Source organism: Caballeronia udeis, assembly GCF_044909315.1.
Taxonomy (GTDB): domain Bacteria; phylum Pseudomonadota; class Gammaproteobacteria; order Burkholderiales; family Burkholderiaceae; genus Caballeronia; species Caballeronia udeis_A.
The window spans coordinates 173,015-229,735 of the sequence record NZ_JBIYEB010000013.1; the positions used below are offsets into that span (position 1 = coordinate 173,015).

Sequence of the window (56,721 nt, forward strand, 5' to 3'; positions counted from 1 at the left end):
CGGAGGCCGGCTCCACGATCACCGCCTCGATGCTGCGCGATCTGGAGAACGGCGCGCGGATCGAGGCGGACCACGTAGTGGGCGATCTGATCGCTCGTGCCAAAGGGGCGCAGGGCGTGCTCGGCACGCCGATTTTCTCAACGGCCTATACCCATTTGAAAGCGTACGAGTCCCGTCGCGAACATGGCGGCGTCAAGATTTCGTAAGCCAATTCCACCGATCAAAGCAGGGCGGCACGGGCGATTGTGCCGGTGCCGCCTCTCGCTGCCTGAAAAATCCGCATCGCGCTTTAAACAGCTACTTCGTACTTTGAATCAGCGGCCATAAAGCGTTACGCTTTGCCCTTCTTAAAAGCAACGCTCGCCGAATCATGCACGATCATGCCTTGCAGGAGCCGCTCGCCCCGCCGACTGTCGCGGAAATCTTTATCGGCTTCCTGACGCTTGGGCTGACCGCGTTCGGCGGCGCGCTGCCGCTTGCACGACGCGAGATAGTCGACAGGCGCAAGTGGCTCACCCCCGACGAATTCGTCGATCTGCTGGGTCTTTGCCAGTTTTTGCCGGGCGGCAATGTGATCAACCTCTCAGTTGCGCTCGGCATGAAATTTCGCGGCGTGGCCGGAGCGCTGGCCGGCCTGCTCGGGCTGATTGTCGGGCCGTCGCTGATCGTGATCGGGCTCGGCGTGCTTTATCAACGCACGCATCAAGACCTGCATATCCGCCATCTGTTCGCGGGACTCGCCGCGGCAGCCGCGGGTTTGCTGGTGTCGATGGCCATCAAGGTAGCGTGGCCGCTGCGGCACAAACTCTCCATGTTGGCAGTCGCGGCGTTGGCCTTCGTCGCGATCGCATTGCTGCGCTTGCCCCTGCTGCCGGTCATGCTTGTTCTCACGCCCATCTCGATCTTCGTGGCGTCGAAAGTGAGTCGCGATGTGAAGCCCGAGGTAAAGCCGGAAGCGAAGCACGAGGAGGACCGGTGAATCACGATCTCGTATCGCTCGCGGCCATTTTCAGCCAGCTTTCACTGCTCGCCTTCGGTGGCGGCAATACCATCCTGCCCGAGATGCAGCGCCAGGTGGTGGACATACACCAGTGGATGTCAAAGGCCGATTTTTCCGCGCTGTTCGCGCTTGCGCAGGCGGCGCCCGGACCGAATATGATGATCGTGACGCTGATCGGCTGGCACGTGGCCGGCTGGCCGGGTGTTCTGGTGACGTCGATCGCCAAGTTCGGGCCATCGTCAATCGTCACGGTCGCCGCGATGCACGCTTGGGAACGCTTCAAGGATCATCCGTGGCGGCGGTACGTTCAACTCGGTTTCGTACCGATGACAGCCGGCCTGGTCGCAGCAAGTGCATCGTTGATTGCCGAAGCGTCGGACACCCGCTGGATACTCACGGCCATCACCGCGGCCGTCGCGTTCCTGTCGTTCAGGACAAAGGTGCATCCGTTGTGGTTGCTGGCTGCGGGCAGCCTGATCGGATTGACCGGTTTCGGGCAGTTCTAGACCGGCGTTGGCGTTAAAGGAGAAAGGCCGGACCCGCTGCGCGCATCGGCCTTGTTTGCTTTTCACGCGTTTCTTTTCGAGGAGAAAAAGCTGATGGCGATGACCACGGAATTCGCACGCACCGCGCCGCCGCGCGCCGAGATCGACTCGCTTGCCGGGCCGGCGGTAATTGAATTCGGCACCTCCTGGTGCGGCTATTGCCGTGCCGCCCAGCCGCTGATCGCAGAGGCCTTCCAGGATCACACACGCGTCCGGCATTTGAAGATCGAGGACGGTAGCGGTCGTCCGCTCGGCCGCTCGTTCCGGATCAAGCTCTGGCCGACGCTGATCTTCCTGGACAACGGACGTGAGGTCGCGCGCGTCGTGCGTCCGAAAAGCACATCGGAAATCCGCGATGCGTTCGCGCTGATCGACCATCCGGTTTCATCGTAACAAGGGTTTTTACCGGGCATTCCACGCGCGTGGGGCGGGAATATCATCGCTTCCAAGCTCGTTTGAAGCGCGCTTCCAAGCCCGAATAAACGGGCCATGAACGAACCGGGCGCGGGAGTTGCGCACTCCGTCTTGCGCGTCGCTTCGGCAATTCGTGCCCGCCACCCGTATCTCTTCGACCTGATCGATTCAGTCGGGTATGGCGGGTGGATCGGCTGCGAATACCCGCCGCGCGCGGACACCTCCAACGGCCCGGGCTGGTTGATGCCGAAGCGTCACGCGGGCCGCGCATCATGACCGTGCCGGAAAGGCCCGATGCGCGATGTCCGGGCCGGCGATTTGCTTTGACTGCGGTGGATTAAGCGATGGAATCACTCGTGCGGCGCTGAAACTTTCCGTGCGGCGTGAGGGTCCACGGCAACAAGGGCGGTCGCTTGGCGCCTCGCCTGCCCGGGTCTTTTTCGTTACCCACGGCGCTCATCGCGGTCCGCGATTGGCGCTCCTTTCAGGAGAACTCACATGCAGATCACCGGAGAAATGTTGATCGGTGCCACGGCGGTGCGCGGGAAAGACGCCACGCTGCATGCCTTCGATCCGGCGCGCGGCGTCGACTTGCAGCCGGCTTTCGGTGGCGGCGGAGCGAAGGAAGTTGCTCGCGCGGCCGATCTTGCCGAACTGGCATTCGATCCCTACCGGCTCGCACCGCTTGAAACGCGTGCGCAGTTCCTGGAAGCGATTGCGGACAACATTGCCGAACTTGGCGATACGCTGATCGAACGCGCGCAAGGTGAATCCGCGTTGCCGAAAGCGCGTCTCGAAGGCGAGCGCGCCCGCACGATCGGGCAGTTAAAACTGTTCGCGTCGCTTGTACGCGAAGGCCGCTGGCTTGCCGCCACGCTCGATTCGGCGCAGCCCGAACGCAAGCCGTTGCCGCGGCCCGACCTGCGTTTGCAGAAGATTCCCGTTGGCCCGGTTGCGGTGTTTGGCGCCAGTAATTTCCCGCTCGCGTTTTCGGTAGCGGGCGGCGACACGGCGGCCGCATTCGCCGCCGGTTGCCCCGTGGTCGTGAAGTCGCATCAGGCGCATCTGGGCACCTCGGAACTGGTGGGGCGCGCGATCCAGAAAGCGGTGGCGGATTCCGGTTTGCCCGAAGGCGTCTTCTCGCTGGTGGTCGGTGCGGGCAACGCCATAGGCGAAGCACTGGTCGCGCATCCGGCCATCAAGTCGGTCGGGTTCACGGGCTCGCGGCGGGGCGGTCTTGCGTTGATCGAGATCGCGTCCAAGCGGCGCGAGCCGATCCCGGTGTTCGCCGAAATGAGCAGCATCAATCCGTTCTTCGTGCTGCCGGGTGCGCTGGCGGCGCGTGCTGAAGCGCTGGCGAACGGTTTCGTCGATTCAGTGACGCTCGGGGTCGGTCAGTTCTGTACGAACCCGGGTCTGGTGCTGGCGCTGGAAGGGCCGCATTTGCAGGCGTTTATTGACTACGCCGTGAGCGCATTCGAAAAGAAGGGCGCCCAGACGATGCTCACAGCAGGCATTGCGGCCGCGTATCAGGAAGGCATCGCGCGACGCGATCAGTCGGGCGTGGAGCGTGTTGCAACCGGTGCGGAATCCGACGCGTCGTGCCCGGCGCTGCCCGCGCTTTACACCGTGAGCGCCGCAAAATTCCTCGCGACGCCGCAACTCGAGGACGAGATATTCGGACCTGCGTCGCTGATCGTGACCTGCCGCAGCGAGGACGAGATGCTGGACCTTGCACGGCGTATCGAAGGCCAGTTGACGGCGACGCTGCAGATGGAAAGCGACGACGCGCCGCTCGCGCGCCGCCTCCTGCCCATCCTTGAACGCAAGGCCGGGCGGATTCTGGCGAACGGCTTTCCGACCGGCGTTGAAGTATCGTATGCGATGGTGCATGGCGGTCCGTATCCCGCTACCTCCGATAGCCGCGCGACCTCGGTGGGTGCGATGGCAATCGAACGATTCCTGCGGCCGGTGTGTTACCAGGATCTGCCGCCGGCGTTGCTGCCGCTTGCGCTTCAGGACGACAATCCATTGAGCCTGTGGCGCCTGCGCGATGGCGAGCTCGGACCCAACTAGACACGCGAATCAAACGAATCAGACAATGAGGAGATGAAAACAGATGGAGCGCCGTTATCCCGATCCCGCCGTCCGCGTACTCGATCCGCGCTTCAACGCGCTCCGTGTCGCCATGGCGTCGGTCGAATGTTTGTACCAGGGGGCTCGCTGGTCGGAAGGCCCTGTCTGGTTCGGCGACAGCCGCACGCTGGTATGGAGCGACATTCCGAACAACCGCATGCTGCGTTGGGACGAAGAAACCGGCGAGGTTCGCCCGTTCCGCAAGCCTTCGAATAATGCCAACGGCAACACCCGCGACCGCGAAGGACGGCTGGTCACGTGCGAGCATCTCACGCGGCGCGTGACACGCACCGAATACGACGGTTCGATCACCGTGCTTGCCGATCAATACAACGGTAAGCCGCTCAATTCACCGAACGACGTGATCGTGAAATCCGATGGCTCCATTTGGTTCAGCGACCCGACCTTCGGGATTGACGGCTTTTATGAAGGCGAGCGCAAGGACTCTGAGTTGAAGCCGGCGGTGTATCGCGTAGATGGCAAGAGTGGCGAGATCTCGATGATGGTCGACTCGCTCATTGGCCCGAATGGACTCGCATTTTCACCGGATGAGTCGGTGATTTATATCGTCGATTCGCGGGCGGTGCCGCGCAAGATTCTCGCTTTCGACATCGCAAGCGACGGCCTCAAGCTGACCAACCAGCGCGAGGTGATAGATGCCGGGCAGGGGACGCCCGACGGTTTTCGCGTGGATGTGCACGGCAACCTGTGGTGCGGCTGGGGCATGGGCAGCGATGAACTGGACGGTGTCAGGATCTTCACGCCGCAAGGTGAGGCGATCGGACATATCGCGCTGCCCGAGCGCTGCGCCAACGTGTGTTTTGGAGGCCGTTATCGCAACCGCTTGTTCATGGCGGCGAGTCACGGCCTGTACTCGCTTTACGTCAACACGCAGGGCGTGATCGGCGGCTGAAGCATCACCCCGACATCGCCCCGACGTGTCACTCCGGCGCGCGTTTTTCCATCAGCCTGCCCGGCTGGGCAGGCACCACAAAACCGAAACGAGCGTATAGCGTGTGAGCGCTCGTGGTCGTCAGCATCATCTTGCGCAAGCCCTGCAAATCCGGATGGGCCAGCACGCATTCCACCAGCCATGTGCCCAGGCCGTCGCGTTGACGGCCGGGAAGCACAAACACGTCGGCGAGATACGCGAAGCTCACGGTGTCCGTGATCGCGCGTGCATAACCAATCTGCGCGCCGCGATGAAACAGGCCGAACGCGAGCGAATGCGTGGCAGCCCGCTCGACCTTCTCGCGCGAGATGCCCGGTGACCAGTAAGCCTCCTCGCTCAAGTAGCGATGCACAACGTCGAAGTCGAACGTACTGATGTCAGTGGTAACGCGGTACTCGTCTCTCGACCATTCGCTAACCATTCAACGCACCTTGTAGATACGGCCGGTTTCAAGGCCCTCCACGCTGCGGCTGTACGCGAGTGCCACGCGCGCACCGGATGCCGCTTCGAAGCCGCGGAAATACGGCCCGAACGCTTCACGCGCCTCTTCCAGCATGGTTGCGTTCACGACGTTGATGCGCAGGCCGCGTGGCAGTTCGATCGCGGCGCCTCGCACGAAACCTTCAATGGCGCCGTTGACCGCTGCCGCGCTTGCACCGTATTTGATGGGTTCGTCGCCCACGATCCCGCTGGTCAGCGTGAACGAGCCGCCGTCGTTCAGATATTGCTGCGCGACCAACACGAGATTGACCTGGCCCATGAGCTTGTCGTCAAGGCCGATTCGGAATTGTTCGGGGGTCATCTGCGAGAGTTCGCCGAAGTGAACGTGCCCGGCAGTGGCCACGATGGCATCGACCTGACCGATCGATTTGAACAGCGCATGGATGCTGTCGATCTTCGTCAGGTCGACGCAGTGCGCGCCTCGCGTGGCGCCAATTTCGATTACTTCGTGACGCGGCTGGAATTCGGCGAAGACAGCGCGGCCGACTGTGCCGGTTGCACCGATGACGGCAATTTTCATGAGAGGCTCATCGAAGAGGAAATGGACTCTCATTGTGCGTTTTACAGGCCGCTTGAACAAGCGTCCCGCGCCGTCTCTCTCAGGCGCACTTCAAATTCGACTTCACCTTCAACGTGTCCGGTGCGACGCGTCCGGCGAGAGCAGGAGGATCGATGCCGCCAGCTTGAACACCAGCACGGCGCCGGTCACGAGTGCGGCGGCAGGGAAAGCACGCCATTCGGCGCCGAGCATCGGGCCGACCAGCACGACCGACGCAAAGCCCAGGACGATGGCGACCCAGCGTGCCCATTGCAGGCGAAACGCCACGCAGGCATACAAGCCGCCAACCAACGCACGCGACGCGATCATTGCCGCAACGGGTTCGCCGGGACCGGTCATCAGCGCCAGGCCCATTTCGACCCATGACAGGGCGTATGCCACGCCGAGGCATACGAGTGCAGTGGAGAGCGCTTGCTCGCGCCACGGGCCACGCACACCTTGTGCGTGGCGCGCTTGATCGATGGTTTGGTTCGAGTATGTGTTGGTAGTGGTCATGCTGGCCCCCGGGGCTGGTCTTTTCGATGCATCGTGCTGCATTCGTCTGATTCGCGGGAGTCTTATGCATAGGTCGTGCCAGATCACGTGAAAGCTGGGTATATCGTTTGCTTTCAGTTCGTTAAAGCCCATGCGACAGCGATTTACCTGACGAAACGCTGGTTTTCCTGCGGCGGTTCGTCGAGCCTGCAACGTTGAAAAGCTTCGCGCGACGCCATGACATTGCAACGACGCTGCACGCGATGGCAGGCTTTACACAGTCCACCGACCAGGAGCCAGGCATGACCACGACGAAACCGAAGGAACAGCGCCCACATTCGCATCGGGAGGAGGAAGACGTCGACCGCGCAGTGGAAGATACCTTTCCCGCCAGCGATCCACCTTCAACCGGCGGCGTGACACGGATTGAATCCGATGAAGATAAAAAGAAGGGTAAGCCCGAAAAGAAATGAATCGGATAGCGTGAAGAACGGAAAAGACCGAAAGCCGCATTGACCGGCGGCTTTCGTTTTTCGTCTTTCGTCTTTCGCTCTTTCAGCGGGGCATGGTCGTGTTGATCGAGTTATTTCTCGCGCCGCTTTATTTCGATCAGGCGCGACGGCCTGACATGGTTGATGGCGAAATGCCTGCGTCCTCGCAAGCTATAGCCGTGGGGATCGCGTTCAACAAATTCGTACTGCCGCTCGACCTCCTCCACATCGGGCGCGACCATGCCTTTATCCACGACACTGAAGCCTTCCTCCAACGCCAGTGCCAGGCCGCTGCGCGCCGGACGGCTGTCGAAACCGCCCAGGCCGTCGCCCTGTTCAAAGTGAGAATTCACCAGCGTCGCATCCACGCCGATAAATGCGTTGGGATTCTGTTCGAGCAGGGCTTCGTCGTGCGAGGCGTCGCGATTTTTTGCATCGGCATCGACGGTGTCGTCCAGCGTGTCGTCGTTGAGAACGTCGATTGCACGACGCGTGACGTTGGTTTGGGTGACGTCGGTTTCACCGGGTGGGCCGGCATGTTTCAACGATGAATCAGACGCACCACTGCCCGTTTGCACGAGCCCGGCTTCGTGTCCCGCCGCGGCCGCCGCTACATCACCGGGATCGGCTTTGGCAGTTTCCGTTTCAGGCTTTTTGAGCGGGCTGTCCGCTGCGCGTTGCGTTTGCTTTTCCTGCGATTCATTGTTCTGTGCGTTGTTCATGGTTCGCTCCACCTGGTTCAGGTTAACAAAAGACATGACGCAAGAAACATTCCGGCGCACGAAGCCGCGTTGGAATAAACCGCGGGATAAAACAGCAGCAAATGTTCTAAGCCAAATTGATTTTTTTCAACCCAACGAAGGTTTTCTCAAGAGTATGATTTGTTGTTCGCCAGGCCTGCGTGCGCCACCGGACGGCTTCGTGCCGCTTGCCGGATTCGCGCGTTTCAAGCGAGCGGGAGACGACCATCGCGAATCCAGCGAGGCACTTAAAATCAGGGTGACTCATGCAATATGACGCGGCATTTTCACATCGCGGCTATTTACTCAATTGTGCACCAGCACGTCAGGGCGACGGCTGTTTCCAACCCTACGTGGTCATCTCGCGATCGAGCGACGGCGAACTGGTGGCCAATCGTTTTTTCCCTGCTGACCTGCGCTTTGGCAACGCCGACGAAGCTATTGCTCACGCTCGCGACTGGGCGGTCCGATGGATCGACGCCAGCCACGTGAAGGTCGAACCCAAGTCCTGAGTGCGCGCGAAGGTGTTTCGCGCCCAGGCGGCGGTCTTGCGGAAAAACGGTTAATCTCGGGGCATCGTTAGATCGTGCCGTTCAACACGGCGTCATTAGCCCTTGCTCCCGACATGCCCAAGACTGTCTCCGAAGAAGATCAATTACCCTCCCACGAATGGGGCCTCGACAAGATCGTGGCCGACTTGCGGGCGTCGCGCGAACAGTTGCACCGCACGCGCCATCCGCTCGGAATTCGCGAACTGCCGTCGCGTGAAGCGATCGTGAAGATCGTCAATGGACTGCGCTCGGCGCTGTTTCCCACCCATTACGGTGCTGCCGACCTGACCGCCGAAAGCGTGGACTATTACGTCGGCCACACGCTCGAAAGCACCTTGCGCCTGCTCTCCGAACAAATCCGGCGTGCCTTGCGTTTCCTGCCGGAGAACCAGGACCTGAACGACGCCGAACTCGGCGTGCATGCGTTCAGGCTCGCGCGTGAATTCGGCGCGCAGTTACCCGCCATCCGCGCGCTGCTGGTGAGCGACATCCAGGCTGCGTTCGCGGGTGACCCGGCCGCGCAGCACATCACGGAAATCCTGCTTTGCTATCCCGGCATCTGGGCCATGACGCATCATCGTCTGGCGCATGCTTTGCATAAGCTCGGCGTACCCTTGCTCGCGCGCTTCATCAACGAGATCGCACACTCGGCGACGGGGATCGACATTCATCCGGGCGCGACAATCGGGCCGAGTTTTTTCATCGATCACGGGACGGGCGTGGTGATCGGCGAGACGGCGGTGATTGGCCAGCACGTGCGTGTGTACCAGGCCGTGACGTTGGGCGCGAAGAGTTTTCCGGCGGGTAACGACGGCGTGCTGGTGAAGGGCAACGCGCGGCACCCGGTGGTGGAAGACCATGTAGTGATCTACGCCGGCGCGACCATTCTCGGACGCGTGACCATTGGGCGCGGTTCGGTGATTGGGGGCAACGTGTGGCTCACGCATAGCGTGCCGCCGGGCAGCAACGTCTCGCAGGGCAAGATCCGCGAAGGCGGTGCGGGAGACGCGCCGGACGACAGCCAAGGCGCGTGAATGGTGCCTGAGCGGCGCGTACGCCTCAGCGAACCTTGCTAAGCTTTTTAGCTATTCGACACACTGAACGCGCTCGAATGTCCGACGATGGAGAGAAATTCGCGGCGCGTGGACGGGTCGTCGCGGAACGTGCCCAGCATCCGCGATGTCACCATCGACGCACCGGCTTTATGCACGCCGCGCGTGGACATGCATTGGTGCGTGGCTTCCAGGATCACGCCAACGCCTAGTGGTTGCAGGACTTCTTCCAGCGTGTCGGCAATCTGTGCCGTCATCTTCTCCTGGATTTGCAGGCGCTTCGCGAAGGCATCGACCAGACGCGCCAGCTTCGAGATGCCCACCACGCGCTCGCGCGGCAGATACGCCACGTGTGCGCGGCCGATGATCGGCACCATGTGATGTTCGCAGTAACTTTCGAAGCGGATGTCCTTGAGCACGATCATCTCGTCGTAGCCCTGCACCTCGGAAAAGGTGCGCGCCAGGATGTCGTGAGGATTCTGTGCATAACCCGCGAAGAATTCTTCGTAGGAGCGGATGACGCGGGAGGGGGTGTCAATGAGTCCCTCGCGCGCGGGGTTGTCCCCGGCCCAGCGGATCAGAACGCGAACGGCGGCTTCAGCTTCTTCGCGGCTCGGACGATCGGCTTGATCATGGATGTCCGAAGATGCGTTGGGGGAGTTACGCGTGGCGCTCATCGAGGGCTCCAGATGCATGTAGCAAAGTCATGAAGCCCTCATTGTTCCACGTTTTACGGTTTGGAAGACCCCGGTGCTATGTCGGGTATGTCAGGCATGTCGTTCCATCCGCGATGGCTGTCCAATGCACGGGGTATCGGCGATACCGGGATAAACGCCCAACTGGTTGTCGTGCGCGGGCTTATATAGAGTGGCCCCGCACTCAACCACAGGGCTCAGACCATGAAACGTTTCCACATCGCACTTGCCGTTGCCAGCCTCGAGCAATCGATTGCCGATTACACGCAGCGTCTCGGTCAGGAACCCACGGCGGTTGTGCCCGGCGCCTACGCCATGTGGCGAACGGACCTGCTGAACTTCTCGATCAATGAAAGCCCGGCCCAAGCCGGATTGCTGCGGCATATCGGCTTTGAAGACGATACGGCCGCCGGTTTTGCCAAGACACGGGACGTCAACGGCATCGAATGGGAGCAGTTTTCTCCCGGGGAGCAGGATCGGCGGATCGAAGAAACCTATGGCACTGCGATCCGCCAGACCGGCAATCGATAGAGGTCTGTTTACGTGCGTGTGATGGACGCGCCGCCGTCCACGAGCGATGCGGTGCCGGTGACGAACGAGGAGTCATCGGAGGCGAGATACAGCACCGAGCGTGCGAGTTCTTCCGGTGTTGCAACCCGCTTTAACGCGTGCAGGTTGGTGACGAAGGTTTGCGATTCGGTGGTGTCGTTCATGTCCCGGTACATCGGGGTATCGACGGCGCCGGGCAGCACGGCGTTCACGCGGATACCTTGTGCGCCATACTCGGCCGCGAGTGCTTGCGTAAGGCCGATCAGGCCGGCCTTGCTCGCCGCGTAAGACGCCGTGCCGGGGAAGGCAAACGAATAACCTACGAACGTCGATGTAAAGATGATCGACCCGCCGCCGTGTTCGAGCATGGCCGGGATCTGGTGTTTCGCGCCAAGGAATGCGCTGGTCAGGTTGATCGCGAGCGCGTTGTTGAACCCTTCCACCGAGACGGACGTCGACGGCCCCATTTCGCCCAGCGTGCCGGCGTTGTTATAAGCGACGTCGAGCCGGCCGAATTTTTCGATGGCGAGCGCCACGACCGCCTTTGCATAGTCTTCCGATTGCACGTCACCCGCGAGGGCGACGGCCTCGCCCCCGGCCGCCTTGATCTCTGCCACGAGCGTTTCCAGTTCGGCTGCGCGGCGGGCGGCCACGACCACCTTTGCGCCTTCCGCCGCGAACAATTTAGCTGTGGCGCGGCCGATGCCGGCGCTTGCGCCCGTGACGATAGCAACTTTTCCTGACAGTCGATTCATGATGTTTCTCCGTGTGTTCAGCGTGTCCGGCGCCCAATGCCCCGGTCCATGTGACGCAATGTAGGCTCACCGGAAGCTTGCGAACAGGCACGGAAGATGGTCTTATCGTTCAGCTTTTGTGAATCTTGAACCGGCGTATCGGCGTTCCGCCCAATCCCACCCGGAGACATTCAATGGACCGCTTGCGTGCTTATGAGGTCTTCGTGGCCGTGGTCAAGCGCGGCAGCTTCACGCGCGCCGCCGATGCGCTCGATACCTCGCCTGCCAACGTGACGCGTTATATCGTCGAACTGGAGGCGCATCTGGGGACGCGGCTGCTGAACCGGACGTCGCGAAGGTTGTCCCTGACATCGGGCGGCGAGGCGCTTTACGAGCGCTGCGTGGCCATACTCGATGACCTGGCCGAGACCGAGGGGTTGGTGTCGTCGTCGACGGCGGAGCCGCGAGGGCGCTTGCGCATCAACGCGCCGCTGAGCTTTGGCGTGTTGCAGCTTGCGCCGTTATGGCCGGAGTTCATGCGGCGGTATCCCGAGGTGGCGCTGGATGTATCGCTGGTCGACCGGGTGGTGGATATGGTTGATGAAGGGTATGACCTCGCGATTCGTATTTCGCGTGCCGGGTCGATGGGCAATGCGGCGCGCAAGCTCGCCGCGTCGCGCAACGTGCTGTGCGCGGCACCCGCGTATCTGGCGGGGCGGCGCTTGCCGGAGCGTCCTTCGGATCTGGGTGAGCATCGCTGTATTGGCTATACGTATGCCGCGAGCGGGGACGAGTGGCAGTTTCTGGGCGCTGATGAAAAGCCTCACGCGGTGCGAGTGAATTGCCACATGCATACGAACAACGGCGACACCGCGCGTTCGGCCGCGCTGGCCGGGCTGGGCGTGATCTGGCAGCCGACCTTCATCATTGGCAACGACTTGCGAGCGGGGCGGCTGGTGGCGCTGATGCCGGCATTCCACATGGCGGATATCGACGTGCTCGCGATGTACCCTAGCCGGCGGCATCTGAGTTCGCGCGTGAGGGTGATGATCGATTACCTGGTTGAGGTTTTGGGAGGGGTGGCGCCGTGGGACAGACCATGAATGGCACGCATGCAACCAGCCCGGTCGACTGTCGCATCAATCAGAACTTGTGGCGCAAGCCAACCGTCGCCGCGACCTGGGTATCCGACGACGACGGAGTCAGGCCGTAGACGGCAGCGACCGCATTGCCGCCGGTCGAATCCCGTCCGGATGCGTGCTGACCGAACACAACGGCGTACACGCCCGTCCGTTTCGAGAGGAAGTATTCGGTCCCCACATTGAGCTGCTGGTAAGTGACACCGCCCGCGCCACCGCTTGTCGCCTGCGAACCACGCGTGTAAGCATACGATGTGCCGACCATCATGGCCGGTATCGGCAAAATCCGGAAATTGGCTTCCAGCGTATTGAACACGGCTTTTCCGCTCAGGCCTCGAGGATTCAGGGCCGTATTTGAACCCAGGTTGCTGAATTGAACGTTGGTATAGACGAGCCCCGCAGTCGCATTACCGAACGTGTAGGCTGCTGCGGCGCCGGCGGTTTGCAGCGTCTGTGCCGACGCGTAGCCCGAATAGACCGGGATCGAAGCCATGTTCGAGCCCGTGACGCTCGACACCGGATTGTTGCCGTAGTAGGAGAAATTCGGATTACGTGCGACAAGGTAAGCTGCGCCAAGCGCGAGCGCCCCCTGTTTATAGCCCACTCCGAATGAGTAGATCCGGTTCCGCTGAGAATCTCCTGCGATGCCACCAGGACTGAATACGCCGCCGAACGAAATGCCTCGATAGTCGGTGCTCGTGTATTTGATCGCGTTGTTGACGCGATAGCTATTTCCCGTGTTGTCCAGATCCCCGGGGTGGCCGGCGTAACCGTCTGCCGTATCGCCGCCCGCTTTCATCACACCGACGTAGTCGACGATCGAATCATATTGCCGTCCAAGGGTGACCGTCCCGGCTGGACCGCTCAATCCGACGTGAGCCTGCCTGCCAAATTCGGCGCCACCTGGTACGAGCGTGCCGTTTGCCGCCGAAAAGCCGCTCTCAAGCAGAAACACTACTTTGTAGCCACCACCCAGATCCTCTTTGCCGAGCAACCCCAGCGATTGCCCTTGAGTGAGCCGGCGACCATCGAATATTGTTTCGCGCCACGGGCATTGTTGTTGTACACAAATCCGACATCGACAATGCCGAACAGCGAAACGGCGCTCTGCGCGTGGCCAAGACAGGAATAGGAAGCGAGACAGACGCCAGCGGTTATAAGTCTTTTCATGCGAATATTCTCAAACAAATCGTTGTCATTTCCGAACTTTCACCGGTTTGAATTAACTGATCCTTACTAATACATCGGCATGCTAATTAATGGTATTTGGTTATCGCGCTTCGGTGAGTCTCGTTCAACGGTTAGTGAACAAAGGAAACTTTCACTTATTTGATGCGTTCAAACTCACAACGGTCTGCCGGACCTGAAGGCGCGGCTTCGGCCTCTGTCATGCAACGCTCCGACTTGCGGATGACCGCCTGCACTACAAAAGTCATCAGCGCGCCGAACGCAAGACAAGCAGACAGGAACAGCATAGGTGCAATGACGCTACCGGTACGATCCTTGATCATCGGCACGACGTTTTGCGAAATGAATCCGCCCAGGTTGCCGATTGAATTGATCGCTGCGAGGCCTGCTGCTGCGTTGGCGCCCGTCAGGAAGCGGCCAGGCAACGACCACAGCACCGGTTGCCCGGCGAATATGCCGGCCGCTGCGAAGCACAGGCAAATAAACTGCAGCGTATTGCCGGGAACGAAGACGCTCAGTAGCAGGAAAAACGACCCCAGCAGAGCGGGCACGACGATGTGCCACGTCTGCTCGTTTCTGGCGACGGAGCGACGCGGCACCCACCACAGTACAAACCCCACCATCAACCAGGGAATGACATTCAGCAAACCGTTGACGGTGTTACTGACGCCGAATCCTTTGACGACCGTCGGCAGCCAGTAGCTCAGGCCATAGGCTGAGAGCGGGAAGAACAGGAAATAAAACGACATCAGCAACACCCGCCGGTCCAGCAGCACTGCAAACGGATTGGTGTGGCGGGTCGGCGCAATGCGCGCGGCCTCGTCTCGCAAGGTCTTGAGCAGCCAGTTCTTCTCGGGCTCGGTGAGAAAGCGTGCGGTTTGCGGCGTCTCGGGCAAGACCTTCCAGACAACCGGACTCGTCAGCACCGCCGCCATGCCCGTGACGATAAACACCCATTGCCAGCCGCGCATGCCGAGCAGACCGTCGAAGTCCAGCAGGATGCCGCCGATCGGTGCGGCCACGGCATTGGCGAGCGCGCTGCCGATCATGAAATAGCCGATCAGCCTCGCGCGGTGGCGCACGGGAAACCAGAGCGTCAAGTAGTACAGCACGCCAGGATAAAACCCTGCTTCACAGGCACCGAGCAGGAAGCGGAGGATGTAAAGCATGGCCGTATTGTGGGTGAAACCGAGCGCGACGGTAACCGCACCCCATGACAGCATGATCCGCGCGAACCATCGGCGTGCGCCGAGTCTGTCGAGCATGATGTTGCTTGGTATCTCGAACAACAGGTAGCCGATAAAGAACAGTGAGGCACCCAACCCATAGGCTGCTTCGCTCACACCGAGATCGGCTACCATCTGCAGTTTTGCGAAACCGATGTTTTGCCGGTCGAGATAGGCGATCAGATAGAGCAGCCCAAGCAACGGCATAAGTTTTAACGTGGCATGCCTAATGATTCGTTCGCCGTCGACGGCCGGTGATTGCACCTGCATTTTGTCTCCTTCAGGTCTTCTTGACGACGGTGTTTCCCGCCGCGTTAATATTTTCGATCGCTTGATGCGGATCGCGTGGTATGGCCAGCTTCCGCTGAAGCCTGCGAAGAACTCCGGATCGGCGCAACAGTAACAAAGCTGTGTTGCTATCGGTTAACTCTATGGGCGACCTGGAACTCCGTCAATCTACTCATGAGCATCCCATATACAAGGTATTTTTAGCTTAACGTTAAATTAGTTTTACTAATTTATAAACCAGTTATCTCGAAATTACTCCGCACTCACGCTTTGTCCCGTGCAGGCCAGAGCGCAACGCGATGGTCGCTCCCGACGTGTGACAGTTCGGCTCGACAGTCGATAGGTGAGGGTTTCCGGGAGCGGGGTAATGGTGTGTCGGGCTTGATCTGCGAACTCGCGAATGTCCGCTACTGACATTTGCCAGAACGCTCGCATGCGCGGCCAGCCACTCGCCATTCACTCGCCGATAACGCACGGTCGCGCGCACCGTCCGCGGTTTGCTTCTGTATCAATGCTACGGCCGTCTCGCGATGCAGAGCGTTTGAAATTTCCTTACACTGCCCCTGAAAAATAGACCGTGTAAACTCGAACTTTCAAGGAGATCAATGCATGAACCTCTCGTGGCGCACCATGGACCGCGCAACCCTCGACGCGGCCTACAGCAATGGCGATCCGCCGGCCGACTTCGAAACCCGCAGTGCAGCTTTCTACGCAGCACACCCCGGTGCTGACCTCGATGTCCGGTACGGTCCTGCCCCGCGCGAGCGCTTCGACTTCTTCCCGGTATCGGGCGGCAAGCAATCCCGCGCGCCTACCTTCGTTTTCGTTCACGGCGGTTACTGGCAAAGTTGCGACAAGGACCTCTGCGCCTTCGTGGCGGAGGGACCGCTCGCCCGTGGCATGAACGTTGTCGTGGCGGAATACACGCTGGCGCCCACTGCCTCGATGACGCAAATTGTGAGCGAGATCGGACGGCTGCTCGACGTCCTTGTCGAGCAAGGCCATACAACGCTGGTACTCGGCGGCCATTCAGCAGGCGGCCATCTCACGGCCATGCATCGATATCATCCGGCGGTCAAATACGCGCTGCCGGTTAGCGGTCTCTTCGATCTCGAGCCCATCAGCGCGGGCGGGCTGAACGACAAGCTCGGGTTATCGGCAGAGGAAATCACCCGCTTCAGCCCGATGCGGCACATCGCTCACGGTGCACCGATGGTCGTCACTGTCGGCAACGCAGAACTGCCCGAACTCATCCGCCATTCGTACGACTATGCGCATGGCTGCGCTGACGCGGGCGAACATGTGACTTACTTGCCGGTGCCGGGCGCAGATCATTTCTCCATTCTCTACGACCTCGCCGATCCAGATGGTTTGCAACTCAGCGCGTTAGCGCAATTGATGCAGGCTTGACGGTACTGCGCAACCCTTATCAAATGCCCGGCCATGCACCCGCGCAACGGGGTTGCACTTTGATCAAACCTTCGGGAATGGCTTGCTGAGAAACTTCGATCCTGCAAGCCCGAAGCGCCAGGGTACATCCACTGCCTTCGTGAGGCCGATGCGCGGTCCGATCGCGAGCGGATAATCCTCCTCCGGCGCTTCAATGTGAAACGGCGCGTCAAGCAGCGACATGCCGTTGTTTCCGTGCGTTATACCCAGGGCTTGCGCCACGCGTCCCGGTCCCGAGCACAACAGCTTCGCTGGTTCGAGGCCGCGCCGCTGGCGCATGGCATCGAGACCGGTCAGCGGTTCAATTGCGCGGATCAACACCCCGGCGCCGTGGCCTTCTTCGCGGCAAACAAAGTTGAGGCACCAGTGAATGCCGTACGAGCGGTACACGTACGCGTGCGCGGGCGGGCCGAACATGACGGCGTTGCGAGGGGTGGGACCGGAAAAGCTGTGCGACGCCGGATCTTCGGGATCATAGGCTTCAGTTTCAACGATCCTGCCGCCGACGCCGTCGACCGTGAGGATCGCCCCGATCAGGCGGCGTGCGACTTGTTCGGACGAGGCGTAGAAGTCGATAGGTGCTGCAGTGCGGGATGATTTGGGCATCGTTAAAGGAGGCGTTCGCACAGGAGTGTGCTGTCCGGGTTCAGCCACAGCGGCCAGGATTCTTCGTTTGCCATGGACGTTCAGCGCCTCGATTTTGCCGTTGTCATCGTCCTCCGTCCACCCGCACGCGGGAATCCACGTGGCACGCGTGGCCGTCCGCGGGCAGAATCCTCAACCAATCGGGCTAATCCGCTCCCGAGCCATCGCTTTCGATGCAAACCACCAGACCAGCGCCGCTGTCAGCAATATGGCCGCGGCCATCGCCATTGCGGTATGTATGCCGTGCTCAAACTGATCGGGCGACGGGACCATCGCGCCAAAAACCGCGACGCCCAGCGCAGCGCCCGTCTGCCGCGCCGAGTTCAGCACGCCGGCCGCAATCCCGGCGCGATTTTTATCGACGGTATCCATCAGCGCGCGCGTGGCTATGGGCGTGATGAGACCCGCGCAAAAGCCGATGGCCGGCATGGGGAGCGCAATGAGCCAGTACGGCGAAGTGTCCGTCGACATCAGCATGCCGAGAAAGCCGATCGAATAGATCCCCAATGCGACGCAGATCGGCCGGCGCGGCCCGAACATCCTGACGAACCGCGCCGCCGAGATGCTGCCCGCGGTCACCAGCGTGGTCAGCGGCAGGAATGCGAGGCCGGTCAGCAACGGCGAATACGCCCGCACCTGCTGGAAATAAAGACTCAGCGTGAAGATCAGGCCATAGAAGGTCATTGCCGACACCATCGAGACAAACGCAGCACTGGAAAAAATCCGGTTGCTGAACAAGGACAGGGGCAGCATCGGCTGCGACCGCCATGATTCGATTGCGACGAAACTCCCTGCGGCAAGAACACTCAGCGCAATCCCGCTCAAGATCCACGGCGAACGCCAGCCTGATGCGTGCCCTTCGATCAGCACTCCGATCAACATGCCCAGCGCCACGATTGCCGCCGCCTGACCGGCCAGATCGAGATGACGCGTTACCCCTTCACGTTCAGCCCGTTCGGTGCGTGCCACCCGCGATGTCAGCCACAAGCCGATCAACCCGATCGGCAGGTTCGCGAGGAAGATGCTGCGCCAGCCGAACGTATGGATCAGGATGCCGCCGATCAATGGACCACCGGCCATCGCGGCGCCGCCGCACGCCGCCCACAGGCCGATCGCGTGGCCGCGCTCGACCGGGTCGGCATAGGCGCGGTTGATGAGCATCAGCGAACACGGCACCAGCATCGACGCCCCGATCCCTTGCAACACGCGGGCGCCGGTCAGCGCCGCGAGATTGGGCGCAAGACCGCAGAGCGCGGATGCCAGCGTGAACACGGCAAGGCCGGCGAAATAGACCTTCTTCGCGCCCAACCGGTCGCCCAGTGCGCCGCCTGTCAACAACAGGCTCGCGAAGGTCAGCGTGTACGCGTTGACGACCCATTGCAGGCCCGCGGTGTTGGTCGTGAGCGCATTGGCGATGCTGCCTAGCGCAACGTTGACAATGGACGTATCGAGGATCACGACGATATAGCTGATGCTGGTCGCGGCGAGGACGCGGCGCTGCAGCGTTCGGGTGTCGGGCACGGGGAGTTTTCGCTACGGGACGGGAAATCCAGTGTAGGGGCGCCCACATGCCACAAGCTTCGACGCGTATCGAAGCATGCGCACAGGCGGCCGGACTATCATGGCGAGGTCAAAGCGGAGATCCTTCATGTACGCACATCCCGCGGTCTCGTCGGCCGCTTTCCTGATTGCCGATCCCACTCGCGCCGCCATGCTCATGGCGCTCGCCGACGGCCGCGCGCAACCTGCGGGCGAGCTGGCTTACGCGGCCGGCGTCACCGCCCAGACAGCAAGCTCTCATCTCGCGAAGCTCCTGGCGGGCGGGTTGTTGTCGGTGGAAACGCAGGGGCGGCATCGGTATTACCGTCTGGCCGGTTCGCATGTTGCGCTGGTGCTTGAAAATCTTGCATCGATTGCATCGGTTCTGCCGGGTGGCACGGTGCGTCGAACGCCGCGCAGCAGGGAAGCTCGTGAATTGCAGTTCGCACGATGCTGCTATGACCATCTCGCTGGCGGCCTGGGCGTGGCGGTGACGCAGGCGTTGCAGGACCGCGCGTTTATTGTTGCCACGGCGGACAAGCAGTTCGAGGTGACGCATGACGGCATGGCGTGGTTCAGCGCGATGGGCCTGGACGTGGCGGCGGTGAAACCGACCCGGCGCGGACTCGCCCGGCAATGCCTGGACTGGACGGAGCGGCGGCATCATCTGGCCGGGCCGTTGGGTGTCGCGTTCATGACGCAGCTTTGCGCGAAAGGGTGGCTACGCCGCTTGAAAAACTCGCGTGCTGTTCAGGTCACGCCGAAGGGATGGGCGGGGTTGAAAGAGGAACTTGGCGTGGACAAGAGAACGGTGCAGACCGGGGTGTAATCCGACCTGCACCGGCGCGAACCAGTACAGGTTTTTCAGCGTGTTACGACAGGTACAACAGGGTTATTTCTTCAATTCATTCTTCGTCAGCGCGCCGGAGTGCGGGTCGACGTGGATGTCATAGAACGAGCCCTGCTTGGTGGCTTCGCCTTCCCAGTGTCCGTCGTCGGCTTTGAGGCGCACCGCGTCGTAACCCTGCGCCTTGACCTTGGCGATTGCCGCGTCCTTCGTTATCTAGTCCGCACCCGGCTGGTCACGCGCGAATGCCGCACTGCTTGCTGCGAGTACGAGGATGCCTACTGCCGCGGTACACGTTTTCTTCAACATTTGCTCTCCTTAACGAATCGAATGGGCCAGCGCAACGGCTGGGTTAGTCGCTCGTGAATCTAACATCACGCTTACATGGCGATCCGCGACGGATGCGCACAGTGGTGCCTGCGGCAGGCTTTGGCACGGGCGTTGCTGCGCCGGTTATGGCTGGTCCAACGCTGTTTTTTCAAAGGAGTGTCGCCATGCCTGAGAAGAAAACTGTCGAACGTGCCCACGCTGCCAAACGTGCGGGAAAGTCGCCCAGCACGCAGGCTGGTGCGTTCGTGAAGGAGCAGATCGATCACATTCGTGAAGGCAAGCACGGTGCGAAGTCCGCGAAGCAGGCAATTGCTATCGGTTTGTCGGAGGCGCGCAGGTCGGGTGTGAGTCTGAAGGCGCCGAAGAAGGGCGCGGCCTCCGCCGCCACTCGCAAGAAAGCGGCGAAGGACACGCAAGCCGGCCAGCACAAGAGGCAACGAAGCGCGAGCACGGAATCCACGGCGAAGCGTTCCGCCACGTCCACGCGCGTGCTTAAACGTGAGGGTAGCCAGGCCGCTTCGCACAAAGCGCTTTCGAAGCAGACGCACGCAAGCGCGAGCCGGCGTTCCGCGGCTGAACGTTCGGCATCCGCCAGGAAAGGCTGGCAGACGCGCCGCAAGGCGGCTTCGAAGGCCGGTGCGACGCGGCACGCGCGTTAGCGCATTTGCAGCCCTTCCACAAAGAAAGGCCGTTCCGGATTACTCCGGAACGGCCTCTACGCTTGCACGTCGGTTTGCGTGCCGCTTATTCCAGACAGCAAGCGGCTGTGGAAACCGCGTTATTTCACCGTTTCGAGCACCTTGCGAACTGTGCTGAAGATCTGCTCGATCTCGTTGTCTTCGATGATCAGCGGCGGCGAGAACGCGAGAATATCTCCCGTATAGCGCACCAGAACGCCCGCCTCGAAGCATTTCACGAACGCTTCGTAGGCCCGCGCGCCGGGCGCGCCATCGCGCGATTGCAGTTCAACACCCGCCACCATGCCGAGATTGCGCACGTCCTTCACATGAGGCGCGTCGCGCAACGCATGAGCGGCGGCTTCGAATTTCGGTGCCTTTGATGCCGCCCGCTCAAACAGCTGGTCGCGTGCATACAGGTCGAGCGTGGCGATCGCGGCGGCGGCGGCCATCGGGTGCGCCGAATAGGTATAGCCGTGGAATAGTTCGATACCGTTCGCCGCGCCCGCATTGATGATCGTGTCGTGCACGTTGCGATGCGCAGCCACGGCGCCCATCGGAATGGCGGCGTTGTTGATCGCCTTGGCGAGGGTCATCAGGTCCGGCGTCACGCCGAAATACTCCGCTGCCGTTGCTTTACCCAGCCGGCCGAAACCCGTGATGACTTCATCGAAAATCAGCAGGATGCCGTGCTTCGTGCAGATCTCGCGCAGCTTTTGCAGATAACCCTGCGGCGGCACGAGCACACCCGTCGACCCCGCCAGCGGCTCCACGATCACGGCGGCAATGGTCGACGCATCGTGCAGCGCGACAATGCGTTCGAGTTCATCGGCGAGATGTGCGCCCCACGCCGGCTGGCCCTTCGAGAACGCGTTGTGCTCAGGCGCGTGCGTGTGCGGCAGATGATCGACGTTCGGCAGCAACCCGCCTGAAAACGTCTTGCGGTTCGGCCCGATGCCACCTACCGAGATGCCGCCGAAACCCACGCCGTGATACCCGCGCTCGCGGCCTATCAGCTTCGTGCGCTGGCCTTCGCCGCGTGCACGGTGATACGCGAGGGCGATTTTCAGCGCGGTATCGACGGATTCGGAGCCGGAATTCGTGAAGAAGATGCGGTCGAGGCCTTCCGGCATGATCGCCGCGACCTTCGTGGCCGCTTCGAAGGCGAGCGGATGGCCCATCTGGAAGGTCGGTGCGAAGTCGAGTGTGGCGGCTTGCTGCTGGATCGCGGCGACGATCTCATCGCGGCAGTGGCCCGCGTTCACGCACCACAGGCCGGCGCAGCCGTCCAGAATTTCGCGGCCATCGGTCGCGCGGTAGTACATGCCCTTGGCGCCCTCGATCAGGCGCGGTGCAGCTTTGAACTGCCGGTTGGCGGTGAAAGGCATCCAGAACGACGAGAGGTCGTCGATGACGGGGCGCGAAGTCATGGGAAATCTCCTGTTAGAACACGCAATGTAGTCCTCGATAAAAACCCGCGGCATAGACAGTTGTCCTGTCGCGGAGAGAACTGTGCTGGCAAAATGGCGAAAACTGTATTGGTCGACTACCCGGGCGATCAACTTTTATCATCCTTCATCATCCTCTTCCTGCCGACTCATGATCGAACTTCAGCTGGACCGTGACCGCGCGCAAGCGACGCTCGTCGAGCAACTGGTGCGGGCGTTTTCCGGCGCCATCGAACAACAGGCGCTGCGTGCCGGCGCGTTGCTGCCTTCGGTGCGCCAGCTCGCGCAGGCGGAACGGCTGAGCACCTTCACGGTAACGGAAGCGTATGGGCGCCTTGTGTCGATGGGCCTCGTGGTCGCGCGGCGCGGCTCGGGGTACCGGGTGGCGGCGCGTGCCCCGGCGGCGCACAAGCGCGCGGTGGCTTGGCAACCGCCGAGTCTCACCGCCACCTGGCTCCTGTCCGATGTATTCGCCGATCATTCCGTGCCGATCAAGGCAGGCTGCGGCTGGCTGCCCAACGAATGGGTCAATGAAAGCGGCCTGCATCACGCGTTGCGCTCGATCAGCCGCGTGCCGGCGGCACGCATGGCCGACTACGGGCACCCGTACGGTTTTGCGCCGCTGCGCGAGCGGATTGCCGAGCAACTTGACCGCTACGGTTTGCCCGCCGACCCTGCCGCGAACGTGTTGCTGACCGCCGGGGCCACGCAGGCGCTCGACCTGATTGTCCGCACGCTGCTGCGCCCGGGCGACACGGTCATTGTGGAAGATCCGGGTTACTGCAATCTGCTGCAGATCCTGCAACTGGGCGGCCTGATCGTGCGGGGTGTGCCGCGTACGCCGGCAGGAATCGATAACGACGTGCTTGAACAACTGGTGATCGAGCATAGTCCCAAGGCCATCTTTCTCAACACGACGCTGCAGAACCCGACCGGCGCGACCTTCGGCATGGCGGCCGCGTTTCGTCTGCTGCAGATCGCGGAACGCTACGGCCTGTGGGTCGTGGAAGACGATGTGAACCGCGAGCTCGCGCCGCCCGGCGCGCCGCTTCTGGCCGCTATGGAAGGCTTGAACCGCGTGCTGTATGTCGGCGGATTTTCGAAGACGATCACGCCGGGATTGCGCTGCGGTTATGTGGTCGCCGAGCGTGACGTGCTGCGCGAACTGGCGCGTACGAAGATGGCGGTGGGGCTGACTTCATCGGCGGCGACGGAACGTATTGTCGAGAAAGTGCTGACCGAAGGGCGTTATGCGCGCCATGTGGAATCGGTCACCGAAAAACTCAAGGACGCACACGCGCAGGTCGAGGACCGGATGGACTCGCTCGATGTCGAGCTGTTTCATCGCCCGCGCGCAGGCTTGTTCGTGTGGGCACGGCTACCGGTCGAGCCTGAGCACGCGAACGAACTGGCGACGCAGGCGCTGGAAGACGGCATCTGGCTCGCTCCGGGTTCGTATTTCCGCCCCGGGGACGCCGCGAGCAACTGGTTCCGCTTCAACGTGCCGTATTCCACTGAGGATGCGCTGTGGGGGTTCATAGAAAAGTGGAAGAGGCGATAGAGAAGGATGAGCTGGAGCAACAGGTCGTTCGATTTGTTTGCTCTTTAGGAACAATCGTGTAGTTAGTTTCAAGTGATAAGGACAGACTCGCCCTCGCGAATTGAACGGACGGCACGCAGCCGCCGGTCAATTCGCATCAGTGCGCGACCGCCGGATCCCGGGCGGTGTCGCGCATGTTGATTCCCATAAAGAGAGGGCCAACATGGCATTTGTTACTAACATTCCTTCCAAAGCAATCATCATGACCGTTGGATCCGCAAGCGCCGGCGGCACGTCAAGCGAGGCGTTGCCGGTCATCATGGGTACGGCAGACGCTGGAACCGCGGTGACCGTGTACGACGGTGTTCGATGGCTCGGCACTACCGTTGTAACGAGCGATGGTCTGTGGTTGTTCACGCCGCCTGCCGCACTCAAGGCGGGTCTTCACAAGTTCACGGCGATCTCCATAAACGGCGAAGACCAGTGGGGCGCCTCGTCCACGCCGATTTCCGTGACTATCGACTTGCCGGCAATGACGCCGCCCGTCATTACGGACGTCCTGGGAGGTAACGGTTTGCCGATTGCTCCGGGTAGCACGACGACGGAGTCGTATCCCAGCACAACGGGAACCGGTAAGCCGGGCGACACGATCACGCTTTTCGACGGTCAGCAGGTTATTGGCTCCGCAGTGGTGGACTACACCGGCAAATGGTGGATCACTGTGGGCGCGGGTCTGGCCGACGGTACACACGACCTGTATGCGATTGCATCGAATGTTGCAGGGTCGCATAGCTCGCCGTCGAATCATGCGGTTTTCACTGTCGACACCATGGCGCCCGCCCTTGGTGTTGATGGCATCGACACACATGCTTCGCACGCTACGCTCACGCTCTCGATCACCGATCTCTTGAATCTCGGGGAACGTGACTTGTTTTCTGACTATAAACACCTGGCGAAACCTGGCGGCAAGACGGGCAATCCGGTCGATCTGCCGGAATCCCGTGTGGCGGGTCTTGTGGAAGGAGAGTGGCAGCAACACGGCACGTCGAAAGCGGGCGGCGCCCTGTACACCATGGCTGAGCACTCGGGCGCGTTCGTCGAACCGTTGGTTCTTCAAGGCGTTGATCTGGAGACGCATCAAGGATGAACTGAGCCGCTTGCGCCGTCAGCTTGCGGCGTGACATAAAACAAAAAGCGCGAGCATGCTCGCGCTTTTTTGTATTTCTTCAGTGGTGTCCATTGGATATGGACACCGCTGCTTCATCGCCGGAATACGCCGAGCAACAGCGTTGCCAGGAAGATCACGATGAAGATGAAGAACAGGATCTTCGCAATCTCGGTTGCGCCACTCGCGATTCCGCCGAAGCCGAAAAACGCCGCGATGATCGCGATGATGAAAAAGATGACAGCGTATCGAAGCATGAAGCCCTCCAAAGGGTCGATTATCGGATTGGTTTGCGTGCCGGCTTGACGCCTTCGCCGCCTTGACTGTGCCGCTGCTGTATGCCGCGACGTCCGAATTCAGAGCAACCGCCGTGCCCAGGAGTCTTCAAACAGAAAATAGGGCGCAAAAGATCCACGCACAAAAAAGCCGCACTGCGTTGCACAAGTGCGGCCTGGATGACGCGCCGTGCGGCGCGGTTAAGAGGACGATAGGTTATTGGCGGGGCTTGCCTGTGTCGGGTTCGTCGTCGAAGTCATCATCGTCGGCGTGGTTTAGCGCATCCGGCAGGTGGTTCTCGAGTTCATCGCGTTCGATTTGATCGGCGAGATCGAGGGACTTGCGTGTTGCGGGACCGGACGGGCGGTTTGCTCCAGACATGGCGTAACTCCTTGGGAGATTTCAAAGCCGCGCCAACGAGGGCGCGAGTTGATCGGGCAGCAAGCTTCGTACATGCCTGTCGATCCCCCGGGATAACGGAGTCTGCGCATTTCTTGCCGCTTTTTACGGCCAAAGTTGCAATCGGGCTGCATATTTTGCGCGACGGCAGGCATGGACCAGTATGCGCCGCCTACAAAAAAATAGGCTGGTTCTGAACCCCCGGGCCACCAAATCGGCTCGCCGCCAGTGCAACGCGGGCCGCAGTGGTTGCACAATTAATTACTTCACTGAGTTACTTCACTGAGTTACGTCACTGAGTTACGTCACTGCGCCCGTCAGCGCGCGAGCACTGCGCTTCATCTCACACCAGTGCACGCTCGACGATCGGATACAACGACAACACAAGCAGCGTAGCCATTGTCCAGTTGAAGGCGCGCAGCCAGCGCGGTTGCGTGAGAAGCCGCCGCATGGACGTGCCGAACGCGGCCCACATGGTGATACACGGCAATCCGACGATGATGAACACGACCGCCATCAAGACCGCGTTCAGCGAAGAGCTCGAATGCAAATGGATCGTGGTCGCGGCCGTCAGCACCATCATCCATGCCTTCGGATTGATCCACTGAAACGCGGCTGCTTCTATAAACCGCATGGGCCGGCGTTCACCGTCGCGAACCTGCATGGTCGACGACGTTGCGATCTTCCATGCGAGATACAGCAGGTACGCCACGCTTAACGTTTCGAGCACCGTGTAAGCCCAGGCGAAACGCGCGAATGCCTGCCCTACGCCGAGACCGACCAGCACCATCAGGATGGCGACGCCTACGCTGATGCCGAGCACATGCGGCACCGTGCGGCGCAATCCGAAGTTCACACCCGACGCCAGCAGCATGGTGTTGTTCGGACCGGGCGTGATGGTGGTGACGAGCGCGAACAGCACTGCGGCGGGAAGCGCGGTCAGTAGGGCGGCAGTGTCGAGATGCATGATGTTTCCCTGGTGTTCGCTCGAGCAGGATCTGAACCGGATCGATAGTCCGGACGCGTCAGTGTATGAGATGTGATCTGTACAGTACCGGTACAGATACTCAGATCATTTCCTGTACGGTGCGGCAGGGTTTGTGCCGCGGAATGCGGCATGCCGCTTCTGGAATTCGTCATAGGAACCCTTGCATCGTCGGCACGATCCAGCCTCTGGCTCACGCTTTTTTGCATGGGTTTGATCGGTTCAAAACGCGTTCGAGAATTTGTTCAAGCAGGGCGGCAGCATGAACACTGAAGCGTCTTTTCAACCGGAGCGCAATTGCGACAGCATTCGGCATGCTGATCGTTTTAGTTTGCTGATCGACGGCTCTGATTATTTTCGCGAACTGCGCGAGGCGATCACGCGAGCGCTGCGCACGGTGTTTATCCTTGGCCGGGATATCGGCAGCCTCATAAAACTGACGGCCGAAGGTGCCGACGCAGGGTCTGCGCGATGCGCAAACGGCCGCGCCTTGACATCCTTGCGTGGGATTTCATCGCAATGCTTGATGCATTCGAGCGCGCGGGCTGCGGGGCCGCAAGATGGGATGGCGTACGCGTCGGCGGGTCGCATTCCAGATGGACGGCAAGCATTCCATGGGCCGCTGGCATCGTCGGAAGATGATCGTGATTGACGACCTGCTGCTGACGGCTTAGGCGAATCTCGGCAATGCATTCCGCTATCGATGCAAACGCTGACCTGCACATTCAATGCGCGTTGATGTGAACAGGTAACACGCAACGCAACACGCCCGATGTGCTCGCTCTGTTACAGCGCATGACAGGCTTGCATGCACTCGCCGGTCCCAGGCTCGATACCCCGCGCGACGCTACGGCAATGCGGTTTCAGCAAGCGCGAACCGCGCGGCGTGCTGGATGCGGATATCGATTGCGACCGATTGCGACCGATTGCGACCGATTGCGACGGCGAGATGTAGCGTGTTGTCACAACGCATCTGGTGCCGGCGTCGCGTGAACGACGCGGGCAAGTCGAGCAGGTGTTGCAGAGTTTTGAGGCCCCGGCCATGCCGGGAACCGTGCCCGGAGCCCTCAACGCCTGGCCTGTCGACGGCCGGACGCTGCGCCGGTTGCTCTCGCATTTCTATCGCGCATGCGCTCCACGGACCTTTCCAGCACGCGGTCCGTTGTTCGCTTTTAACCTCATCACGATGTTTCCCGGCGAGCGTCTTGTAGGGGTGAATGTGCATCGAAGTTCACCCGTCGCGGGTGGCATCGGATCACTCTGCGTTGATCGAGAAGCTACCCATGTCGCCATAAAACTGACGCTTGTAACGAAAACCCCTTAAAAAAAGGCTTAGAAACACAAAAAGACTCGCACGAAGTTCAATGGCGCTTGTAGAATCCGGCGTTGATACGGATGCATTCACGCAACCGTATTCTAAAAACACTGACCTCAACAGGTAGGAGAAACATGCCGACTTCCGCAAAAACCGCCGCCAAGAAAGCTGCGACCAAAGCTGCTCCCAAGGCTGCAACGAAGACTGCAGCAGCACCCGTCAAGAAGGTAGCTGCCAAGAAGGCTGCATCGACGCCGGCTACTGTGGCGAAGAAAGCAGCCGTGAAGACGACGGCAACGCTGTCGCCGATCAAGGACACGTTCACGAAGGCATCGCTCGCCGCGCATCTGGCGGACCGTGCGACCGTCGACCTGAAAGCAGTGAAGGCCGTCCTGTCGGCACTCGAGGACACCATCCTCGGCGCAGTTCACAAGAAGGGCGCAGGCGAATTCACGCTGTCGGGCCTCTTGAAGATTTCGGCGCAAGTCGTGCCGGCGAAGAAGAAGCGCTTCGGCAAGGACCCGTTCTCGGGTGAAGACCGTTGGTTCGCAGCGAAGCCGGCGAGCGTGCGCATCAAGGCACGTGCGTTGAAGAAGTTGAAGGACGCCGCAGCGTAAGCTGACGGAAAAGCATCGAAGGGCTATGGCAGCGCAGGTGTAGGGGCGAACCGTAGTCGAAAAAAAATGGCCGGCTCCGCAAGGAATCGGCCATTTTTTTGCCTGCTTCAGATGACGCGAGCCTGGACGGTGACGACGTTCGAACGTGGTGGATGAGGTGAAAACAGCGAGTCTTTCCGCGCTGTACCCGGAGTTGGCGTGGCTGAGCGCGACGCGTAGGATCAGCCCAAACTGAATCTTCGATGACCACTGTTGACGGTCCCGGCTCACGTGTGAAGATGAAATCGGCATGGTCGGCCGAAGCTGTTCAGCTTCACTGGGAAGCCGCGGCACCACCTCTCGAAGCAATGACATTTCCTGGCCGGTCAGCATCGCGAGATCCTTCGAAGATGCAGCGGCGAACGCATTAACGACTCGAAACGCGGCGCAACGCATGGACGTTCGAGAAGGTCAGCAACGCCGACGCGGGATAAAAGCGCGGGTAGGAACGCGCCGGCAATGTCACATTTACGCGGCCATTTACCTGAAACCAGACGCGCTAGACCAGGCGTTCAGGCAAGCATGAAAGGGGGTGAAAGCCATGCCGCTTTCACGCCAAACCATCGACAGCGCATTCACAACGCTGATGCCGCATAGCGCATTGAATGTTCACAGGCACGGGCATAACCCTCTGAAAACAAACTGAAAGCGGCTCATCAGCGGCTCGACTACGACGGCACGTGGTTTGCTTGAAGCTTGCGCTTACGCTGGCCTGAGGCACGCGTAGAAGAAAGAAATTCAAGAGCAAGAGATTCCCATTCTGTCGACCTGCGACCTGCGACCTGGGGAGTGGCCAGATGCCTGAGCCATTCCGCGTTTCAATGAGTGAGAGGGGGCCCGATGCCGGATCAAGACGAACGACCTGACCATGACGGAGACAAAGCCGGGGACGATTCAAACCGCGGCAAGCGAAAAAACGATAGCGATGGAAACGGCGACGACGGTAAGTCCAACAACAAGGCCGACAACCCATCCAACGGGCAAAAGAAAGGCCCGGGTAAAAAGCCGCTGATCATCCTGGCTGTCGTCGTGGTGCTCCTGGTCCTCGGCGGATTGGCATGGTGGTTCGTCACGCGCAACCAGGTGAGTACCGACGACGCGTACACCGACGGCGACGCCGTGACGATCGCACCGAAGGTATCGGGTTACGTCGTGGTCATGAACCTGGGCGACAACAAATTCGTCCACAAAGGCGATCTGCTGATCAAGATCGATCCTCGCGACTATCAGGCCCAACTGGACCAGGCGAACGCTCAACTCGGCCTGGCGAAGGCACAACTCGACTCGGCTCAAGTGCAACTGGCTATTGCCCGCGTGCAATATCCGGCGCAACTGACACAGGCAAAGGCTCAGGAGCAGAGCGCGCAAGCGAACCTGGTGCAAACCCGCGCGGCTTATGAACGGCAACGCACGGTCGATATCCGGGCGACATCGCAACAAAACATCGACACAGCGACGGCCCAGCAAAAGAGCGCGCTGGCCAACGTTGCGCAGGCACAGGCGCAAGTGAAAACCGCGAGTCTTGTGCCGCAGCAAATCAGCCAGGCGCAGGCCACGGTGGACGAACGCCGGCAGCAGGTTCAACAGGCCGAGGCACAGGTGGAAGCGGCCGCGTTGAACCTGTCCTATACGGAACTGCGTGCGCCTGCGGACGGCTGGGTTACCAAACGCAACGTGCAGTACGGCACGTTCCTGCAGGCGGGCGCCTCGATTTTTTCCCTGGTGACCACCCCCGTCTGGGTCACCGCCAACTTCAAGGAGTCGCAACTCGAGCGCATGCGTCCCGGTGACTCGGTGGATGTATCCGTCGATGCTTATCCCAACCTGAAGCTGCACGGTCACGTGGACAGTATCCAGCTTGGCAGCGGTTCGCGCTTTTCGGCTTTCCCCGCTGAAAACGCCACGGGCAACTTCGTGAAGATCGTGCAGCGCGTGCCGGTGAAGATACTTATCGATAGCGGATTGCAACCCGATCTTCCGCTGCCGCTCGGCATCTCCGTGATTCCGAAGGTGATGTTGAAATGAGCGATCATGCCGGCTGGAAACCGAAGTCCAATCCCTGGCTGATAGCGGTCGTGGTCACGCTCGCGGCGTTCATGGAAGTGCTCGACACGACCATTGTGAACGTCGCGTTGCCGCACATTTCGGGCGCGATGTCCGCGAGCTACGACGAAGCCACCTGGACGCTGACCGCGTATCTTGTCGCGAACGGCATTGTGCTTCCCATCTCCGCATTTTTCTCGAAACTGCTGGGACGTAAGCGATATTTCCTGATCTGCATCGCCGCGTTTACAGTCTGCTCGCTGTTGTGCGGGCTCGCCACCGACCTGTGGCAACTGATCGTGTTCCGGGTCTTGCAAGGCTTCTTCGGCGGAGGCTTGCAACCGAACCAGCAGTCGATCATTCTCGATACCTTTCCTCCCGAGCAACGCGGCCGCGCGTTCTCGATTTCGGCCATAGCGATCGTGGTCGCGCCGGTGGTCGGGCCGACGCTCGGCGGCTGGATCACCGACAACCTCACGTGGCGCTGGGTGTTCCTGATCAACGTGCCGATCGGCGTGATTACGACCATTGCGGTGATGGAGTTCGTTGAAGATCCGCCGTGGGAGAAACAAAAAGACCGTAAGGAACTGGGCCTCGATTTCATCGGCATTGGCTTGATTGCGCTGGGTCTCGGCTGCCTGCAAGTGTTCCTCGACCGCGGCGAGGACGACGACTGGTTCAAGTCCGGGTTCATTACCACCTTTGCGATTCTGTCGTTGATCGGCATTGTGGGCGCGATCTTCTGGCTGCTTTACGCGAAAAAACCGGTGGTCGACCTGCGTGTACTGAAGGACCGGAATTTTGCGTTGGGCTCGGTGTGCATGGTGGGTTTTGCAGCGATCCTCTATGGCAGCGCGGTGCTTGTGCCTCAACTCGCCCAACAGCAACTCGGTTATACCGCGACGCTCGCGGGCCTCGTGTTGTCGCCCGGAGCGATGTTGATCGTGGCCATCATTCCGGTGGTCAGCAAGCTGATGCCGGTCATACAAACCCGCTTCCTGGTCGCCTTCGGTTTTTTCCTGATGGGGTGCGCGTTGTTTTTTACGCATCACCTGGTGCCGAACATCGACTTCAAGACGCTGACGATCATGCGAAGTTCGCAATCCATCGCCATTGCATTCCTGTTCGTACCCATCACCACGCTCGCGTACCTGACGCTGAAGGCATCGGAGAATGCGGACGCTTCAGCGTTGTTCACCATGTTCCGCAACGTGGCGGGATCGATCGGCATCTCGCTCGCGACTGCCTCGATTGTCGAGCGCACGCAGGCGAACATGGCGCACCTGTCCGTCCATATGACGCCGTTGAACCCGAACTACAACGACTCCATACAGCGCCTCACGCACACGCTGATGGACATGGGCCAGACCATGCAGCAGGCCATGACCACGGCGACCGGACTGATGTACAAGCAGACCATTTCGCAGTCGACGATCCTCGCCTACCTTGATGTATTCGGCGCGGTGGCGATCTTTGCGTTGTGCTTCGTGCCGATCACATTTTTCTTTTCGCCGGTGAAGGCCGCGGGTGGCGGAGGAGGGCATTGAGATGCGCAAACGCTGGATTCCGTTCCTGCTTTCAATGTTCGCCGGCGCATGTTCCGTCGGTCCGGATTTCACGCCGCCCGACGCGAAAACCCCGGCTAACTGGCAGGATTTGCAGCGCGTGCAGAACCCGCCTGACGACATGCGGTTTCCCCACGCGAGCGCGCCGTCGCTCGCGGACACCCATGCCGATCCCGATCCGCGCTGGTGGCGGCAGTTCAACGACGCCACGCTGGACTCGCTGATCGACCGTGCGGCGGCGGGCAACCTGGATTTGCAGAGCGCGGTGCTGCGCATAACGGCGGCGCGTGAAGAGGCGGTGGTGTCGGGCGCGCAGGGGTTGCCGCAAGTCAGCGCGAACGCGAGTTACAAGCGTGAGCAACTGGGCTTGAAGGGCCTGCTGCAATCGCAGGGTGTCTACGACAAGGTCAACGCGCTCGGGCCCGACAGTGCGGGCGTGGCGGGCGCCCTGAATTCCTTGACGGCGCCGGTGAGCTTGTTCCAGGATGGTTTCGATGCATCGTGGGAGCTCGATCTGTTTGGGCGGGTAGGGCGCTCGGTGGAGTCGGCGAATGCGCAGACGGAATCTGCAATCGAAAATCGCAACGACGCCCTTGTCTCGCTTGAGGCAGAAGTTGCGCAGACTTATTCGCGACTGCGCGGGGCGCAACTGCTCAAGCGGATCACGCTGGCCGAGATCGATTCGGAGCAGCAGATCCTCAATTTGACGCGTGAGCAGGCGCGCGTGGGGCTGACGAGCGAGAGCGACGTACAGAGCGCGACTGCGCAGGTGGGGTCGTTGCAGGCCCAGCTACCGCAATTCGATGCGCAGATCGTGCAGGCAATGAACGGCCTCGCGGTATTGACCGGGAGTGCGCCGGGAGCGCTGGATGCCGAGCTGGGGGTGCCGGGCGCTGTCCCACCGGTGCCACCGCGCGTGCCGATTGGTTTGCCGTCTACGTTGGCGCGGCGGCGTCCCGACATTCGCCGGGCGGAGAGTGATCTGCATGCGGCCACCGCTGAGATTGGCGTGGCGGTGGCGCAGATGTACCCGGATGTATCGTTGACGGGTAATGTGGGTACGCGTGCCCTCGAGGCAAAATATCTGGCGCACTGGTCGAGTCTTTTCTGGACGGTCGGGCCGAGTATTTCGCTGCCCATTTTCGAGGGTGGCGCGTTGCGGGCGAACGTACGGATAGCGAAGGCGCAGGCGGGCGAGGCGGCATTGCAATATCGCTCGACGGTGCTGAAGGCGCTGCAGGACGTGGATAACGCGCTGGTGTCTTACCGGACGGATCAGGACCGCAGGGAGGCGTTGACGCGCACGGTTGAGGCTAACCGGATCAGCCTGGAGCTGGCGACGGATAGTTACCGGAAGGGGTTGGTGACGTTCATCACGGTCCTCGATGCCGAGCGTCAGTTGGCCGGGACGCGGCAACAACTGGCGCAGTCGACAGTGAGCGTGACGACGGATCTGATCGCTGTATATAAGGCGCTGGGCGGCGGATGGCAGGGAACAACCGAAAACGGCTGACAGCGGCAGACCACCGACCCTGCGGCCGCCAACCCACCGTCCACCGGGCGAGCATTCACCCCTTCGCACCAAAACCGGGCATCTCCTTCGCGTTGTCAATCACACCGGCCACCCACTGCGCACTTATTTGAAGCAAACTTCCACCTAACCCGCCAAAACAATGAGTAAAAACAAGTAGTAGAAAAAATGGCACGCCTGTTGCTTAATTGTAGATACTGAAACTACCGAAGCGTCGGACAGGCGTGGCCCAGCTTGAAGAGCGATATCGAGCCGGCATTTCCACGCACAGGCGGCATCAGGCCGCGATCAAAAAAGGACGCAAGATGCAGATCTACGACGAAATGCGTCACGAAGAAACCGTGCGGGCGCACTACGCACGTTTCTCCCGGTGGCTTTCCACGCAAAGCCCCGAAATCATCGCACGCAAGCGCGCGGAAGCCGATCTGCTGTTCAGACGTGTCGGCATCACGTTTGCCGTGAACGGTGACTTGTCGGGCACCGAGCGCCTGATTCCCTTCGACATGATTCCGCGCATCATCCCCGGCGACGAATGGCGCAAGCTCGAGGCCGGACTCCGACAGCGGGTACGCGCGCTGAACATGTTCATCCGCGACGTCTACCACGATCAGGACATCGTCCGGGCAGGCAAGATTCCCGCCGAACAGGTGTACACGAACGCGCAATATCGTCCCGAGATGCACGGCGTTGACGTGCCTCTCGACGTCTACGCGCACGTCGCCGGTGTGGACGTGGTGCGCGCCGGTGACGCGGGCGAGTTCTACGTGCTGGAAGACAACCTGCGGGTGCCCTCGGGCGTGTCGTACATGCTCGAGAACCGCAAGATGATGATGCGGCTCTTCCCCGAATTATTCGTGCAGAACCGCATCGCCCCGGTCGCCCACTATCCCGACCTGCTGCTCGAAACGCTGCGCTCGATCGCCCCGGCGGGCGTGGATGATCCCAACGTGGTGGTGCTCACGCCCGGCATGTACAACTCGGCGTACTTCGAGCACTCGTTCCTCGCGCAGCAAATGGGCGTGGAACTGGTGGAGGGCAAGGATCTTTTCGTCGATGAAAACTACGTGTTCATGCGCACGACGCAAGGGCCGAAGCGTGTCGACGTGATCTACCGGCGGCTGGACGACGACTTCATGGACCCGCTCGCATTTCGCACGGACTCGGCGCTCGGCGTGCCGGGGCTGCTGACCTCGTATCGTGCGGGCCGGGTGGCACTGGCGAATGCGATGGGCACGGGTATAGCGGACGATAAATCCATCTATCCGTTCGTCCCGGACATGATTGAGTTCTATCTCGGCGAAACGCCGATCCTGAACAACGTGCCCACTTTCCAGTGCCGCAAGCCCGACGATCTCGCCTACACGCTTGCGCATCTGCCCGAGCTGGTCGTGAAGGAGGTCCACGGCGCCGGGGGCTACGGCATGCTGGTCGGACCGGCATCGACGAAAGCGGAAATCGAGGCGTTCCGCGAACGTCTGATCGCGCGGCCGGACGGTTATATCGCCCAGCCCACGCTGGCGCTCTCCGCGTGCCCGACCTTCGTGGAATCGGGTATTGCGCCGCGTCATATCGACTTGCGGCCGTTTGTGCTGTCGGGTAAAGAAGTGACGATGGCCGCTGGCGGCCTGACTCGCGTGGCGTTGAAGGAGGGTTCTCTGGTCGTGAATTCGTCGCAGGGCGGCGGCACGAAAGACACCTGGATGGTGGACTAAGCACCCACCGGGATTGTTCGCAACGGGGCGCGCTTCCAAGCGCCGCGCCCGCGCGCGCCACACAACAACGGAACGCCATCATGATGCTAAGCCGCACAGCCGATCACCTTTTCTGGATGGCTCGCTACATGGAGCGTGCGGAAAATACCGCCCGCATGCTCGATATCAACCTGAAGGGCATGCTGCTGCCGCAGACGCCGGATCAGGCCGCTCGCGCTCAACGCTCCGTACTGCGTATTTCGGAACTCGAATTCAGGTTCGAGGAGCGTTTCCCGGGCTCGGATTCACGCGAGGACATGCTGCACTTCATGGTCGCCGATACCGGCAATCCGTCGAGCATCAGTTCCTGCCTGCACGCGGCCCGCGAAAACGCGCGCGCCGTGCGCGGCACCCTGACCACGGAAGCGTGGGAGACCATCAATTTCACGTGGCTCGAATTCGGCGAAAAACTCGCTTCGGGCGAGCTCGAAAAAAGCCCGGACACGCTGTTCGAATGGGTCAAGTACCGCTCGAACCTGTGCCGCGGCGTGATGGTCGGCACCGCGCTCCAGGACGACGCCTTCTGGTTCATCCAGCTCGGCATGTACCTGGAACGGGCGGACAACACGGCACGGATCCTGGACGTCCGGTTCGCCGATGCCGAACCGAACTCGCGTGAAGCCGCGCGCCAACTGGAGGACTTCTATTACTGGACCTCCATCCTGAGTTCGGTCTCCGCGCTGGAAATCTATCGGAAGGTGTATCGCGATGTCGTGACGCCGTCGCGGGTCGTGGAGCTGTTGATCCTCAACTCGCAGATGCCGCGCTCGCTGCTGGCGTCGCTGGATGGTGTTTGCGCGACACTCGACAAGCTGCGCACCAACGGCTCCAACGAGTGTGAACGTTTTGCCGGCAAGCTGCGCGCAGACGTTCTGTACATGGATATCCGCCAGATACTTGAAACCGGGGTGCACGCCTATCTGACGCAATTCCTGAAACGGGTCGACGAGCTCGGTGTTCGCGTGATGCGCACCTTCCTCATGTTGCCTCTCGCCTGAACGCATCCGTTCCGCATCTGTACTGGAAACCATCATGCTTCTGACCATTCGTCATCACACGAGCTACCGCTACGCCGTCCCCGTGCAGTACTCCATCCAGCAACTGCGCATGACGCCCGCCAACGGGTCGGCGCAGATGGTGCGGCGCTGGAATATCGATACCGTGGGCAAGCTCGACGTCACCCGCGACGCCTACGCCAACACGCTGCATACGCTGGTGTTGACGAAACCGCATATGGAAATCCATCTGTCCGTAACCGGTCAGGTGGAAACCACGTTGCTCGACGGCGGCCGTCTCAACGACGGTCCTGGTCGGATTCCCCTCCAGCACTACACCTGCGCGACCGCGCTCACCGAACCGGACGGCGCAATCCGCGAACTCGCGAACTCGGTGGCCAAGCTCGATTCACCGGCGGCGCTGATTGCGCTGGCGGAGAATATCGAAGCCAAGGTGCAGTTCAAGGCGGGTGTCACCGAGGTCACAAGTACCGCGGCCCAGGCGCTGCAGCTCGGGAATGGCGTGTGCCAGGATCACGCGCACCTGATGCTGGCGTGCTGCCGCGCCCGCGGGCTGCCGGCGCGCTACGTGAGCGGTTATATCGATCCGGGCGATGTCCCGCATGCCGCGAGCCACGCGTGGGTGGATGTGTGGATCGACGACGGCTGGGTGTCGGTCGACGTCACGCACACGGCGTTTGCCAGCGGCCGTTATTGCCGGCTCGCGGTTGCGCGCGACTATGAGGCGGCGGCGCCCGTGCGCGGCTCGCGTGTCGGCGGCAAGGAAGAGCGCATGAGCGTTGACGTGTCGGTACAGGCGGCCGACCAGTAGCACAGGCTGGCTCGCGTCACGGCGCCCGTATTCCTGCGGCGCCGTGACATTCAAGCCGCGCCTCCATCTGCCGATAACTATTAGAAGGTGAGGTGCGCGGCCTGGTTTGCCGCACCTGGGCCTCATGAAAGGCGGTGGCGCGTTTGCCGGGCGAGGGTGCCTGGCCACAGTCCCCCAATCAGCCCGATCCGGGCGAATACCCGATTACAATACGGATTTGCTTCTTTCAGGAATTGGACGCATGACTTATTGCGTGGCAATGCGCGTTGACGAAGGACTCGTGTTCCTCTCCGACACCCGCACGAATGCCGGTGTTGACCATGTGAGCGCAGCTCGCAAGATGGCGGTCTTCGAACAGCCCGGCGAGCGCGTCCTCGTGCTCCTCGCCGCGGGTAATCTCGCGCTGACGCAGGCGGTCATGCAACTGCTGTCGGAACCGGCGCCGGAAGACAAAACCACCCTGTATAACGTTGCCACCATGGCGGAAGCGGCGCGGCTGGTGGGCGACGCGGTGCGCGAGGTCCATCGGCGTGACGCAGCCACGCTCGCGGAATTCAGCGTCGACTTCAATTGCAGCTTTATTCTCGGCGGCCAGATCCGCGGTGCGAATACGCGCCTGTTCATGATCTACTCGGCGGGTAACTTTGTGGAGTCGTCGCCGGTCAGTCCGTATTTCCAGATTGGCGAATCGAAGTATGGCAAGCCGATCATCGATCGCGTGGTCACACCCTCCACGCCCCTGGACGAAGTCGCGAAATGCGCGCTGGTGTCAATGGACTCAACGCTGCGATCCAATTTATCCGTGGGATTGCCGCTAGATCTGCTCGTGTATGAGAAGGACGCGTTGCGGGTCACGCGCTTCTCCACGATCGATAACGACAACCAGTATTTCCAGATGATTCATCGCACGTGGGGCGAACGGCTGCGGCAGATTTTCGGGGAGATCCCGAATCCGACCTGGGCCGATCCCGACAACGTGCCGCTGCGGGCGCGCGAAACGGTATCGAACGTGCCGCGCGTGACGGGCAGCGACCTGCGTGCAGAACCCGATACGTCGGCGCCGCCGTTCCAGACGCTGATGCAACCGGAAAGCGGGCGATCACAGCATTGAACCGGACTGGAGTAGTAGCGATGGGTTAAGAGCGCGTGGCGGAGGCTCCGCAAAGCAGGCAGCCCGAACAAGAACGGCCCAAATCGGCTTACGCTGATTGGGCCGTTCTTGTTTTTGGCTTTGGCGCATCGATCGCTGCCGCATAGCTGCCAATACTCCGCGCGCATAAAAAAACAGCCATCGGCGAAGCCGATGGCTGTTTTTGAACCGCAGTCGAAGTCGGCGCGCTAAACCGTGAAACGATGCGCGCCGGGTCCGGCTTTAGAACTTGTGACGGATACCAACGACCACCATTTCTTGCGTGCTCGTGCCGGCGAAGCCGAACGAACCGATCGATGCTTGCGCTTGCTGGTCTACGCGAACCGTCTGGCCAGCAGCGTTCGTGGTGAACACAGCTTGCGTGCCGCTTGCTTTCTGGTAAGCGCCGAGTGCGTAGAAATCCGTGCGCTTGGAGATCGTGTAGTCCGCACCGATGCCGACCTGATTGTAATGAGCGCCCGTGTCGCCACTAGCTTTCTCGTACGTGTAGCCCGTGCCGATCAGGAAAGCCGGCGTCAGCTGGTAGTTCACGAATGCGCTGCCGATGTTGTACGTCTGCGTCGACGTGAATGCCGAGAAACCGTCCGGACGATACTTCGCATTGCTGTACGAACCGCCGAACGTTACCGGGCCGATAGCGTACTGAGCTGCTGCACGAGCGATGGCGATCGAGTGAGCCGACGCGTAGCCGCTGTTGATCGGGCTGTCGAAGATCGAATCCGACGACGGGCTGTTCCAGCTCGTAGCCGAACGGCCTGCACTCGGGTTGCTCGTGTAGTAGTAACCGGCAGCCAAGCCCAACGGGCCGTTGTTATACGCAACCGCACCGCTCCACGTCTGGCCTTGACCCGTCGTGCCTGCGCCGTTGCTGAAACCATACATGCCTTCGAATTGCAGGCCAGCGTAGTTCGGCGACACGTACTTCACAGCGTTATTTACACGCGAGCTGTTGTCGTAGTTGTCGACGTCGCCCGGCGTACCGACGATTGACGCCCAGTAGTTGTCACCCGTGATGCCTTGCACCATGTCGACGAGCGGGTCGTATTGACGACCGAGGGTAACCGTACCCAGCTTGTCAGACGTCAAACCGACGAATGCCTGACGACCGAATTCGCGACCACCTTGGTTCAACTTGCCCGTGTTGACGTCAAAGCCGTTTTCCAATTGGAAAATTGCCTTCAAACCGCCGCCCAGGTCTTCCTGGCCTTTCAGGCCCCAGCGATCGCCGGACAGGGTGCCGCTATTTGTGCCGACCTGCTTCTCGTTGCCGTTCGCGTTGTGGACATAAATGAGACCAGCATCGATCACGCCATACAGGGTCACGCTGTTTTGCGCGTGGGCCGCGCCAGCTGTGCCGAGCAGTGCCAGCGAAAGGGAAGTCAGTGCGAAACGTTTCATCAGGTTCTCCACGCGAGGATTAAATTCGTTGTTGCCGGCGCAGAGAATAACGCAGCGTTACAAAACTTAAGAACTGAAAAATTAAAACATGTCTCAAAAAAAAGACACTTTCCGATCGACCGCCTGATGTCTTGTAAGGCAAGCCTGTCAAGGCTTTAGCCGTTCATTCATCTAGTGAAAGCGCGGAGACAAATCTGTCTTCAGAAAGTTCCTTTTAATGCAATTGGTTCATCGCGAATAGGCGATTTATATTAGTTTTTTACTAATTGGACGCTATAAGCGAGATATGCATGGAGAGGCCGGCGAGGGTCGCTGTTGCAGGCAAGAGGAGCGCCGCATATGGCTCGGCGAGGGTTTACGCCGGGCGGCGACCGGACGTGCGCGAGTAGAGTCCGACGCCTCGAGGCGAGTTCGCGTGTTGTGTATTACCGACACCCTTACTCATTGAAAGCGTCATTTTTGCATTTGGCGCAAGAAAGGTACTGCACCGCGCCGACTCGACTGGCTCACGCAATTTGAGGAAGTTTCAGACAGTCAAGCTGTTGACACGGAAAACTGCGGCATTGTGGATCGCACCTCGGAACTTGAGTTCGTTCCTGCTCCCGCTCTTGATCGCGCCCGCTTCGCCGGCGTTATTCCTCGTTTGCCGCGGGCTGGCCGCGGCCTATTTCACGGCTCGTTTCGCGGCCGGTAAGCAGCGCGAGCGCCAGACCTGCACCGCCGGCCAGCAACACGGCTCGCCACGGATACTGTTTCACCAGACCATTCGCCTGCACCGCCTTGCGCCCGCAATCCAGCATGGCTTGCGCTGTCACCCGCGTGGCAGCGGTCTCCGCGCGGGCCAGCTTGCGGCTCAGATTCAACGCGGTACCTAACGCCGATACCCGTTGGCGCGCCTGCTGCGTCAGATGCTGCGATCGCTCGGCCCGCCGTTCGATCGATGCTCGCGTGCGTCCCGGCACGACCGTGAAGGGTTTCGTGGTCCCGGGGTCGTCGGCGTCCGTGCGACCCGCTCCGGGGACCGTGGAGCCCGCCAGCATTGAGCCGATCTTGGCGCGGCTGCCCGGCGGGACCCGGCTGCTTTGCTGACCCCACGCCCCGCGTGGATCGTGCAAACGAGCCCTGGCTGCCGAAAACTCCGCGCCAAGCAGCAGCACCGCGGCCGAGAAGTACAGCCACATCAGCAGGACGGCGAGCGAGCCGGCCGCGCCGAATGAATTCGCTGTGCCGGCGTGTGTCAGGTAAAACGCAAACAGCTTTTTGCCGACTGAAAACAGGATGGCGGCAACCAACCCGCCGACGAGTGCATCCCGCCACTCCACCCGGCCATCGGGAAGGAACTTCAGGAGTGCGCCGAACGCGAGCGAGAGAATCAACAGTCCGGCCACCAGTTGCGCGATGTCGCCGATCACGACGAACGGTGAATTGCCCCACAGCCATTGGCCTACGGCCTGGATGGCGGTATCGAGGACGAGCGAGACGATCAGCAGGAACGCCACGCCCAGCACCAGGCCAAAAGAGATCAGCCGCACCCGCACCAACGCGAAAACGCTCGATTTCTGCTCGCCGGTCAGCGGCCACACCAGGTTCAGCGCAGTGTTGAGTGATGAAAATGTCGCCGATGCGCCCACCGCCACCAATACGAACGAGATCACGGCCGCCACCCCGGTGCCACCGCTGCGGTGGGCATTCTCGACAATGCTCTGCACGCTTGCAGCCGCCTGATCCCCCAGCAGTCCGTTGACATGATGGAACAACTGGCCGCGCGCCGCGTCGGCTCCAAACACCCAGCCGGCCACCGCGATCACCATGACGAGCGTTGGCGCCAGCGAAAATGCGGAGTAGAACGCGATGCTCGCGGCCATGGCGGCACAGCGGTCCTCGCCGAATTTCCTGAGCGCGCCCATCACCCAGGATGCGTCCTTTTTCACCACAGCTTGAATTTTCTCGGTGGACAAGGTGCTCATGGAAACCTCGAAAACGATGATGGTGATGACGTGGCGGTTTGCAATCCGTCGAAGCACGATGCGTTCCACGGCCGGCACGCTTTTAGTCACACCACAGCGTGCCGGGATCCCGAAGCATCCGTCATCCCGCCGTACTCTGGCAATCGAAAGACGGCTGATAGGCCAGTCGCATGTCTTTGGCGCGCACTTTCGTCATAAATCGTGGCGTGTGTTCCGCGTAGAAGCACGCTGTGTTTCCCAATCGGCGCGGGAATGAGCTCGTGGAGGGGGAGGTCATGCAGGTACATACGTACGCGCATGGCCGGGCGGTTGCAGCCGGCATCAGGCGCGCAAGGCGAAGCCGTTGAGGTAAGCCACCGGGTCCTGTCCGTCCCAGACTCGCCCGTCGACCAGCACGTCCGAGCGAATTTCGTCGGGGACACGAACCTCTGCCAGTGTAGCCGCCTCACGATACAACGCTGTCTGGCTGATCGCCGATGCAATTGCGGCGTCGTCGTGGTCCCCGCTCAGCAAACCCCATCGGCGATATTGCGTGAGGAACCACAAGCCGTCGGACGTCCGCGGATAGTTGACGGCGCCTTCATCGAAGAAACTGACGGGGAGCGGCCGGCCAGGGAATTGCACCGCGTCATACTCGCCAAGCAGCCGAGGGGCGATCAGTTCCCGCGCTACGCCGGTCAGCTCGGGCGCCGCGAGCCACGTCGAGATGTCGGCGCGATGCGCAGGGCTGTCGAGCCACCGGCACGCCTCCAGCATGGTCTGGATTAGCGCGCGGGCCGTGTTCGGGTAAAGCGCGACAAAATCGCGCCGGCTGGCGAGCACCTTTTCAGGGTGGTCCGGCCAGATCTCGCTCGTGACAGCGACGGTCCTGCCCGCGTGACGCGCCTCGGCAACCGCATTCCACGGCTCGCCGACACAGAATCCGTCGAGCTGGCCCTCGGCCAGTGCATCGACCATTTGCGGCGGAGGAATCACAATGCTGCGAATGTCGCGCAGCGGATGCACGCCAAGAGCCGCGAGCCAGTAGTACAACCACATCGCATGTGTGCCGGTCGGAAACGTCTGTGCGAAGACCGGGGGGCGGCCGAGCGACGCGAGCGCCTCCTTCAAATTGCCGCTTTCGTTAAACGCAACGGCCAGCCGGTTCGACAGCGTGATTGCCTGGCCATTGCGGTTCAGCACCATTAGCACGGCCATGTCGCCCTGCGGTCCGCCAATACCCAGTTGCGCGCCATACACGAGGCCATAAAGCGCGTGCGCCGCGTCGATCTCGCCGGACAAAAGCTTGTCGCGCACGGCGGCCCACGAAGGTTGCCGGCACAGCTCGAGCGTCAGGCCGTGGCTGTGGCCGAACTCGAGAATCTTCGCAACCGCGAGCGGAGCGGCGTCGCTCAACGCCACGAAACCCAGGCGGATGTGGGTCTTCTCGGGTTGATCGGAGGCGCGGTTCAAAGTGGCTTCGGGCGTGTTCATGTTGTGCGGGCTACCCCAATAAATCGGCCATCGACACCAACTGGCGCGCGACCTCGGCAAGCTTCATTCCCTGGTCCATCGCGCGCTTGCGGAGCATGGCGTACGCCTCCGGCTCGGACAGTTTGCGCCGATCCATCAGCAGGCGTTTGGCCCGGTCAATCAGCTTGCGGTCCGCCAGTTCGTTCTCGGCTTCAGCGAGCCGCTTGCGCAATTGCTCCTCGCGTGCAAAACGCGCGAGAGCGACTTCGAGGATGGGTGCAAGCCGCGCTGCTTCCAGCCCTTCGACAAGATAAGCGCTCACGCCCGCGCTGACCGCCGCGTGAATCAGTTTCTGGTCGGCATCATTGCTGAACATCAGGACCGGGCGCGGCGCGGTTTCGTTCATCACGGCGAGCTGTTCGAGCGTATCGCGTGAGGGTGATTCAGTGTCGATGATGACTACATCCGGGCGCTGCTCTTCCACCACTTTCGGCAATGCCGCAGGGGTCGCCACCTCGGCCAGCATCTCGTAGCCCAGGCGTGCGAGCGCCTGGCGAAGATCGCCAATGGGCTTGTCGGTATCGGTGACCAGGAGCACACGAAGCATGGGTCAGGCGCCGGGATATTGCATACATGGACAGCCTGCTGCAATGCTCAGCGGCGGCCGGTCAGCGCGCCCGACAACGGCCGCTTGCGCTTGATGCGATTTGCATCGGTCAGGCTGCATGCTGCACCGTGCCGGTGACGTCTTGCCACGTGTTGAAGGCGGCATGCGCGTCCCCGGCACAAGCGCGGGTCTCATGGTGAGTCACCCAATCTACCGCTTCACCAACAGCATTGCCAACGAGGATCACGGCGGGGCTTTCCAGACCTTCCTTCACTGGGTCGATAGCCAGGCGGTCCAGGGTTCCAAGCCAGCGCCGCTCGGATGCTGTAGCCGCCCACTGAACCACGGCGGCGGGGGTGGACGCCGGCAGCGCCGAGAGCAACGCCTGGCAGAGGCTTTCGATGCGCGTCATGCCCATGTAGATCGCGAGCGTCGTGCCGGTCGCAGCGAGTGCGGCCCAATTCGGTTCGCCATGATCCTGCTTGTGCGCCGTAACGAAGGTCACTCCCTGGCAATGCTCGCGATGCGTGAGCGATATCCCAAGACTCGCGGCCGCTGCAAAGCCCGACGAAATGCCGTTGATGATCTCCACGGGAATCTGCGCGTGCCTCAGTGCCGTGATCTCTTCGCCCGCCCGTCCGAACAGCAGGGCGTCGCCGCCCTTCACGCGGACCACGTGCAGGCCCTTGCCCGCATAACGTTGCATCAGCCGCTGGATGAAGGCTTGCGGCGTCGACTTGCAGCCGCCGCGCTTGCCCACACGGATCACGCGGGCGCGAGGTGCAAGCGACACGATCCCGGGATTGACGAGATCGTCCAGCAGCACGATATCCGCGGCCGCGAGTGCTTTGGCGGCTTTGATCGTGAGCAGGTCCAGGTCGCCGGGACCGGCGCTAAGCAAAGTGACCTTGCCAGTTGTCATCGTGATGTCCTTTGGCGGCTTGATTGCGCTTGACTACGCTTGAGAAGCGCAAGCGCCGCCGCGTTGCTGGAAAGAGCGAAGACCATAATGAGCCGCACGGCGCGACAACACGGCGCCCCAACGAAAAAACGGCATCCGCTCGTGCTCCTGCACGAAGGGACGCCGTTGTCCTGAGTCATCGGTGTAGTCCATACCACCGGCATTCGATCGATAAGACTGTGTTATCCAAGCGCCCGACATCGTTGCCGCGCACAGCAGGACATAGGCAATATCCAGGCCAGACGAATAGGGTTCTGGCGCGCCCGGCGATGAGCCATGGCAACAGCGACGCGAGCGCTCTCGCGAAGCCGCGCCCCTCATGCAGGACAACACGAACACAACTCTTTTTCGGCTGCGTGCACTGGTTGGCCAGCACGCGCCAAGCGCAGTCCCATCCGCACGCGGACAGTGCTGCGCCGCACCGTGACTGTGCGGCGCTGCATCAAAATGCGTCGCCTGCAACAAGCTGAAAATGCGCTGCCGGCGGCAAACGCCCGCCGGACATGGTGTTGGCATTCATGGCATAGGGCTTGCATTTGAAGCGTCCATGGATCAACGGCGGTCCAGTTTCATCGCAAGGTTTCAGTAGCAGCCCATGACGGGCTTTTTGGACAACGGCGTCCCCTGAACTCAGTCATCGGCTGGGTTCACGGGACGCCTTTTTGTTTTGTGGAAAAACAATGGCAGACAAAGCAACCCGGATCGATCTATTCAGCCTGCGCACGGCGCCGATGCGTGCTTTCCACCTCACGTGGATGGCATTCTTTGTCTGTTTCTTTGCGTGGTTCGCCTGCGCGCCGCTGATGCCGTTGATCAAGCGCGAGTTCGGCCTGTCCATCGATCAGGTTGCGAATATCAACATTGCCGCCGTTGCCGCGACGATCCTGGTGAGGCTCATCATCGGCCCGATGTGCGACCGCTACGGTCCGCGCAAGGTGTATACGGGGCTGCTGCTCGCGGGCGCGCTTCCCGTGTTCGGCGCCGCGCTCTCGGGCGGGTACGAAAGCTTCCTGCTGTGCCGCCTTGGCATTGGTGCGGTGGGCGCGAGCTTCGTTATTACGCAGTACCACACATCCGTGATGTTCGCGCCGAACGTGGTCGGCACGGCGAACGCGACCAGCGCGGGCTGGGGCAACGCCGGCGCCGGCGCGGCGCAAATGCTGGTGCCGCTGCTGCTCGCGGGCATGCTTGCGCTCGGTGCAGGAGACGCTTCCGCATGGCGCCTCGCGCTCGTGGTTCCCGGACTGGCGATGCCGGTCATGGCCTGGTTCTACTGGCGCTTCACGCAGGACTGCCCGCAAGGCAACTTCACGCAGTTGCGCGCGCAGGGCATCAGCATCGACGGGGGCAAGAAGGGCGGCTGGGCGAGCTTTCGCGCGGCCTGCGCAAACTACCGCGTGTGGATGCTGTTCGTCACCTATGCGGCTTGCTTTGGCGTCGAGGTGTTCATCCACAACATTGCCGCGATCTATTACGTCGATCACTTCCATCTCTCGCTGAAAGCCGCCGGTGTCGCTGCCGGCAGCTTTGGACTGCTCGCCCTGTTTGCCCGCGCGCTCGGCGGCTGGCTCTCGGACAAGGCTGCTGCACGTCGTGGCCTTGGCGTCCGCTCCACCTTGCTGTTCGCGCTGATCGCAGGCGAAGGGCTCGGCCTTCTCTGGTTCTCGCATGCGGACAGCGCGGCGCTCGCCGTGGTCGCGATGCTGAGCTTTGGCTTGTTCACGCATATGGCTTGTGGCGCGACCTACGCGCTCGTGCCATTCATCGACCGCAAGGCGCTCGGCGGCGTGGCCGGGATTATTGGCGCGGGCGGCAACGTGGGCGCGGTGGCGGCCGGCTTCCTGATGAAGGGCTTCGGCAATGTCCAGCAGACGCTCGCCATGCTGGGCGTGCTGGTCACGTTGTCCGCGTTGTGCGCACTCGCGGTGCGCTTCAGTTCCGAGCACAAGGAACGCGAAGACGCGCTGCGTACAGATGCATTGGGTATCAACAACAGCATTGCCAATTGAGAGCGTCCTGATCATGAAAATCGTCGTCATCGGCCATGGCATGGTCGGCCATAAACTCCTCGAATGCCTTGCCGGGAAAACATCGCATGGACTCGATATCACCGTGCTATGCGAGGAACCTCGGCCGGCTTACGACCGCGTGCATCTGTCGGAATTCTTCTCGGGAAAAACGGCGCAGGACCTGTCGCTGGTCGAGGCGGGATTCTTCGAGCGTGAGAACGTGCGGCTCGAACTCAATGCGAAGGCTGTGTCGATTGATCGCACGGCGCATACCGTCACCGTGTCGACCGGCGAGGTGCTGGCGTACGACAAACTGGTGCTCGCTACCGGCTCTTATCCGTTCGTGCCGCCGGTCGCCGGCAATGAGCGTCGCGACTGCTTTGTGTACCGCACCATCGAAGACCTCGAAGCGATGAAGGAATGCGGCGCGCGCTCGAAGACGGGCACGGTCGTGGGGGGTGGACTGCTGGGGCTTGAGTGCGCCAAGGCGCTGCGCGACATGGGCCTGCAGACGCACGTGGTCGAGTTTGCGCCGCGCCTGATGGCCGTGCAGGTCGACGACAGCGGCGCACGCGTGTTGCGCAGCAAGATTGAAGAGTTGGGCGTGACGGTTCATACGCAGAAGAATACGGTAGCCATTGTCGATGGCGAGGACGGCACGCACCGCATGGAGTTTGCGGACGCAACGCATCTCGACACCGACATGATCGTGTTCTCCGCCGGCATCCGTCCGCGTGACGAGATTGCGCGGGTAAGCGGCCTCGAGGTGGGTGCGCGCGGCGGCATTGTGATCGACGACGCCTGCCGCACGAGCGACGCCGATATCTACGCGATCGGCGAATGCGCACTCTGGAACGGGCAGATCTTCGGCTTGGTCGCGCCCGGCTACGACATGGCGCGTGTTGTCGCGAAACAATTGCTGGGTGAGCTGGCTGGTTTCACCGGCGCGGACATGAGCACGAAGTTGAAGCTGATGGGCGTGGACGTGGCGAGCATTGGCGACGCGCATGGCAAGACGCCCGGCAGCCGTGCATACCAGTTCAGCGATGAACGCAAGCAGGTCTACAAGAAGCTGGTGGTGTCCGAGTGCGGCAAGTATTTGCTCGGTGGCGTGATGGTCGGTGACGCGGGTGAATACGGCACGCTGTTGCAGATGATGCTGAATCGCATCGCGTTGCCGGATGCACCGGAATTCCTGATCCTCCCTTCGTCCGACGGCAAGCAGAAGCCGGGCCTCGGTGTCGAGGCGCTGCCCGAAGCCGCGCAGATCTGTTCGTGCAACAACGTGTCGAAAGGGCGCATATGCGAAGTGGTAGGCGCGGGCGCCACCAGCATTGGCGCGTTGAAGTCCGCGACCAAGGCCGGCAGTTCGTGCGGCGGCTGCGTGGCGCTCGTCACGCAGGTCATGAAGGCCGAGATGAAAAAGCAGGGGTTCGCGGTCAACAACCACGTATGCGAGCACTTCCCTTACTCGCGGCAAGAGCTTTATCACATGGTGCGTGTGGAGCGCATCGAGACATTCGGTGCGTTGCTCGCGAAGCATGGCCACGGTCTTGGCTGCGATATCTGCAAGCCGGCAGTCGCCGGGATTCTTGCCTCGTGCTGGAACGAGTTCGTGCTGAAGAAAGAGCATGCAAGCCTGCAGGATTCGAACGACTACTACCTTGCCAACATCCAGCGCGACGGCACGTATTCCGTCGTCCCACGGATGCCGGGTGGCGAGGTCACGCCCGATGGATTGATCGCGGTTGGGCAGGTCGCAAAGAAGTACGGCCTGTACACCAAGGTGACAGGCGGGGCACGTGTCGACCTGTTCGGTGCGCGGGTTGAACAGTTGCCGCTGATCTGGGAAGAACTGATCGCGGCCGGCTTCGAATCAGGTCACGCGTACGGTAAGTCGGTGCGGACCGTGAAGTCATGTGTGGGATCGACCTGGTGCCGCTATGGCGTGGGCGACTCGGTCGGTCTCGCGATCGACATAGAGAACCGCTACAAGGGTCTGCGCACGCCCCACAAGATCAAGTTCGGCGTCTCCGGCTGCACGCGCGAATGTGCCGAGGCGCAAGGCAAGGACATCGGCGTGATTGCGACAGAGAAGGGCTGGAACCTTTACGTGTGCGGTAACGGCGGCATGAAACCGCGTCATGCCGAGTTGCTTGCATCGGATCTGGACCGCGCTACGCTGATCCAGTACATCGACCGTTTCCTGATGTTCTACATCCGCACCGCTGACCGCCTGCAGCGCACCAGCGTGTGGCGCGACAACCTGGAAGGCGGGCTCGAGTACCTGGTCGACGTCGTGGTGCACGACAAGCTTCAGCTTGCCGAGGAACTCGAAACGGAAATGCAGCACGTGGTCGACACCTACGAATGCGAGTGGAAAAAGGCCGTCACCGATCCGGACACCCGCAAGCGCTTCCGCCATTTCGTGAACAGCGACGAAGCGGATGCGAACGTGAGTTTTGTCGAGGAGCGTGGCCAGATCCGTCCCGCGACGCCCAATGAACGGCAATTGAAGCGGATCGATATTCCGGTGGTTGTCGAGACGGTTTGAAGTGCACATCACCCACACTGAGGACATCATCATGAACAACGATCGAATCTCAAACTCATGGGTGCCTGTGTGCCCGCTCGACGACATCGTGCCGAACACCGGCGTCTGTGCCCTCATCAACGGCGAGCAAGTCGCCGTGTTTCATCTGCCGGATGGCAATCCCAGCGTGTTCGCAATCGATAACTTCGACCCGGGCTCACAGGCGTCGGTCCTGTCGCGCGGACTGATCGGCAATCTGGGCGATCGCATTGTGGTGGCATCGCCGATCTTCAAGCATCACTACGACCTTCGCACGGGCGAATGCCTTGAGATACCGGCGAACTCGGTCAACGCTTTTGCCGCGCGCGTGGAGGACGGGCAGGTGTGGGTCGCGGTATGACCTCGTCAAGCGCATCCGTGTGCCCGGCATGATTTCAGGCAGCGTAAAAACCGTGTGCCCGTACTGCGGCGTTGGCTGCGGCATGGTGCTGCATGTCGAGAAGGGCGAGGTGGTCAAGGTCTCCGGGGACAAGGAGCATCCGGCGAACTTCGGACGCCTCTGTACGAAGGGCTCGTCGGCCCATGTGGTCTTGCGCAAGTCCGGCCGTCTGGAGTGCGCTTTCATTCGCCGCGAGCGCGATCAGGACCCGATCCCGCTGCCCATGGCGCAGGCAATGTCGGACACCGCTCGCCGTCTGCGCGGCTTGCTTGACGAGCATGGCCCGGACGCGCTTTCGTTCTATGTGTCAGGCCAGATGTCGATCGAGGCGCAATACCTCGTCAACAAGCTCGCGAAGGGGTTTGTCGGCACCAACAATATCGAGTCCAATTCGCGGCTTTGCATGGCGAGCGCCGGCAGCGGCTACAAGCTCTCGTTGGGCGCCGATGGTCCGCCCGGCTCGTATGAGGACATCGACCGGGCCAACCTGTTTTTCGTGATCGGCGCGAACATGGCCGACTGCCATCCGATCCTGTTCCTGCGTTTGATGGATCGCGTGAAGGCCGGGGCGAAGCTGATCGTGGTGGACCCGCGTCGCAACGGCACCGCGGACAAAGCCAGTCTCTTCATGCAGATCAGGCCGGGCACCGATCTCGCGTTGCTCAATGGCCTGCTTTATCTGCTGCATCGGAACGGTCATACCGATGCTGATTTCATCGCCGGGTCCACCGAGGGTTGGGACGCAATGCCCGCCTTCCTGGAAGACTTTTCGCCGGACAAGGTGGCCGGGATCACCGGGATCCCCGAAGCGGACATTCGCCGCGCGGCGCAATGGATGGGCGAGGCGCCCGAGTGGATGAGCTGCTGGACCATGGGTCTCAACCAGAGCACGCATGGCACCTGGAACACCAACGCCATCTGCAACCTGCATCTCGCGACCGGGAAGATATGCCGTCCCGGCAGCGGCCCGTTCTCGCTCACCGGCCAGCCCAATGCCATGGGCGGGCGCGAGATGGGTTACATGGGGCCCGGATTGCCCGGGCAGCGCTCGGTGCTTGTCGAGGAGGACAGGGCTTTCATGGAAGACCTGTGGGGCGTTCCGGCGGGGACGCTCAAGACAACGCTTGGGCAAGGCACCGTGGATATGTTTTCGCGCATGGTGGCGGGCGAGATCAAGGCCTGCTGGATCATCTGCACCAATCCGGTTGCAAGCGTGGCGAACCGGCAGACTGTGGTCGCGGGTTTGCAGGCGGCGGAACTGATCATTGCACAGGACGCGTTCCTCGATACCGAAACCAATCGCTACGCCGACGTCCTTTTGCCCGGTGCGCTGTGGGCCGAGGCCGAAGGGGTGATGATCAATTCCGAGCGCAACATGACGCTCACGCAGAAAGCGATCGCCCCGCCGGGCGCCGCGTTGCCGGACTGGGAGATCATCGCGCGCGTGGCATGTGAAATGGGTTTCGCCGATGCGTTCAGTTATGCATCGGCGGAAGAGGTATTCGCGGAGATCGCGCGGGCGTCGAATCTCAAGACGGGCTACGACTTGCGCGGCGCGAGTCACGAACGCCTGCGCGAAACGCCGTTGCAATGGCCTTGTGCGCCGGACGCCGCGGCCGATCGAAATCCGGTTCGTTACATCAACAACGGCGTGAGCCAGACGCTCAGGCAAATGCCGGACGGCAGCCGCCCACGCCTGGCCTTTCCCACATCAAGCGGCAAGGCGGTCTTCTTTGCACGTCCGCATGTGTCGCCCGCGGAAATGCCGGACAGTGAACGGCCCATCGTGCTGAATACCGGACGCTTGCAGCACCAGTGGCACACCATGACCAAGACCGGCAAGGTGCCCATGCTGAACAAGCTGAACCCCGCTCCGTTCGTGGAGATTCATCCTGAAGATGCGGCGTCGCTGGGGATCAAGGCGAAGGATGCAGTCGAGATTCGCTCCCGCCGGGGCCGCGCTGTCTTGCCGGCGGTCGTCACCGATCGCGTTCGTGCGGGCAACTGTTTTGCCCCCATGCATTGGAACGATGTATTTGGCGAAGATCTCTGCATCAACGCCGTGACGAATGATGCGATCGATCCAATCTCGCAACAGCCGGAATTCAAGTTCTGCGCCGTTGCGCTCAGCCGTGTGGCGCCCAAAGCGGACGCGGTGAATCCCGAAACGCGTGACGATACGGCCAACCCGGAGCACACCGGGCCCGTTGCCGCCGATCACGCCCGTACGACCCAGGAACTGGACATGTCCCGTATTGATGCCCTTGCCACGCTGCTCGGGATTCCGGAAACACCGCCCCCCGAACTCAGCGAGACCGAACGCACCTACGTCGCCGGTTTCATGAGCGGCTTGCGCTCGATCCAGGGCCGGGCAGCGGGCGGGGTTCCGGCCTTGCCGCTTGGTGCACCCGTGGGTCCCGTTACGCGGCTCTGGCTTGATGGTGTTCTCGCGGGCCTCTTCAGCCGCGTGGAAGTGCTTCCGCCGACGGCCGCGACCACCGCCGAGTCCTCCGTCCGGATCGCACGGGCGCGGCCGAAAGTGGTTTTACTGTGGGCATCGCAGACGGGGAATATCGAATCCTTGACCGAGCGATACGCGACGCAATTGATGGAGTCCGGCTTTGAGATACGGACCACCTGCATGGCTGACTACGCGGTTTCGGACCTGGCAAAGGCACAGTACGTCTTGCTGATGACCAGCACGTTCGGTGACGGCGATGCCCCGGACAACGGCCAGGGTTTCTGGACCGGGATCAGTGCCGACAACGCCCCGCGTCTGGATGGCGTGCGCTACGCCGTGCTGGCCTTCGGCGATCGCAACTACGACGCGTTCTGCGGCCACGGCCGCAAGCTCGATGCCCGTTTGCGCGAACGCGGAGCGATCCGTTTGCTGGAGCGTGTCGATTGCGATGCCGAATACCAGCCCGCTGCCGACGCATGGATCGAGCGGATTGTCGCGCGGATCAAGGAAGAGGATGCGGCGCTGCATGCGGTCCCGGCCGACGGCATGATTCCGGCCGTGCTGCCCGGCACGGTGCCCTCGAAGTCCCATCCGGCGGCGTCGCGGCTGGTGAAGAACCTGCGGCTCAACAAACATGGCGCGACGAAAGACACGCGCTATTTCTCGCTGGCCACGGCCGGAGCGGGGCTTGATTACGAGGTTGGCGATGCGCTCGGCGTCTGGCCGAGCAACTGCCCTGAACTGGTCGATGAACTCATCGGCCTGAGCGGTCTCAAGGCGGATATGGCTGTCAACGTGGCAGGCGTGGGCGAGATGCGGCTGGCCGATGCGCTGGGCAAGCACTACGAAATTGCCCGCCCGAATCACGACGCGCTGGCGTTCATCGCCGCCCGGACGCGCAACGGTGCAGGGGGTGCGGACTGTCCATTGAGCAGGCTGCTGCGCGAAGACAGCAAGCCGGACCTGAAGAAATGGCTATGGGGCCAGCAGCTGGCCGACGTATTGCATGAATTCCCGGTGGAGCTGTCAGCCGGGGAACTCGTTGGCATGCTCAGGCGCATGCAGCCGCGTCTGTACTCGATCGCATCGAGTCCGAAGGCACATCCTGACGAGATACATCTGACCGTGTCGGCGGTCCGGTACAACAATGGCCGGCGTCATCGCAAGGGCGTGTCCTCGACCTTTCTCGCCGATCGTGCGGTGGATGTCAGCGTGCCGGTGTTCATCCAGAAGTCGGCGCATTTCCGTCTTCCTCATAGCGGCGATGCACCCATGATCATGGTCGGGCCCGGGACGGGCGTGGCCCCCTTCAGAGGCTTCCTGCACGAACGCCTCGCGCGAGGCGACACCGGTCGCAACTGGCTGTTCTTCGGCGAGCAGCATGCGACCACGGACTATTACTACGGCGATGAACTCGACGACATGCGCCGCAAGGGTCTGCTGAACCGTCTTGATCTTGCCTTCTCGCGCGATCAGGCCGACAAGATCTATGTGCAGGACCGCATGCGTGAGCATGGCGCGGAACTATGGTCGTGGCTTGAGGCCGGTGCGCATTTCTACGTCTGCGGCGACGCAAGCCGCATGGCCTGCGATGTCGACGCAGCGCTCAAGTCAGTCGTTGCCCGGCACGCAGGCATCAGCGACGACAAGGCTCAGGAATACGTCAGTGACATGGTCAGGGACAAGCGTTATGTACGTGACGTGTATTGAGTTTCGCGCGAAAGCCCCGCCATTTCCCTAACCGCGCAACTGCTGCGCGGCGATGTCTTCAAGCGAGCGGCCACGCGTCGGCACGCCCATCAGCACCACCGCTGCCGCGCCGATCAGCAGCACGAACGTGGTTGTGCCAAACACGCCTGGAAAGCCCAGCAACGGATACACATACCCGACCAGAATAGGGGCGGCGATCGCACCCAGCCGGCCGATCGATGACGCCAGGCCCGCCCCGGTCGCGCGGACATCGGTTGGAAAAACCTCGGGCGTGTAGGCATAGACACCCGCATAGGTGCCGTTCATGAAGAACGACAGAAGCACACCGGACAGCATGATGCCCGCGTCGCTGCGCGTGAGCGCAAGACCCAGCGCCGAGACGCCTCCGAGCACCATATACGATGCAATGGTTGCCTGCCGGCCGATCTTCTCGTTCAACCAGGCGCCTGAGAAATAGCCCGGAATCTGCGCAAGGTAGATCACGAGCGAGTACGAGAAGCTGCGTGTGATCGTCATGCCGTTCTGCACGAGCAGACTCGGAATCCAGGTGAAAAAAGCGTAATAACTGAAGGTGATCGACAACCACATGAGCCACGTCATGGTGGTGATGCGTGCGAGCTTGCGTGACCAGAGCGCCTTCACATTCGCGAGCGCCGAAGCCCGTTCGGCTGCAATGGGAACCTCCGCCGCGGCCGCCGCGTCAGTTTCCGGCAAGGGTTCGAGTTTCACGCCTGCGGCCATCAACTCGGCTTCCGCTTTCGCGACGATCGCCTCGGCCTCGGCGTGCCGCCCGCGTGCGACGAGCCAGCGCGGCGATTCGGGCAACGCGCGCCGCCACCAGAGCAACATCACGATCGGCAGCGCGGTGATCACCATGACCACGCGCCATGCGTTCGGCGCCAGCGGGATCACGAAATAACCGAGCAGCGCAGCCGCCACGAAGCCAAATGAGAAGAAGCCGGCCAGACTGCCCGTGAATGAACCGCGATACCGCCGCGCGACAAACTCCGACAGGAACGGCGCAACGATCGCGCTTTCGGCGCCCGTGCCAAGTCCGGCCACAATGCGTGTCGCGAGAAAAAACGGCCAGTCGTGCGCGGTTGCGCTGGCCAGCGACGCGACGCAGTAGATCACCAGCGCGACCATCATCACGCGGCGCCGGCCGATCAGGTCGCCGAGAATGCCCGCGAGCATCGCACCCAGGAAATAGCCGATGAACGTGCCGCTGCCGAGCACACCCGTTTGCACACTGCTGAGAGACCACTGCGTCCGCAGCACCGGCAGCAGGAACGCGAGCACGGCGGCGTCCATTGCGTCGAAGGTGTAACCGAGACCGCCCATCAGCAGCAGCCGTCGATGAAAGGACGAAAACGGCATGCGTTCGATACGGGCGGAAATCGTCGACATGGGTAACGCGCCTCGCTGGAAGGAGTGAACGGATTCGGCTGGGTGTTTAAGCGTGCTCGAGTTCGTCGAAATGGATATGGCCGCCCTTCATTACCAACGGAATGTGTTCGCCCTGACCGAGCAGGCAGTCTATGGATCGCAGCGGATTGCCGTCCACGACCAGCAGATCGGCGAATGCGCCCGGCACGAGGCGGCCGAGTTTATCGGTCATGCCGAGCACGTCGGCGCCTGTTACCGTTGCGCTTGCGATGGCTTCGGCCGGCGATAAAACCTCCGCGCGCAATCGGAATTCATCGCTTTGCAGGCGCTGCGATTCGCCGAGCAGATCCGTGCCGAAGCCCATGCGCACGCCCGCGTGTTTCATGATCTCGAGGGACCTGAGGCCGGCTTCATGCACGTCGGCCACCTTCGCGAGGCTCGCCTCGGGCAGCCCGTATTTGCCGCCCTCGCTGGCGAGTGCTTCGTAGGTCACCAGCGTGGGGACCACGAAGGCATTGTGTTCCGCCACCAGGCGGGCGGTGGTGTTGTCGATGAGATTGCCATGCTCGATCGTGCGCACGCCGCAGCGCACCGCGCGTGCAATGGCGTCCGGTGTGTAGGCATGGGCCAGCACGTAGGTCTGGCGGCCGCGCGCTTCTGCCACGATCGCGCGGATTTCGTCCTCGGAGTATCCCCATGCGCCGACGGGGTCGGTCGGCGAGGCCACGCCGCCCGACGCCATGATCTTGATCTGGTCGGCGCCCATCTGGAGTTCCTCGCGCGCGGCGCGGCGCACCTCGTCAACGCCGTCCGCTACCCGCGTGAGGGCGCCTACGCGGACGCAGCATCCGCAGGGTGCGTCCGGTGGCATGTAGTCGCTGCGCGTGCGCATGTCGCCGTGACCGCCGGTCTGGCTCAGCGCGCGGCCGGAGACGAACATGCGGGGGCCCTCCGCCAGTCCGGCTTCCACCGCCTGCTTGAATGGGTAGCCTGCACCGCCGGCGTCGCGAATAGTGGTGAAGCCTCGCCGCAGCATCGCGCGCATCAACGGGACGGCGCGCAGCGTGACGAGCACGTTGGGCAAGGTCATCACGCGGGGGAGGTTGAATTCGATGGCGATGACATGCACGTGGAGATCGATCAGGCCGGGCATCACTGTCTTGCCTTTCAAATCGATCACACGGGCACCGGCGGATTTGATTGGCCGGTCGGATACTTCCTTGATTAGCCCGTTTTCGACCAGCACCTCATGGCCGGGAATAAGTTCTGGCTGCAACGGGTCCAGCAGCGCACCGTTGCGAAACAACACCGACGTCATCGCGACTCTCCTTGGAAGGTGGAATCCGGGGGCGCGGACTGCAGGAGTGGACGCGCCAGCGTGGGCTTGGACTGCACGTGCAGCAAACTATACGCCGCGCCCGGGCGA

55 protein-coding genes (1 of these 55 running past the window's edge) are annotated in these 56,721 nt (G+C 61.5%); 31 read left to right on the top strand and 24 right to left on the bottom strand.

From position 1 onward, the window contains the following. The 7 genes from panE to ABH944_RS21625 form a co-directional block, all read left to right on the top strand. On the top strand, positions 1-206 hold the 3' portion of the coding sequence (panE, locus tag ABH944_RS21595; protein WP_404608565.1) for a 2-dehydropantoate 2-reductase. It extends 742 nt beyond the left edge of the window; only the last 206 of its 948 coding nucleotides appear in the window; its start codon lies off the left edge, out of view; the stop codon is at positions 204-206. A 164-nt stretch (positions 207-370) separates the two neighbouring features. Continuing rightward, the gene (locus tag ABH944_RS21600; RefSeq protein ID WP_404608564.1) at positions 371-979 is read left to right on the top strand and encodes a chromate transporter; all 609 of its coding nucleotides are present in this window, start codon (positions 371-373) and stop codon (positions 977-979) included. Then, positions 976-1,506, top strand: coding sequence for a chromate transporter (locus ABH944_RS21605; protein WP_404608562.1), 531 nt, complete (start codon positions 976-978; stop codon positions 1,504-1,506). Before ABH944_RS21600 ends, ABH944_RS21605 begins: the two co-directional genes overlap by 4 nt. Before the next feature lie 93 nt (positions 1,507-1,599). Beyond that, positions 1,600-1,938 carry a thioredoxin family protein gene (locus tag ABH944_RS21610; RefSeq protein ID WP_404608560.1) on the top strand — a complete coding sequence of 113 codons (339 nt, stop codon included), beginning with the start codon at positions 1,600-1,602 and terminating at the stop codon, positions 1,936-1,938. Between the two features lie 96 nt (positions 1,939-2,034). After that, positions 2,035-2,235, top strand: coding sequence for a hypothetical protein (locus tag ABH944_RS21615; protein ID WP_404608559.1), 201 nt, complete (start codon positions 2,035-2,037; stop codon positions 2,233-2,235). A gap of 222 nt (positions 2,236-2,457) precedes the next feature. After that, the gene (locus ABH944_RS21620) at positions 2,458-4,035 is read left to right on the top strand and encodes an aldehyde dehydrogenase (NADP(+)) (protein ID WP_404608557.1); all 1,578 of its coding nucleotides are present in this window, start codon (positions 2,458-2,460) and stop codon (positions 4,033-4,035) included. A gap of 43 nt (positions 4,036-4,078) precedes the next feature. Next, on the top strand, positions 4,079-5,008 hold the full coding sequence (locus ABH944_RS21625; RefSeq protein ID WP_404608555.1) for an SMP-30/gluconolactonase/LRE family protein: 930 nt from the start codon (positions 4,079-4,081) through the stop codon (positions 5,006-5,008). Between the two features lie 28 nt (positions 5,009-5,036). On the opposite strand, the gene ABH944_RS21630 is transcribed toward ABH944_RS21625, so the two are convergent. The 3 genes from ABH944_RS21630 to ABH944_RS21640 form a co-directional block, all read right to left on the bottom strand. Further along, positions 5,037-5,468: a GNAT family N-acetyltransferase gene (locus tag ABH944_RS21630; RefSeq protein WP_404608553.1), complete on the bottom strand. Its 432-nt coding sequence runs from the start codon at positions 5,466-5,468 to the stop codon at positions 5,037-5,039. Next, positions 5,469-6,068 carry a short chain dehydrogenase gene (locus tag ABH944_RS21635; RefSeq protein ID WP_404608552.1) on the bottom strand — a complete coding sequence of 200 codons (600 nt, stop codon included), beginning with the start codon at positions 6,066-6,068 and terminating at the stop codon, positions 5,469-5,471. Positions 6,069-6,176: 108 nt separating this feature from the next. Next, positions 6,177-6,602 (bottom strand): hypothetical protein, encoded by a 426-nt coding sequence (locus ABH944_RS21640; protein WP_404608551.1) that lies wholly within the window; start codon positions 6,600-6,602, stop codon positions 6,177-6,179. A gap of 194 nt (positions 6,603-6,796) precedes the next feature. Here ABH944_RS21640 and ABH944_RS21645 point away from each other — a divergent pair, with 194 nt between their 5' ends. Continuing rightward, positions 6,797-7,054: a hypothetical protein gene (locus tag ABH944_RS21645; protein WP_404608787.1), complete on the top strand. Its 258-nt coding sequence runs from the start codon at positions 6,797-6,799 to the stop codon at positions 7,052-7,054. A gap of 110 nt (positions 7,055-7,164) precedes the next feature. Here ABH944_RS21645 and ABH944_RS21650 read toward each other — a convergent pair whose 3' ends face one another. Next, entirely contained in the window at positions 7,165-7,794 is a 630-nt protein-coding gene (locus ABH944_RS21650; protein WP_404608549.1) for a DUF3005 domain-containing protein, read from the bottom strand. Between the two features lie 34 nt (positions 7,795-7,828). On the opposite strand from ABH944_RS21650, the gene ABH944_RS21655 reads away from it, so the two are divergent. The 3 genes from ABH944_RS21655 (at position 7,829) to epsC (ending at position 9,397) form a co-directional block, all read left to right on the top strand. Beyond that, the gene (locus ABH944_RS21655) at positions 7,829-8,089 is read left to right on the top strand and encodes a La RNA-binding domain-containing protein (protein ID WP_404608547.1); all 261 of its coding nucleotides are present in this window, start codon (positions 7,829-7,831) and stop codon (positions 8,087-8,089) included. Next, positions 8,079-8,324: a hypothetical protein gene (locus tag ABH944_RS21660; protein ID WP_050382673.1), complete on the top strand. Its 246-nt coding sequence runs from the start codon at positions 8,079-8,081 to the stop codon at positions 8,322-8,324. Before ABH944_RS21655 ends, ABH944_RS21660 begins: the two co-directional genes overlap by 11 nt. Positions 8,325-8,437: 113 nt before the next feature. Continuing rightward, positions 8,438-9,397, top strand: a complete 960-nt coding sequence (gene epsC / locus ABH944_RS21665; protein WP_404608545.1) for a serine O-acetyltransferase EpsC — start codon at positions 8,438-8,440, stop codon at positions 9,395-9,397. Positions 9,398-9,444: 47 nt separating this feature from the next. Here epsC and folE read toward each other — a convergent pair whose 3' ends face one another. Beyond that, positions 9,445-10,092: a GTP cyclohydrolase I FolE gene (folE, locus tag ABH944_RS21670; protein ID WP_062082911.1), complete on the bottom strand. Its 648-nt coding sequence runs from the start codon at positions 10,090-10,092 to the stop codon at positions 9,445-9,447. Between the two features lie 222 nt (positions 10,093-10,314). Between folE and ABH944_RS21675 the strand changes: the two genes are divergently transcribed. Continuing rightward, entirely contained in the window at positions 10,315-10,641 is a 327-nt protein-coding gene (locus ABH944_RS21675) for a VOC family protein (RefSeq protein ID WP_404608543.1), read from the top strand. Positions 10,642-10,649: 8 nt separating this feature from the next. Here ABH944_RS21675 and ABH944_RS21680 read toward each other — a convergent pair whose 3' ends face one another. Next, positions 10,650-11,414 carry an SDR family oxidoreductase gene (locus ABH944_RS21680; RefSeq protein ID WP_404608541.1) on the bottom strand — a complete coding sequence of 255 codons (765 nt, stop codon included), beginning with the start codon at positions 11,412-11,414 and terminating at the stop codon, positions 10,650-10,652. A 173-nt stretch (positions 11,415-11,587) separates the two neighbouring features. On the opposite strand from ABH944_RS21680, the gene ABH944_RS21685 reads away from it, so the two are divergent. Continuing rightward, positions 11,588-12,496 (top strand): LysR family transcriptional regulator, encoded by a 909-nt coding sequence (locus ABH944_RS21685; protein ID WP_404608539.1) that lies wholly within the window; start codon positions 11,588-11,590, stop codon positions 12,494-12,496. 40 nt (positions 12,497-12,536) lie between these two features. Here the strand turns inward: ABH944_RS21685 and ABH944_RS21690 are convergent, their stop codons facing one another. The 3 genes from ABH944_RS21690 to ABH944_RS21700 form a co-directional block, all read right to left on the bottom strand. After that, positions 12,537-13,526 (bottom strand): porin, encoded by a 990-nt coding sequence (locus ABH944_RS21690; protein WP_404608538.1) that lies wholly within the window; start codon positions 13,524-13,526, stop codon positions 12,537-12,539. Continuing rightward, complete coding sequence (locus tag ABH944_RS21695; RefSeq protein ID WP_404608536.1) at positions 13,487-13,702, bottom strand: hypothetical protein; 216 nt, start codon at positions 13,700-13,702, stop codon at positions 13,487-13,489. The genes ABH944_RS21690 and ABH944_RS21695 overlap by 40 nt, the downstream gene beginning before the upstream one ends. 155 nt (positions 13,703-13,857) lie before the next feature. Next, positions 13,858-15,216 carry an MFS transporter gene (locus ABH944_RS21700; protein ID WP_404608535.1) on the bottom strand — a complete coding sequence of 453 codons (1,359 nt, stop codon included), beginning with the start codon at positions 15,214-15,216 and terminating at the stop codon, positions 13,858-13,860. A 627-nt stretch (positions 15,217-15,843) separates the two neighbouring features. On the opposite strand from ABH944_RS21700, the gene ABH944_RS21705 reads away from it, so the two are divergent. Continuing rightward, positions 15,844-16,644: an alpha/beta hydrolase gene (locus ABH944_RS21705; protein ID WP_404608533.1), complete on the top strand. Its 801-nt coding sequence runs from the start codon at positions 15,844-15,846 to the stop codon at positions 16,642-16,644. A gap of 63 nt (positions 16,645-16,707) precedes the next feature. On the opposite strand, the gene ABH944_RS21710 is transcribed toward ABH944_RS21705, so the two are convergent. Together ABH944_RS21710 and ABH944_RS21715 are read right to left on the bottom strand one after the other, a co-directional pair. Further along, positions 16,708-17,289: a DNA-3-methyladenine glycosylase gene (locus ABH944_RS21710; protein WP_404608531.1), complete on the bottom strand. Its 582-nt coding sequence runs from the start codon at positions 17,287-17,289 to the stop codon at positions 16,708-16,710. Positions 17,290-17,460: 171 nt separating this feature from the next. Further along, a complete protein-coding gene (locus ABH944_RS21715) occupies positions 17,461-18,849 on the bottom strand; it encodes an MFS transporter (protein WP_404608530.1) in 1,389 nt (462 codons plus the stop codon). 127 nt (positions 18,850-18,976) lie between these two features. On the opposite strand from ABH944_RS21715, the gene ABH944_RS21720 reads away from it, so the two are divergent. Beyond that, a complete protein-coding gene (locus tag ABH944_RS21720; protein WP_404608528.1) occupies positions 18,977-19,696 on the top strand; it encodes an ArsR/SmtB family transcription factor in 720 nt (239 codons plus the stop codon). A gap of 63 nt (positions 19,697-19,759) precedes the next feature. Here the strand turns inward: ABH944_RS21720 and ABH944_RS21725 are convergent, their stop codons facing one another. Continuing rightward, positions 19,760-19,930 carry a PepSY domain-containing protein gene (locus tag ABH944_RS21725; RefSeq protein ID WP_404608776.1) on the bottom strand — a complete coding sequence of 57 codons (171 nt, stop codon included), beginning with the start codon at positions 19,928-19,930 and terminating at the stop codon, positions 19,760-19,762. A 278-nt stretch (positions 19,931-20,208) separates the two neighbouring features. Here ABH944_RS21725 and ABH944_RS21730 point away from each other — a divergent pair, with 278 nt between their 5' ends. Next, entirely contained in the window at positions 20,209-20,703 is a 495-nt protein-coding gene (locus ABH944_RS21730) for a DUF6496 domain-containing protein (RefSeq protein ID WP_404608526.1), read from the top strand. A 119-nt stretch (positions 20,704-20,822) separates the two neighbouring features. On the opposite strand, the gene aptA is transcribed toward ABH944_RS21730, so the two are convergent. Then, entirely contained in the window at positions 20,823-22,151 is a 1,329-nt protein-coding gene (gene aptA, locus ABH944_RS21735; protein WP_404608524.1) for an omega-aminotransferase AptA, read from the bottom strand. A gap of 169 nt (positions 22,152-22,320) precedes the next feature. Here aptA and ABH944_RS21740 point away from each other — a divergent pair, with 169 nt between their 5' ends. Both ABH944_RS21740 and ABH944_RS21745 read left to right on the top strand, forming a co-directional pair. Beyond that, positions 22,321-23,730 (top strand): aminotransferase-like domain-containing protein, encoded by a 1,410-nt coding sequence (locus ABH944_RS21740; RefSeq protein ID WP_404608522.1) that lies wholly within the window; start codon positions 22,321-22,323, stop codon positions 23,728-23,730. A 202-nt stretch (positions 23,731-23,932) separates the two neighbouring features. Next, entirely contained in the window at positions 23,933-24,856 is a 924-nt protein-coding gene (locus tag ABH944_RS21745) for an Ig-like domain-containing protein (RefSeq protein ID WP_404608521.1), read from the top strand. Between the two features lie 113 nt (positions 24,857-24,969). Here the strand turns inward: ABH944_RS21745 and ABH944_RS21750 are convergent, their stop codons facing one another. The 3 genes from ABH944_RS21750 to ABH944_RS21760 all read right to left on the bottom strand — a co-directional run bounded on the left by ABH944_RS21750 (position 24,970) and on the right by ABH944_RS21760 (position 26,516). Then, positions 24,970-25,131, bottom strand: coding sequence for a DUF1328 family protein (locus ABH944_RS21750; RefSeq protein WP_031363615.1), 162 nt, complete (start codon positions 25,129-25,131; stop codon positions 24,970-24,972). A 235-nt stretch (positions 25,132-25,366) separates the two neighbouring features. Next, positions 25,367-25,531, bottom strand: a complete 165-nt coding sequence (locus ABH944_RS21755) for a hypothetical protein (protein ID WP_404608519.1) — start codon at positions 25,529-25,531, stop codon at positions 25,367-25,369. A gap of 361 nt (positions 25,532-25,892) precedes the next feature. Then, positions 25,893-26,516 (bottom strand): LysE family translocator, encoded by a 624-nt coding sequence (locus ABH944_RS21760; RefSeq protein ID WP_404608517.1) that lies wholly within the window; start codon positions 26,514-26,516, stop codon positions 25,893-25,895. A 259-nt stretch (positions 26,517-26,775) separates the two neighbouring features. On the opposite strand from ABH944_RS21760, the gene ABH944_RS21765 reads away from it, so the two are divergent. Beyond that, complete coding sequence (locus ABH944_RS21765) at positions 26,776-27,186, top strand: phospholipase D-like domain-containing protein (protein ID WP_404608516.1); 411 nt, start codon at positions 26,776-26,778, stop codon at positions 27,184-27,186. Positions 27,187-27,381: 195 nt separating this feature from the next. Here ABH944_RS21765 and ABH944_RS21770 read toward each other — a convergent pair whose 3' ends face one another. After that, complete coding sequence (locus tag ABH944_RS21770; protein ID WP_404608514.1) at positions 27,382-27,759, bottom strand: hypothetical protein; 378 nt, start codon at positions 27,757-27,759, stop codon at positions 27,382-27,384. A 224-nt stretch (positions 27,760-27,983) separates the two neighbouring features. Between ABH944_RS21770 and ABH944_RS21775 the strand changes: the two genes are divergently transcribed. The 8 genes from ABH944_RS21775 (at position 27,984) to ABH944_RS21810 (ending at position 38,333) form a co-directional block, all read left to right on the top strand. After that, entirely contained in the window at positions 27,984-28,466 is a 483-nt protein-coding gene (locus ABH944_RS21775; RefSeq protein WP_062082883.1) for an HU family DNA-binding protein, read from the top strand. 879 nt (positions 28,467-29,345) lie between these two features. Next, a complete protein-coding gene (locus tag ABH944_RS21780; protein WP_404608512.1) occupies positions 29,346-30,530 on the top strand; it encodes an HlyD family secretion protein in 1,185 nt (394 codons plus the stop codon). Further along, positions 30,527-32,095 (top strand): DHA2 family efflux MFS transporter permease subunit, encoded by a 1,569-nt coding sequence (locus tag ABH944_RS21785; protein ID WP_404608511.1) that lies wholly within the window; start codon positions 30,527-30,529, stop codon positions 32,093-32,095. The genes ABH944_RS21780 and ABH944_RS21785 overlap by 4 nt, the downstream gene beginning before the upstream one ends. A 1-nt stretch (position 32,096) precedes the next feature. Beyond that, positions 32,097-33,626 (top strand): efflux transporter outer membrane subunit, encoded by a 1,530-nt coding sequence (locus ABH944_RS21790; RefSeq protein ID WP_404608509.1) that lies wholly within the window; start codon positions 32,097-32,099, stop codon positions 33,624-33,626. 323 nt (positions 33,627-33,949) lie between these two features. After that, positions 33,950-35,356, top strand: coding sequence for a circularly permuted type 2 ATP-grasp protein (locus tag ABH944_RS21795; RefSeq protein WP_404608774.1), 1,407 nt, complete (start codon positions 33,950-33,952; stop codon positions 35,354-35,356). 83 nt (positions 35,357-35,439) lie between these two features. Continuing rightward, the gene (locus ABH944_RS21800) at positions 35,440-36,393 is read left to right on the top strand and encodes an alpha-E domain-containing protein (RefSeq protein WP_062082985.1); all 954 of its coding nucleotides are present in this window, start codon (positions 35,440-35,442) and stop codon (positions 36,391-36,393) included. A 34-nt stretch (positions 36,394-36,427) separates the two neighbouring features. Then, positions 36,428-37,222, top strand: a complete 795-nt coding sequence (locus tag ABH944_RS21805) for a transglutaminase family protein (protein ID WP_404608507.1) — start codon at positions 36,428-36,430, stop codon at positions 37,220-37,222. A 241-nt stretch (positions 37,223-37,463) separates the two neighbouring features. Then, a complete protein-coding gene (locus ABH944_RS21810) occupies positions 37,464-38,333 on the top strand; it encodes a proteasome-type protease (RefSeq protein ID WP_404608506.1) in 870 nt (289 codons plus the stop codon). Positions 38,334-38,594: 261 nt separating this feature from the next. On the opposite strand, the gene ABH944_RS21815 is transcribed toward ABH944_RS21810, so the two are convergent. The 5 genes from ABH944_RS21815 to cobA all read right to left on the bottom strand — a co-directional run bounded on the left by ABH944_RS21815 (position 38,595) and on the right by cobA (position 44,718). Further along, positions 38,595-39,770 (bottom strand): porin, encoded by a 1,176-nt coding sequence (locus ABH944_RS21815; protein WP_404608505.1) that lies wholly within the window; start codon positions 39,768-39,770, stop codon positions 38,595-38,597. A gap of 632 nt (positions 39,771-40,402) precedes the next feature. Beyond that, positions 40,403-41,737, bottom strand: a complete 1,335-nt coding sequence (locus ABH944_RS21820; protein WP_404608503.1) for a YihY/virulence factor BrkB family protein — start codon at positions 41,735-41,737, stop codon at positions 40,403-40,405. Positions 41,738-42,058: 321 nt separating this feature from the next. Then, a complete protein-coding gene (locus tag ABH944_RS21825) occupies positions 42,059-43,210 on the bottom strand; it encodes a CmpA/NrtA family ABC transporter substrate-binding protein (RefSeq protein WP_404608501.1) in 1,152 nt (383 codons plus the stop codon). Positions 43,211-43,220: 10 nt separating this feature from the next. Continuing rightward, positions 43,221-43,796, bottom strand: coding sequence for an ANTAR domain-containing response regulator (locus ABH944_RS21830; protein ID WP_404608499.1), 576 nt, complete (start codon positions 43,794-43,796; stop codon positions 43,221-43,223). A 109-nt stretch (positions 43,797-43,905) separates the two neighbouring features. Then, positions 43,906-44,718, bottom strand: coding sequence for a uroporphyrinogen-III C-methyltransferase (gene cobA, locus ABH944_RS21835; protein WP_404608498.1), 813 nt, complete (start codon positions 44,716-44,718; stop codon positions 43,906-43,908). A gap of 719 nt (positions 44,719-45,437) precedes the next feature. On the opposite strand from cobA, the gene ABH944_RS21840 reads away from it, so the two are divergent. From ABH944_RS21840 to ABH944_RS21855, 4 genes are read left to right on the top strand one after another with little or no spacing between them, the layout of a single operon-like run. Next, a complete protein-coding gene (locus ABH944_RS21840) occupies positions 45,438-46,766 on the top strand; it encodes an MFS transporter (protein ID WP_404608496.1) in 1,329 nt (442 codons plus the stop codon). A gap of 13 nt (positions 46,767-46,779) precedes the next feature. After that, complete coding sequence (gene nirB / locus ABH944_RS21845) at positions 46,780-49,320, top strand: nitrite reductase large subunit NirB (protein ID WP_404608494.1); 2,541 nt, start codon at positions 46,780-46,782, stop codon at positions 49,318-49,320. Positions 49,321-49,351: 31 nt separating this feature from the next. Continuing rightward, positions 49,352-49,699, top strand: coding sequence for a nitrite reductase small subunit NirD (gene nirD, locus ABH944_RS21850; RefSeq protein WP_404608492.1), 348 nt, complete (start codon positions 49,352-49,354; stop codon positions 49,697-49,699). Positions 49,700-49,727: 28 nt separating this feature from the next. Beyond that, positions 49,728-53,909 (top strand): bifunctional nitrate reductase/sulfite reductase flavoprotein subunit alpha, encoded by a 4,182-nt coding sequence (locus ABH944_RS21855; protein ID WP_404608491.1) that lies wholly within the window; start codon positions 49,728-49,730, stop codon positions 53,907-53,909. A gap of 27 nt (positions 53,910-53,936) precedes the next feature. Here ABH944_RS21855 and ABH944_RS21860 read toward each other — a convergent pair whose 3' ends face one another. Together ABH944_RS21860 and ABH944_RS21865 are read right to left on the bottom strand one after the other, a co-directional pair. Next, positions 53,937-55,316, bottom strand: coding sequence for an MFS transporter (locus tag ABH944_RS21860; RefSeq protein ID WP_404608490.1), 1,380 nt, complete (start codon positions 55,314-55,316; stop codon positions 53,937-53,939). Positions 55,317-55,362: 46 nt separating this feature from the next. Continuing rightward, complete coding sequence (locus tag ABH944_RS21865; RefSeq protein ID WP_404608488.1) at positions 55,363-56,613, bottom strand: metal-dependent hydrolase family protein; 1,251 nt, start codon at positions 56,611-56,613, stop codon at positions 55,363-55,365. Positions 56,614-56,721: the final 108 nt, after the last annotated feature.

Coding starts and splice junctions, on each gene's coding strand:
- ABH944_RS21855 (WP_404608491.1), top strand. CDS start 49,728: ATGATTTCAGGCAGCGTAAAAACCGTGTGCCCGTACTGCGGCGTTGGC.
- ABH944_RS21660 (WP_050382673.1), top strand. CDS start 8,079: ATGCAATATGACGCGGCATTTTCACATCGCGGCTATTTACTCAATTGT.
- ABH944_RS21750 (WP_031363615.1), bottom strand. CDS start 25,131: ATGCTTCGATACGCTGTCATCTTTTTCATCATCGCGATCATCGCGGCG.
- ABH944_RS21720 (WP_404608528.1), top strand. CDS start 18,977: ATGTACGCACATCCCGCGGTCTCGTCGGCCGCTTTCCTGATTGCCGAT.
- ABH944_RS21800 (WP_062082985.1), top strand. CDS start 35,440: ATGCTAAGCCGCACAGCCGATCACCTTTTCTGGATGGCTCGCTACATG.
- ABH944_RS21630 (WP_404608553.1), bottom strand. CDS start 5,468: ATGGTTAGCGAATGGTCGAGAGACGAGTACCGCGTTACCACTGACATC.
- ABH944_RS21650 (WP_404608549.1), bottom strand. CDS start 7,794: ATGAACAACGCACAGAACAATGAATCGCAGGAAAAGCAAACGCAACGC.
- ABH944_RS21840 (WP_404608496.1), top strand. CDS start 45,438: ATGGCAGACAAAGCAACCCGGATCGATCTATTCAGCCTGCGCACGGCG.
- ABH944_RS21805 (WP_404608507.1), top strand. CDS start 36,428: ATGCTTCTGACCATTCGTCATCACACGAGCTACCGCTACGCCGTCCCC.
- ABH944_RS21820 (WP_404608503.1), bottom strand. CDS start 41,737: ATGAGCACCTTGTCCACCGAGAAAATTCAAGCTGTGGTGAAAAAGGAC.
- ABH944_RS21680 (WP_404608541.1), bottom strand. CDS start 11,414: ATGAATCGACTGTCAGGAAAAGTTGCTATCGTCACGGGCGCAAGCGCC.
- cobA (WP_404608498.1), bottom strand. CDS start 44,718: ATGACAACTGGCAAGGTCACTTTGCTTAGCGCCGGTCCCGGCGACCTG.
- ABH944_RS21815 (WP_404608505.1), bottom strand. CDS start 39,770: ATGAAACGTTTCGCACTGACTTCCCTTTCGCTGGCACTGCTCGGCACA.
- ABH944_RS21600 (WP_404608564.1), top strand. CDS start 371: ATGCACGATCATGCCTTGCAGGAGCCGCTCGCCCCGCCGACTGTCGCG.
- aptA (WP_404608524.1), bottom strand. CDS start 22,151: ATGACTTCGCGCCCCGTCATCGACGACCTCTCGTCGTTCTGGATGCCT.
- ABH944_RS21760 (WP_404608517.1), bottom strand. CDS start 26,516: ATGCATCTCGACACTGCCGCCCTACTGACCGCGCTTCCCGCCGCAGTG.
- ABH944_RS21625 (WP_404608555.1), top strand. CDS start 4,079: ATGGAGCGCCGTTATCCCGATCCCGCCGTCCGCGTACTCGATCCGCGC.
- epsC (WP_404608545.1), top strand. CDS start 8,438: ATGCCCAAGACTGTCTCCGAAGAAGATCAATTACCCTCCCACGAATGG.
- ABH944_RS21770 (WP_404608514.1), bottom strand. CDS start 27,759: ATGCACATTCACCCCTACAAGACGCTCGCCGGGAAACATCGTGATGAG.
- ABH944_RS21695 (WP_404608536.1), bottom strand. CDS start 13,702: ATGAAAAGACTTATAACCGCTGGCGTCTGTCTCGCTTCCTATTCCTGT.
- ABH944_RS21700 (WP_404608535.1), bottom strand. CDS start 15,216: ATGCAGGTGCAATCACCGGCCGTCGACGGCGAACGAATCATTAGGCAT.
- ABH944_RS21640 (WP_404608551.1), bottom strand. CDS start 6,602: ATGACCACTACCAACACATACTCGAACCAAACCATCGATCAAGCGCGC.
- ABH944_RS21810 (WP_404608506.1), top strand. CDS start 37,464: ATGACTTATTGCGTGGCAATGCGCGTTGACGAAGGACTCGTGTTCCTC.
- ABH944_RS21685 (WP_404608539.1), top strand. CDS start 11,588: ATGGACCGCTTGCGTGCTTATGAGGTCTTCGTGGCCGTGGTCAAGCGC.
- ABH944_RS21740 (WP_404608522.1), top strand. CDS start 22,321: ATGATCGAACTTCAGCTGGACCGTGACCGCGCGCAAGCGACGCTCGTC.
- ABH944_RS21860 (WP_404608490.1), bottom strand. CDS start 55,316: ATGTCGACGATTTCCGCCCGTATCGAACGCATGCCGTTTTCGTCCTTT.
- ABH944_RS21790 (WP_404608509.1), top strand. CDS start 32,097: ATGCGCAAACGCTGGATTCCGTTCCTGCTTTCAATGTTCGCCGGCGCA.
- ABH944_RS21730 (WP_404608526.1), top strand. CDS start 20,209: ATGCCTGAGAAGAAAACTGTCGAACGTGCCCACGCTGCCAAACGTGCG.
- ABH944_RS21655 (WP_404608547.1), top strand. CDS start 7,829: ATGACGCAAGAAACATTCCGGCGCACGAAGCCGCGTTGGAATAAACCG.
- ABH944_RS21825 (WP_404608501.1), bottom strand. CDS start 43,210: ATGAACACGCCCGAAGCCACTTTGAACCGCGCCTCCGATCAACCCGAG.
- folE (WP_062082911.1), bottom strand. CDS start 10,092: ATGAGCGCCACGCGTAACTCCCCCAACGCATCTTCGGACATCCATGAT.
- ABH944_RS21610 (WP_404608560.1), top strand. CDS start 1,600: ATGGCGATGACCACGGAATTCGCACGCACCGCGCCGCCGCGCGCCGAG.
- nirD (WP_404608492.1), top strand. CDS start 49,352: ATGAACAACGATCGAATCTCAAACTCATGGGTGCCTGTGTGCCCGCTC.
- ABH944_RS21780 (WP_404608512.1), top strand. CDS start 29,346: ATGCCGGATCAAGACGAACGACCTGACCATGACGGAGACAAAGCCGGG.
- ABH944_RS21675 (WP_404608543.1), top strand. CDS start 10,315: ATGAAACGTTTCCACATCGCACTTGCCGTTGCCAGCCTCGAGCAATCG.
- ABH944_RS21830 (WP_404608499.1), bottom strand. CDS start 43,796: ATGCTTCGTGTGCTCCTGGTCACCGATACCGACAAGCCCATTGGCGAT.
- ABH944_RS21865 (WP_404608488.1), bottom strand. CDS start 56,613: ATGACGTCGGTGTTGTTTCGCAACGGTGCGCTGCTGGACCCGTTGCAG.
- ABH944_RS21705 (WP_404608533.1), top strand. CDS start 15,844: ATGAACCTCTCGTGGCGCACCATGGACCGCGCAACCCTCGACGCGGCC.
- ABH944_RS21745 (WP_404608521.1), top strand. CDS start 23,933: ATGGCATTTGTTACTAACATTCCTTCCAAAGCAATCATCATGACCGTT.
- ABH944_RS21785 (WP_404608511.1), top strand. CDS start 30,527: ATGAGCGATCATGCCGGCTGGAAACCGAAGTCCAATCCCTGGCTGATA.
- ABH944_RS21710 (WP_404608531.1), bottom strand. CDS start 17,289: ATGCCCAAATCATCCCGCACTGCAGCACCTATCGACTTCTACGCCTCG.
- ABH944_RS21795 (WP_404608774.1), top strand. CDS start 33,950: ATGCAGATCTACGACGAAATGCGTCACGAAGAAACCGTGCGGGCGCAC.
- ABH944_RS21620 (WP_404608557.1), top strand. CDS start 2,458: ATGCAGATCACCGGAGAAATGTTGATCGGTGCCACGGCGGTGCGCGGG.
- nirB (WP_404608494.1), top strand. CDS start 46,780: ATGAAAATCGTCGTCATCGGCCATGGCATGGTCGGCCATAAACTCCTC.
- ABH944_RS21775 (WP_062082883.1), top strand. CDS start 27,984: ATGCCGACTTCCGCAAAAACCGCCGCCAAGAAAGCTGCGACCAAAGCT.
- ABH944_RS21635 (WP_404608552.1), bottom strand. CDS start 6,068: ATGAAAATTGCCGTCATCGGTGCAACCGGCACAGTCGGCCGCGCTGTC.
- ABH944_RS21755 (WP_404608519.1), bottom strand. CDS start 25,531: ATGTCTGGAGCAAACCGCCCGTCCGGTCCCGCAACACGCAAGTCCCTC.
- ABH944_RS21615 (WP_404608559.1), top strand. CDS start 2,035: ATGAACGAACCGGGCGCGGGAGTTGCGCACTCCGTCTTGCGCGTCGCT.